Below are 57,671 nucleotides of genomic sequence, written 5' to 3'. Positions count from 1 at the left end.
TCTTGAGCAAAATATTCTAGGATATAAGGAGATTTTTCAATTAACTTGTTGTCTAGTTTATTGTCCAGCTCCAATTACTTCGTTACTTTCAGATTCAGTTCATTATATTTTGTACTTTGTCTTTATACACAACATATTCTTTACCATCCACTACTGCTACTACCGCAAATTCATCATTTGGATTGAATGAAAGCCAATCAGCCCACATGTTAGTATTAGCCCCTCCACTCCACATATTATGAACAGTGTTTTTAGTTAAATTCATAACTTTATAAGACGCATTTGGCGCATTTGTTCCAGTCTTTATTTCAAAAGTGTATGCGTTATGAATTTTTTTATAAAAGTAGAAAACGTTTGATGGACGAAGCTGATTCAAAAAATCCTGTTCTTTTTTCTCTGCAATTTTTATCCCTTCTTGCAAAGTGACAACATCTGTTTTTAATGTTTTCCAACTGTTTTTCGCTGCATTCAAGCTAGGGGTTAAGAATTTATATTTATTTTGATCAGCTTTTTGATCAGCTTTATCAATATGTCCCAGTACACCCGAATATTGAGAATCTAAATCCTCCCATTGCGTAGACATATAAGTAAGAGCAGTGATAGCACTATCAAGCATACTATGCATATCACTAATATTATGAAATGCAACTCCAACTACACGATTCAATGTTATTTTATAATCTACAGTCTGACGCAATTTTTCTAATTCAGGTTCTAGCCAACCTAACTTACCTCTTGCATCACCTATCATTATGCCACCAGCAATCAAGGTTGGAATAAAGGGGATTTTCACCATGTCTAAGCCCTTAGATTCTATGTCTTTCTGATATTTTACTTGTCCTAAAAGGTCCTCTAGACGCTTTTGGTCAGCCTCCACATCAGCACCTTGGTTTTTTAAAATCGATTGCAATGTCTCTTTATGACTTCCAAATGTTCTAACATCTTCTCCAATAGCATTTTTTAATTGAATTAATTCTTCTTTTAATGCTTTTGCAGACTTTTGATTTTGTTGAATTCCTCCCTGTAAATCTGTAATCCCTTTTTTTAAAGTATCTCCATTTCCAGTATTGATCGCCTCTACTAATGTTTCATAATAATTTTCAAATTTTATATCGTATTCTATAATGCCTGTCAATGTATCAAAAAGCTGTTTTTTTACTTGTGTATTCCATGTAACAGCATGTGCTCTTGCATTCTTTTGATCTTGTACAATTTTACTAGGTAAATCTGCATTTCCATTAATAGTTATTCCTTCAAAACTCACATCTGGATTATTAATTAGCAAATAAGAATATTCATTCATAGCTTTTGCAAATAAACCAGCATCTTGCAAAGCTTTTTTCATCTGTTCTTCATTTGCTGAAAGAGACATATTTTCAGTGTTCGTTTGTTCAATTTCAATTGCAAAAGTTTCTAGTGGTATGACTGCATAAGTAGTTGTTATAGTTAAAAACGCTGATACAGCGAGTAGTTTATGAGGGATTTTTTTCATCATTTCGTATTCCTCCTATATAAGGTATGGTTTCAAGTTCTAATCTTATTAAAAAGCGATGTCTTTCAAAATGAGTTCTACATCTTTTATCAGTATCGTTTGAACTTTCTTTAGCAGCCTTCAAATCATTAAGTATTAAAGAAAATGTATATAATCTGCTTCAAATTAACCGATTCTATTGCAAATTTTAAAAAAGCAATTAAACTACAAGGTTATTTTTTATTCGAATCATACTTATATATAATTGAAAGGCGAAGTCTTTAATGAGACTCCGCCTTTCTGTTATATAAGGATTTATTAATTATTACTTTTCTGTTTAACAGTGTAATCATAGACTTTCTATGTTTTAGTTCACTTTACAACAGAATTAATATTTCCCTATTTTTGTGGAGTAACAGTTTCCACTTTTAATTCCTTTATTCCTTCTTTTAATGTAACAGCATCTGTTCGTAATGTTTTCCAACTGTCTTTCGCTGCATTTAAATTAGGTTTTAAGAATTTAAATTTATTTTGATCGGCTTTTTGAGCTGCATTCTCAATATGCCCTAGAACGCCCGAATATTGAGAATCTAAATCATGCCACTGCGTGGACATATAAGTAAGAGCGTTAATAGCATCATCAAGCGCCTTGTGCATTTCATTAATATTACTGTAAGCAACTCCAACTACACGATTTAAGGTTACTTTATAATCCACGGTCTGACGTAATTCTGCTAATAAAGGCTCTAACTTACCTAAATTATCCCTTGCTACTCCCACTATGATACCGCCAATTATTGGTAGACCCAAAATAGCACCCTTCATTACATTAAACCCATCAGATTCTAATTGTTTATAATAGTTTACTGATCCTAATACTTCTTCTAGACGCTTTTGATCGGCATCAACATCTGCACCTTGATTTTTTAAAATTGACTGCAAGAGCTCTTTATTACTTCCAAATGCTCTAACATCGTGTCCAATAGAGTCTCTTAATTTAGTTAATTCTTCTATTAGTTGTTGTGCATACTTTTGATTTTGTTGAATTTCACCTCGTAAATCTGTAATCCCTTCTTTTAAAGTTTCTCCATCCCCTGTATTAATCGCCTCTATCATTGTTTCATAATAATTATCAAATGTTGTATCGTATTCAACAATACCATTCAGTGTATCTAAAAGCTGTTTTTTTACTTTCGTATCCCAAGTAACGGCATGTGCCCTTGCATTCTTTTGATCTTGTACGATTCTACCAGGTAAATCTACATATCCATTAATGGTAATTCCCTCAAAATTCACATCAGGATTCTTAATTAACATATAAGAATAGGCATTCATAGATTTTGCAAATAATCCAGCCTTTTGCAAGGTCTCTTTCATTCTCGCTTCATTTGCAGAAAGAGCCGTATCTCCATTATTCGTTTGTTCAATTTCACTTGCAAAAGTTGTTACTGGTGAAACTACATTAGCGGTTGTAATAGTTAATAGCGTCGATACAGCGAGTAATTTGTAAGGGATTTTTTTTATCATTTCATTTTCCTCCAATTTAGGTTTTAAATTTCAGTTCTACTCCTGTTTAAAAGCAATATCTTTTGAAATGAATTCTGCATCTTTATGAATATCATTCCAACTTTCTTTAGCGGCTTTTAAATCATCTGGTATTAAAGAGAATTTGTGGTCTTGCATAGAATCGATATTATCCAATAAATCTGTATAATTTGCGCCCATTGTATTCCATTGCTTTTGAATATTTGTTAGAGACAATATCGCTTGATCTACAGTCTGGTATAAATATGCCAATGTTTCTTTCGCGTTAGTAAGCGAAAGAACTGCTTGATTAGCACGATCTGCTTTCATACTTAATTCTCCGATTTTGTTAGAAATTTCATTATAGGAATCCATATGCTTAGATGCTGTGACACCAGCCGCAGTTCCTAGACCGATACCAGCTGCGCCAAGAGCCGAGAGTCCACCAACAACAGCCGGTGTTGCTGTACCGCCAGTTACAACAATAACTACCGCTCCTCCAATAGCTGCAATAACTAAAATAGCTGCTCCCAATCCACCACCAATTGACCATGCTAATACATCATCAAAATGTTTTTTCTGAGTAGAACGAAGTTGCTCAATTTCAGCTTGAAGTTGTGGAATCGTTGCCTGTTGACCTGCTAATATTGCAGTTAATCCACCTTTCCCATCCGGACCACCAACATTATTTTTAAAATCTGTAGAATTTTGATATAGTTTCCCTTTGAAGTCTTGTAGCATCTTAATCACATCTGTAACTTCTTTTGAATTTGTATTGATTGTAGTAATTAAATCATTTATACCCTCTTTTAGACCTGCCTTATCTTTCTTTTGTACAGTTTCTACTAATGTGTCGTAATAATTTTGAAATTGTTCATCGTAATTTACAATATTACGAGCAGTTTTTTGAATCTGTGGCTTCGCTGTATCTAACCAGTAATTCGCATTGATTCGTGACAGCTCTTGATTAAGGTGAATATTTTTGAGCAACTCTCCCCCCTCTGACCCTAAATCGATATTAGATAAATTTACATTTGGTTGCTTAATCATTGTTTTTGCGTATAAATCCATTACTAGAATATGAGACCCTGTTTCAGCCAATGCTTTCTTCAGTCCTTCGGGGCCTAATGCATAATTGCCTACTTTTTGTTCTTGAGCGGTCGTTTCTTGTGCAAATGCATGAATAGTGTTACCGGTAGTAGCAGTTATAACAGTTGCTAATGTAGCTAAAGTTAGTACTTTGAATGGAAATTTTTTCATGACTATTCTCCTTCTTTCGCTAAATGCTTATAATCTTTATGAATTCCCAGAAAACGCAATATTAAAATTTATATACTTGTTCTTCAAGGTAACTTATTACATTTTTTAATTGTCTTAATGTATCTTTTTGAGACTGCTCGTTAGTTGTATCAACATTAGTAGATAATTTTGTAATGCTATTTTTTATTAGATTTAAATCTTCTTTATAGCGCTTTAGTAGATCAAGTTCTACATCTACTTGATTTGCAAACGTATGCAAATCATTTTGTGTAAGAAGAAGCATTGATTTTTGTAAATCAGCTATTGATAATTTCGTTGTTAAATCATATATTTTTTGATTTTGTTTCTCTAAATCATCTAAATATGCTCGCTGTTCTGCTGTTAATTTATTTACTTCAGCAAAAACGCCAAATGTTTTCTTAATCTTTTCGGTATCAATGACCTTCATCAAGTCATACTCTTGTGTTTTTGCTGCGGCTGCGGCTGCTATTTCACCTTGTTTGCTTTTCTCAATTGCTTCACGAGCTGCTTTTTTTGCTGCTTCAATCTCTAGAGCAGTTTTACCTTGTTCTGTCGCTTCTTGCGCCGCTTTTTTCTCCGCTTCTAAAATAGAGTTGTTAATTTCTTTTCCTTTGTTATACGCTGCCACCCCTGCTTGAGCAGCCGGTTCAATAATTTCTTTTGAAAGACTATAAACTTCTTTGAATATAGCAAATCCCTGTTCATTTAAAGCCCCTGGTATTAATGCAATTTGCTGTAAATCATTTTGAATTGCTTTTTTGGTATTTAATATTTCATTTTTTAACTGATCTATTTTTCCTGTTCCATCTGTACTTAGTATGCCTTGCGCAGTTGCCACATTAGTATCAAAATCTTTTAATTTTTTATCAAGCTGTAATTTAAGATCTGTTAATTCATTGATTTGTCGTTGCGCATTTTCTTGATTCGTCATAGCCATTTCTTGAAGTACTTCAAGTCTATCCGAAAACCCTTCTCTATCTTCTTTATTGTCTACAAACGATTTTAATGTCGGGTAATAACTATTAAATTTTGTTACAAATCCTTTACTTTTTGAATTTAATAGAATTAACTGTGGATAGAGTTCCGATGACCATTCCTTCATATCTTGTTTGATTAGGAATTGATTGGTATTTAAAGCTGGGACTTCCTCTAGCTGTACATTAGGACTCATTAAAGATTGATCAATATACGTTTGGACTAATTTAGAATGCGCACCTAATTTTCGTAATGATGAAGAAATATCCATGTTTTCTTGTTGAGTTTCTGCTTGAACGATTGGTGTTGCGAGAGTATTGATAGGAATAGTTGCTCCAGTTACAATGGATGTTATTAAAAATCCTGTCATTATTTTAGTTTTCATTCCGTACACTCCTTTACCATTGTTTTTATAACTTAATTCATATAACTTGTACGACCGCTCTCTTTGTAAACTGGATAAGAAGGAGAAATCTTTCAGATACGTTAATATCGTTGTTTTTTACTTCTAATAGGATATAAGGATTTTATTTATCTCTCATTTCGATACTCTATTTTTTAAAATATAAATAACAAAAATTTATTAACTATATTTGAATCAGGCACCTTATGAGTAGTAAATTATTAATTCTTTCCTAAAGTTGCGGTTTAACTTACAGAATCGTGAGGATCAATAAACCAATGCTTACAGTTAATCTTGTCATAACATTGTTTAATTTCAATTTGATAATATCCCTCTTAGTTTTGTCAGCAAACTCCTTACTAGACAACAAAAGATGAAATTATACTGTACATTGCTTATACTTTTATTGCGGAATAACTTCACTTTTGTTACGCAGAAACTTAGAACACGTTTATTACCAATTTAATTCTTGACCTCTTGTAAATAAATTGACTATTTAGAAAATTACCAAAGACATAATGTTACTTACAACTTCACTATAATTCCTATTAGCGTAACCTTCTCCTTTCTGTCTGGTCATACCAGTTATGTTGTTCATTAAAACATTAAATTTTTAATGCGTAAATAGAAAAATTTTGTCGATTAAGCTCGATAATTTACTGTTAAATAAAAATATGAACCGAAAAAAATTATATAAATATAGTTATTTGTAAATTTCATTTCTGTAATTGTAATGATTACAAATTAATGTGTATACGGTTAAAAATAACTATTTTAGCTCAGCCAAGAAATTTTATTTTAGAAAAAATACTTATAGAATAATATAATAGGTCTTTTTATACTTTTTTACCTTTATTTAGTTATGTATAATTGCATAAAATGTAGATATATTTAGTAATATATGTTATATTGTTGATTTTTTTCAAAACATCCTAATATCATTATTAATAAATATCTAATATGAAGATATTAGTCTATAAACTTATCTTCGTTATAAACGTAGGTTTTAAATTACAAAAAAGCAGCAAAGCTTCCTTGGAACACTTCGCAGCCTTCTGTATTTTTATTCCCTTTAGCAAAATAACGGTTAGTGTATTTTTTCAAATTAACAATATGGTACAAAGATTTCCATTGAGCTTTTACTCACATATGTGTTTATAAAGTCTTCAAGAGCTATTTGTTTGAGCTGACATCAGACTAGTTTATCTGATTCAGAACTATACCGATAAAGTGCAACTTTAATCAGTGGGGGTTTTGTTCATCCCCACTGATTATTAGCCCACACCAATCGGGCTTTTACGGGCAGCCCGCCCCCCACCTAACTTCTTTGCTTTCGCTGAATTTTTAGATGGAGGTCTTACTGCCCGGCAAATAGCGGGATAAATTCAGCACATGATTGTTATTAAAAAAATAGATATACTTTGTTTCTCCATTATTTTTCTAACTCCTAAAAATTGAAACTGTTCCGCTAACAAGATAATATCTGGTTAATCTCATACGTCTATTTGAATACAAGTTCTTTTTCTAGACAAATCACAAACTCTTTCTAGAGTAATAAGTCCAGTATTTTCATCTTTTGGGATACTTACACCCATGTTTAAGTCTTTACATTGGAGACAGCAAATAACAAGCTTATATTATTGTATATTTTTCACGGTACTGCCTAGGAGTCATGCTAGTGATTTTTTTGAAAACTCTTATAAAATAACTTTGGTCATTAAAGTTAAGCCAAGCACAGATATCTGATAACGAATAAGTAGTGAGGGTTAATAATTTCTTTGCTTCTTCCACTCGTTCCCTTTGAATATATTCACTTAAAGTAATTCCCATTTCTTTTTTAAATAGTTTAGACAGATAAGTAGGCGTAATTTCTAAATGATTAGCAAGTTCATTCAAAGATATTCCATCGTAAACATTTTTATTAATATGTTTTATACATGTAGTAACCGCGTAAGAATACTTTTTTGCATTGTATTCTTTCACACGATCTGCAAAGGTGCGTAAAGCGTCCCCTGATAATCGCTTTACAGATTCTACATTATCTAATTGTTCTAGGGTTTGTATATATAAAATACTATGGGCAAAAGCAATATCTGGTGGCAGATTTCCTTCTATTGCATATCGAGTGGCTAAGGTAATCGCAATAATTCCAAGGTTTTTTTGATTCCTGAGCGGATCCTCTACTAGCATAAGTTCAACATCTTCTTGCGAAACCGCATACATATACTGTATTAACTTTTTTTTATTTCCTTCTTTGATAGTCGAAAAGAAATCATTTACTAATGCCATATTGTGCGTTTTAGGTTTGTTTTGTCGACGTTTTAAAATATATAAATCAGGTTTCACATTTTTATTAGGAGTTTCCTCTAGTACTTTATTTTTTTCCAAGACAATATCTACATCTAACCTTTCATTGAAAATCATGTAATGTAATAAAATTCCCATATCAATTAATGTAGTTTTTTTAATCTCAGATAAACACTGATAATAGGCAAGTCTTTCTTGAATGTTATCATTTGATTTAAATTCTTTCTGAAATTTTATGATCATATCATCTGAATCTTTTGAATGTATAGTAGGACCGATTATAATAGTCCCTTTAATATCATCATGATTTTCTATATGAATTAGAACAAAATTTTCAAGATAGTTGTTGCTTCGAAAAAGTGGCAAGTTACAGGGATCGTTTTCTTGATAAATATCACTAAGATGTTCTTCTTTTGAAGAATAAAAAGGACTACAAACATTATCAGATGTAGAATGATATAAAATTTTTCTGTCTGCAGATAAAATATGTACAGGGGCATTAAATGCTTTATGTGCAAGATCACACAAGTGTTGTATATCGATAGAAGTATTCATTACATTCTCCTTTATAGATCCATAAAATATATTTTGTTATATATAATTCACGACAAATAATACTATAAAATATCAAATTAGTACAATTCACAACAAAATATTACTATATCTTTTTTATAAAAATCATATATTATTTAATTGTAGTTAGCATCTAAATATCAGAGTAGATAAGTAAAGGAAATACACTAAGTTCTTTTCTTAATTCTACAAAATATAATTATTGAACTTGAGAAAACAGTGAAGTACTTCAAAATACAGTGGTAGTCAATGCGAGGACCAAGCTGGAAAAAGATTTAAAATAAAGCGAAAGTAACAGGAGATACTGTACCACCGTAAGAAACAACAGTCAAAGTTCCAATTCAATCATTTATACAAATTGAATTCAAAAAATAAATACTGCTAATTTAAATGTGAAACTGAAAAACTATTTTGCTCCAAATTTTAGAAAAAGATAATAAAGAAGTTGTGAAATTGGAAACAGATGAAAGCGATACGGCTATTTTTGAAGCACTATGCTTTGAAAAGTACAAGGTGGAGGAAACTCAAGTACTCAATTAAATATTTAATTGAGAGAAAGGTCTTTTCATCAACTAAAAATAAAAAACGAATGGAATATTCAAAAACATGACACTATATTACTGGTCGTAACAATAGTTTTACTTTCCACAAAAGAGGAAAAAATATATAGACTTTACAAATACTAAGAATAGCAAACTAGCTAGTTTTATTACCGCATCACATAAAGTGAAACTTTAATCAGTGGGGGTTTTGTTCATCCCCCACTGATTATTAGCTCTCACCAATCGGGCTTTTACGGGCAGCCCGCCCCCCACCTAACTTCTTTGGCTTCGGCTGAATTTTGAGGTGGAGGTCTTACTGCCCGGCAAATAGCGGGATAAACTTATTATTAATTTCCAAATACAATAGTTGTTAATCAACAAAAAAACTTCAATAATTAAGGTGCACAGTAAATTGACCTCAAAACAGTAATTACTACAATATCAGTTTTTACTTATTCTATAAAAAAGAAATATCACTTAATGATTATTATTTTATATCGATTTAGACATAGAACATTTTATTATATCGGCTTAAGTATTATGGAATTAAAATTGCAAATAACACCAAAACTCTTTTAAGGGCTCGTACATCATTCGTATCAGGTTGATTATCTTTTGATACCTATGTCATTAACACAAATAAAAAAGTTTATTACAAAGGAATCTGAGAGGTTTTTTCAATTTCGAAATTTATTTTTTTGTAAATTAAAGGAAAAATAATCCATATATACGGATTATTTTCTTAGTGTACTCTGTATTGACCTGTTAACTGTTTTTCAGCCATTCGAACTAAGCGTTTTGTAATCTCTCCACCGATCCGAACCATTTGCAGATGATGTGATGTATCAGGTCCCAGTGTGACTCCTAGTTCAAAAGCAATTTCATACTTCATTTGCTCGATAGTACTTGTAGTAGCAGAAATAAGAATTTCATTTGTATTACTTTCGCATCTTTGAATATTTATAAATAACATGTACCTAATTATGCTATTTACGCATGAGTAACCTAATTTATTCCAGTATTTTTATAGGAACCCTTTCCCTCCCCTTATTCCACCAATTAAATTTGAAACACAAATGTACATTGCATTTCAATATAACAATAAAAGCTACAAAAGCAACGAATTTACTATTTTAAAGTTAAGTGTTTAACCTTGAAGTACTTAAATTCTTTTTTCCAGATAAAGCATACATTATATCTTGATGTTTTATTGTCCTCTTATAATTATGTGGTATCGGGAATTTATTTCGGTGTTCTTTTATTATAATTAAAGTTTGAAGTTCTATGTTCAATACTTTTGCGAGGACATGATAGTTATATCCATTGTTTAACAGAGAAATTATGTCATAAAACATAGTTTTTCCACCCACTAATTTTACTAATTTATTCTTTAACTCATCCCCTTTTTCTTTAGCTTCATCAATTTCTAACAACATAGATTTTTTATTTGTCTGCTTAATGTATTGAGTATACAACTCTGGGAATTCTTTTTGTACTTCTTTGTTTAATACTGGTTTATATTTAATCATATAAGTAACTTGTAACAATGAGCGTTTTAACAAACTATCTTCAATGAGATACGCTACTTTATTAAATAAATGGACATATTCCTCAATATTGGAATAACTATTAAAATGAGCTAATACTCTACTTTTTATACTAAAAGCCTTGCCTACATAAATAATATTGTCATTATAATCTTTAATGAAATAAATACCACTGTCAGTTTTTTTCAATTTATTATCTAATTCTTCTATACTCATAAAATGCAATTCACTCATACTTCTCTCTCCTTAGCAGTTTTAAATCGTAAAAAACAAGCAAGGTTTCTAAAAAAGTACTTAGCTGCCCTAGCATCTCTAATTTTATCTCTTGCTAAATGTCAAAAAACTGTTTCTATGTTCCTCAACTATCAATATGATTATTAATAAAATTTTCTATCGTTATTATCTCGCAATTTTATCATGTAATTTCGAGATCGTTTCCTCATTTAAATTACTGTGTTTTATCGAATAAAGGAAATATATTACTACCCCAATAGTAATCCAAATACTAAAGTACACCCATGTCCTTAACGGTAAATTTAGCATTAAAAACACACAGCATACAATTGCAACGCATGGTAATACAGGTACAAAAGGTACCATAAATCCACGTTTTAAATTTGGGTGTGATTTACGTAGAATAATAACTGATAGACAAACTAACGCAAACGTCACCAAACTACCGATATTAACTAAATTAACTAATTCTTTCAAATCAATAAACCCAGCTATTATAGAGCTCCCTATTCCTGCCAATCCAGTTATAAAAGTGGGTGCTCCAGTTTTCTTATTAACTTTCGCAAATGATTTCGGTAACAATCCATCACGACTCATTGCAAAGAATACTCGTGTTGCCGCATACATATTGGAAAAAATAACAGCCATAAGGCCAATTACAGCACCTGCAGCAATTGCACCAGCGACTTTTCCTTGTCCTACAACTTCCATTACATAAGCCATCGCCTCAGGAACATTTAATTCTTTATAAGAAACCATTCCTGTCATAACAAGGCATACCATAACATAAATAATTGTACATATGATTAATGATGCAATAATACCGATTGGAAGATTACGTTTCGGATCTTTTACTTCTTCTGCTGAATTTGCTAATATATCAAAACCCGTAAAAGCGAATAAAATAGCTGCTCCACCCGTAAAAACTCCACTTAAACCGTATGGTGCAATTGGTATCCAGTTCATTGGTTTTACATAGAATATACCAACCGTAATAAACAACAAAATCATTCCAATTTTAATCAATACCATTGTATTATTGATTCGTTTACTTTCCCTCGTACCACGGGATAACATCCATGCTAATATCAATGTAATGATTACTGCTGGTAGATTCACAATACCACCATGCGAAGGAATCGTTACTAGAGCTTTAGGTATCTCTAATCCAAATCCCTTTATTAAATTGTGGAAATAGCCTGTCCATCCAGCAGCGACAGCCGCTGTTGCCACGATATATATTAATAGCAATGACCAACCTACTAGATGAGCAACAAACTCACCAATTGTTGCATATGAGTATGTATATACACTACCAGACGCCGGGAGTGTAGAAGCAATTTCCGCGTAACATAATGCTATAAATCCACATATAATTGCTGCAAGTATAAATGAAAAAACAACTGCTGGGCCAGCATTTCTTGCTGCTACTAATCCAGTTAACACAAGAACGCCCGTTCCAACTATCGAGCCTACCCCTAACATAATTAAATCAAATGCTCCTAATGTTTTCGTTAAAGTCTTGCTTTGATTATGCTCTAACAATTGTGTAACGGATTTCTTTTTTAGTAAATTACTCATATTTTCTGTATCCCCTTTAAAATAAGGTTTATTCTTCTCGTTAGTGTTGTATATAAATTTACTTAGTTATTAACTAGCCTCATAATATTTCTTTTACATTAAATAGATTTAAAATATTATATAAATTCGCTTCTCACTTACTAGTTAAACTAGACATTTCCATAGATTTTTGCGTACAACGTTTCATAGCTGAAATGATAGCTGTTCTTAAACCTTTTTCTTCTAGCGTTACTACAGCCTCTATCGTCGTTCCACCTGGAGAACAAACCATATCCTTCAATTCACCTGGATGTATTCCTGTTTCCAATACCATTTTTGCAGAACCTAATACAGCCTGAGCAGCAAATTTATAAGCTTGTTTTCTCGACATACCGCCAAGTACAGCAGCATCTGCCATGGCTTCTATAAACATATACACATATGCTGGAGAAGAACCACTAATAGATGTAACAACATCCATTAGTTTTTCATTTATAACCTCCGTCTGGCCGAAAATATTAAATATGTTCAGTACCTCTTTTATATCTTTTTCTGTAACCATTTCATTAAAACATAACGCAGACATTCCTTCTCCAACAAGTGCCGGTGTATTAGGCATTACTCTAACAACTTTTAACTTTCTACCAAATTCATTCTCAGTGCTCTTAATACTTTTTCCTGCAGCAATAGTTACAACGATTACATCATTTTTTATTTGATCTTTTATTTGGTTAATTACCGATGAGTATAAATCTGGTTTGATTGATAAAATTAAAATGTCAGCGCTGTTAGCGACTTCATTGTTGTTAGTAGTTATAGTTATGCCATATTCATTACTAGCATTTTTTAAATTAATAACATTTAAATCTGAACAAATTATTTGATCTGGAGAAACTATATTTTTTTTAATCATCCCACCTATCATAGCAATACCCATGTTTCCACATCCGATGAATCCTATTTGTTTATTCATAATAATTTGCTCTTGCTCCTTCTACTCTAAATTTTATTGATTTTGAAATTATTATTCTAAATAAGGGCTATTACAATTACTTGGTTTATCAATAGAATTTCAAAATTCTCCTTCCTATATAGAGCTTACATATACCTCTAATAACTTCTTTGCTTTCGCTGAATTTTGAGGTGTGGGTCTTACTGCCCGGCAAATAGCGGGATAAAATCATTTCTTTAATCTATAATAAGAAGGACATAAAAAAACAAAAAGTTACAAAAATTTTCAAATTAAAACTTTTATAACTTTTTGTTTTGATGTAAATATAATTTCAATTAATGTATCTCACCGTTTTAAACTTGACGCTCCATAATCTTGTATAGTTACATTTATATGATATTTAATCGGTACTTTACTAAATGTTTGATCCCAATCTTTTTTGACTTTCTCCCATGTTCTCGGGTGTTTAATTCTTAATTGGTTGCCAAAACCCGCAATATCGACTTGGTATTCTTTTTGTATTTTTTTTGTAACATGATGTACTAAGTGCTTTACTTCTTTTTCAATAGCTTTTTCTTCCCTTTTTAAAAATTCATTTTCAAAATCTTTTCCTGATTGCATCCAATTTTCAGACAAACGCCCTTCTGATTCAATGTTTACATCAAAGGAAATATTATTTCCGTTAACATGTGGTATGATTTTGCTTTTTATTGACTTTATTTCGTATATAATGAGTTTCTTTGATTCTTTATCAAAAGTTTTTACCACACCACCATTCCTTTTTCCATTTATCCATACTACTCCTTCCAATTCCTGTTCATTTAAAAAGCCCATCAACTTTTTTGTCTTCCCTTTAATTACAGCAGCTCCTGCAAATTTTGTTTCCCCTTTTATCGAGATTACATTTTGCAAAAGAAAACTGGACCCTGACCGCATCTTTCCTTCCAATTTAGCGAGCGATACAGGAGGTAAAATCCTTGTTGTTCTATTTCTATTATCTGCAATTCCAGACAAACGAAATGCTGGGATTTCTCCTTTTTTGTTTGATTCCAGTACCTCCTTCGCTAGACCCTTGCTAATTAAGAGCATACAGCTAAGCCGAACTTCATTGTCACGGAGATACTGTTCAAGTAATTGTTCTAAACTGAATGTACGTACAAGACTATCACTAATAACAATGTTTTTTAAATGTGGGCTGAACATTGTGCTCTCTCTTTTCAATGAAAACTCACGAACAATTTGATGAATGGAATCACCGGTCTCAGAAACATTTATATAACGTTTTTGTTGTCCATTTCCTTTACTTTGTGCTTGCGAACTAACAATTTGATAAGTAGCTGTTATAAGATTTCTTTTAGGATAACCTCCTTCCTCATCCTCTTTCTCAATTGTTGAATCCTTCCCTTTATCTAGTGCTATACCTGCAGTTAAACTCAACTCTTCTACTTCTTTACTGCTCCAACATCCTGTTAAAAATAGAAGCAAAAGCGTCCATAACAAAGCCAAATAGAACCGCATATAATTAAATTTATTTTTCACACTACTTCTCCTTTTAATCGCGTAATAATAAGAAGAAGCAGTGGCAGTAAACCAAATAAAAATAAAGCAGCATTACCGAGCATATCCCCCAATTTAAGCAAGTCATTTATATTTTTCGAAGTCATAGCAATGATGTAAATGATTGGAATCAAAGCAAAAATAAACGGATGAATTCCCTTTTTAAAGAGTTGTGCTAATCCTAATGCAGCTGCATAATAACTAATCGTATAGGTAGCAAATATTTGCATAATCCATATTACAAGCAATAAAGATTCAAAACGTTCAAATATCAATCCAGAAATTTCAAAACTGCGCATAAGATCAATTGTCGGCCATGTTCTTGTTACAACCCCATCAATTGATAATGCACCAATGACCATTACAACAGTTATTACATAAAAGATTAACGGAATAGAAATTCCAACTAAAATAGCTTTTACTGCTTTATTTCGTTGTTCCATAAATACCAAAAGAATTAACATAATTTCAGGACCTGTATATGCGAGAGACGTTGTTTTTATCCCATCTAACACTGGTTTAATCCCCAAACCCAATACGGGACGGAGATTATCTATCTCGAATATTCCGATGCTCATAAAGGAAATGATTAAAAAAATAAAAACAGTAATAGGAAATATTATTTCAAACATCCGTGCAATTGAATTAATACCACTCATAATCAAATAGAGACCTATCCACATAAAAGGCATAACAATAGCCCATGTGGGGGTTCCTTCGAGCAAAAAAAAGCTTATTACTTCTGCCATTGAACGAATTTGAAATGCTGAAGTTGTAAGAAAATACCCTATAATAAGAAAACTAAGCAACCTGCCTATCCATTTCCCTACAATATCTTGACTGTATTGGTAAAATGTTTTTTCTGGAAACTGCTGACTTAATTTGACCATAATTACTCCTGAAACCATTGCCAGTATTCCACCTAATATCACACTTAGCCATACATCTGGTGTTTTCACTTTTTCCACAGATGCTCTGGGCAAAGTGAGGATTCCTGTCCCAAGTATGTAATTTACAATAATAACAACTGCTTGCGAAGTTGTTATTCGGTCTTTAAGTTTAGTAATCACTGAAGGCCACTTCCTTTCGTCATCAGCTACCTTTTGCGGATATTTTTTTTAGTATGCATTATTTTTGGTCGACGTCTCATTATTTTTAATGGCATGCGAACCATAAAATCTTTCCAGTCACTAAATCGATATGGAACAGCAGGACTGGTATAAGGAACGCCAAAACTTTTCAGTTTCACTAAATGACTGCAAAGTAAAAGAAAGAAGAGAATAACTCCATACAAGCCAAATATCGCAGCACAAAACATAGCTATAAAACGAAGAATGCGTAACGTAATTCCTACACTATATTGCGGAATAGTAAAAGAAGAAATAGCTGTTACCGCAACAACGATAACCATTATTGGACTAACAATTCCTGCTTCTACGGCAGCCTGACCAATTATTAAACCACCCACAATTCCCATTGCAGGCCCAATCGGTTTAGGCAGACGTAAACCTGCTTCTCGCAAAACTTCGATAGCTACTTCCATAATTAACGCTTCTATTAAAGCGGGAAAAGGAACTCCTTCTCGCGATCCGATAATAGAAATAGCGAGCTTAGTGGGAATTAATCCTGGATGAAATGAAATAAAAGAAATATATAGTGCTGGGGCAAATAATGAAACAAAAGCTGTCATGAAGCGTAATAAGCGGAGAAGCGTACCAGGAAGCCACCTTTCATAATAATCTTCTGGTGATTGCAGCAGCATACTAAATGTAACTGGAGCAATTAAAACAAATGGTGTTCCATCTAACAAAATAGCTACTCGACCTTCCATTAAAGCACTAATAACACGATCAGGTCGTTCTGTATTTTGAATCTGCGGAAAAGGACTGAGATAATTATCTTCAATAAGTTGCTCTATATAACCAGATTCGAGTACACTGTCTATGTCAATTTTCTGAATTCTGTTTTTTATTTCATCCACCAATTCTGTACTAGCAAGATCTTTAATAAATGCGACAACTAACTCTTTCTTTGCACGTTCTCCTACTGGTAGCTTTACTAATGATAAGTTCTCATCCGCACAGTGTCGTCGCAAAAGTGAGGTATTATCACTCAATACTTCAGTAAAACCGACCCGTGGCCCTCTGACTAATGCCTCCGATACTGGTTCTTCAATATTTCGTTTATTTGCTTTTGTTGTACCAAGAATAAACACATCTGCTAAACCATCAATTAAAAGAGCTGTTGAACCTATCAATACTTTGGGTATTAAATCTTTTATGTAATGGACTTCTGCTACTTCACTAATTGTAAGAACTTTATTTTTAATATATTCTTTTGAAACAGTCCCCTCCACATAAGAAGATTCATTTTTATATTCATCAGAAAAATCATCCATTAGTAATTTCATAATATGTTTGTCAATTATCTCTTTATCTGATAGACCATCAATAAAAACGATCCCAGCTTGAATATCTGTGCGTCCAATATTAAACTTCCGAAAGCGAACATCAGAATTATGTCCGATTTGTTGCTTTATAAGTTCTAAGTTAGAGGCAAAATCATTTGTGAAATGAACGTTTGCATTTTGAGATGGTTTATGCTCTTGTTTCGTTTTACTTTGAATATTATTTTTTTTCACTTGTTTGTCTCTTGACTTCCACCAACTCATTCTTCCCACTCTTTCTCTGACATACGAACCCAATGAAAAAATCTTGAGATAGTATACGGAATTAAAAACAAGATAAAAGCTTGTACAAAGACTTTCCAATCTGGAAGATAAGAAGTAATTATGTTCCACATTTTTATCACCCAATTTATATACTCTGCTAGGATTGAGATTTCTAAAAAACGATATGTACTTAATAAAAAATAACGATAAGATTAAAGAGCAGAAAAGCGAAACATTATGCTTATTTAGTACAAATAACCTAATTAGTATAAAAACATTTCTGACCTAAAATACCATTTCCAATTATAATTTGTTAAATATTATCTCCTTTTCCCTTATTTATATGCCCGCATTTGAATTCCAAATAATATAAGGATCAATGATATTTCCTCTTAAAGAAAAAAAGATGCTAGAAGATAGCATCTTTTTTAAATTCAACTTACTATGTAGTTATATTTTATTTTGGAAATACTCGTTTTTTTAATGAATATTAATGTTTAAAAAAATAAAAAATACATATTCTTTTGTTCTAAGTTCACGCACTTCTACCAAATCGATACGGAATTTTCTGATTTTAAAACTAATATGAAATAAAGGAGAATACTCTCTTAGAAAGACTATATAAAACAAATAACTTTAAAACAACTATCAATCTATTAATTGAAAATGATAATGAGCAAGAGTTTATCATCTTAACTCCAAGTGTATTCGTTTTGCTTCAAAATAAAGAACTTGAATAAATTTTTTCGTATCAATACGAGCAGGTAATGTTGGTTCATTATTCAATTCTGTCATCTTTCTCCTTACGGTAGTAAAATCAAAAAATCTAGAAGCATAATTTTCGAACTTCGGGTTTAAAAAATCAGTAAGTCCAAGGGATGCTAAATGGTTTAATGATTGATAAATTGCTCTCCGAATCCGTTGTTTGGAAGCTTCTATGAACCTTTTTAATTCGGCATCTTCAGCTGAATCCCCAAGTTTTTTTTGAGCCAAATTCATAAAAATCTCTTTTAGTGAGGGAAAGCCTTGGTCCAACGTGTTATTTTGTTCATATTTATATAAATAATCTAGCATATCCATTAAATCTTTACTTCCACTTTCACTGGCTATTCCTAATTCAGACAAAAGAAAATGAATGGAATTTTGAAAATGATTAAAAGTATTTAAATGTTTTTCATTACGGTATTTTTCTTGCGCACTTGAATTACTATCCAATTTTAGTACCATATTAAGCGATTCTTGAATGTTTTTTATCGATTTTTCCAAACGAATTCGTTCAATGACTTTCCGAACAACTGTTAATACTTCAATCCGGTTAATTGGCTTAATAATATAGTATTCAACACCAAGCGAATAAGCTTCAGCAATTAATTCTTTTGATTCTACTTGAGAGACCATGATGATTTTCCCTTTAAACGAAGGTTTTATTTGACGGATTGTTTTTATTCCATCTTGAATCGGCATTAACAAATCGATAAATAAAATGTCTATATTTTTAAGGATTAGCATTTGTTGCTCTAAAGATAAACCATCCTCAGCTTCTCCTATAACCTCCCCAAGATCTTCATCCTCGATAATTTGAGCCAACATTGAGCGAACCGCTTTTTCATCATCTACTATATAAAAATACATAGAATCACCCTTTCGAAATTATATGATCAATCCCTAATCTAATTATAAAAATTGATCCTTTTCCTTCGGTTCTGTCCTCAAGCGTAACATCACCTTCAAGTTGTTCGACCATTTCTTTAACATACGATAATCCGATACCTGTCGATGGGTTGCCTAAATCATCATATTTAGAAGTAAACCCAGGCTCAAAAATTGAATCTTTATATTTTGAAGAAATACCAGGACCATTATCGCCTATTTGAAATTCAACAAAATGGTGGTCTTTATTAATGTGAATTGTGATGGTTCCCATACCTTGGATAGCTTCTACAGCGTTTGTAACGATATTATTTATAATAGATAAGATTGTGTAAATATGATAATGAGAATGCACACCATCAATTTTATACACAAATTGGATGTCTTTCTCTAGCAACCGTGCATATTTCGTATTTGCCCGTATAATGATATTTACTAGTTCATGTACAGACATATAATCTGTAAAACTTTCATCAGAAATTAGTTTTGAAAGTCCCGCAAAAATACGTTGGTTATCCTTTTTAACGTCATGGACCTCACCAGCAATTTGTAGTGCCTGTTGCCTTAAATCCCCAAACTGAAAATCCATCTGTTTGTGCTCAAAAGAGTCTAAGGTTTTATATAAATCATAGGATTTTTTTGTTATATTCTCAGCATCTTGTAATGTTTTCTTTAAATGAACAGCATCTTCATATAAATTAGAGATAAGCATGAGCATGTGTTCATTTTGCTTCTTTATATGTCTCTCCCTTGATTGCGCTTCATACAATTTCATCATATTGAAAAAGCTTAGAACTATAAAACTATGGGAACATGCGATAACAATAATCTCATTTATTGCCTCGGATGTGATCGATGTTTTTAATACGAAATATTGAATCATTAATTCCACACAGTCTGACAGTATTTCAATCATGCAACCAATAAAACCAATCATTAGTGGTTGATGATAAAAACGTTTGATTTTTGCTAAATGAAAGAGATACGAATAAGTAAAATAAAAGAAAAAACTAGGATAGTGAGTATGAAAAGCGGCTAGCCAATCCATATTTCCCTTTATAATGACATCCATTGAGATACGAAATACTACAACGACTATCGCTGTTAAAAAACCCGGTAAAAATGCTGGAATTCGTCGAAACAATAACAAAAAAAAGAAAAATGTTGGTGCGCCAAAGCTCATTCTAAATGTTTCATTTAAAGGAAATGACTTTATTTCACCTACTAAGGGTACTGTAAGTATCATTAAAACGAGAATATAGATGTCTTTTTTTACTAAATTACTAAGATTCAAAATAATCACTTCTCACTTTCGCCTAACAGTCAGTATACAAACCTATTTGCATTAATACAATACTTACTCTATTTTTTTCAAAAACTGATAAATAAGATATAAACGAAAGCATTATAGATTGTGAGTATTCATTACACCCTTCTACTTTAGAAAGATACTTTATAACTCAAAAATATTCAGACACAATATAAGGTCTGAACACTTTTGGACTCGCTCTAACACCAAAATATCTGTGCTCCTTTTTAAAATATACTTAAATCCCATTCTTTTGCAATATGTTCTAACAACATAATTCCTGGTAAACTATTCCCATATTCATCAATGGCTGGTCCGTAAATACCAATACCACATCCATCTAGGAACGATAAATCCTTCCTAGATTTTGAGGGAACAAGTGTCATAATTCCGCCGGATACCCCACTCTTAGCTGGTAATCCAATGAAAGCAGCAAATTTTCCAGAAGCATTGTACATTCCACAAGTTAGCATTAAAGCTTTTGTTAACCTAGCTACTTCTTTAGGGAGCACTTGTTCTTTGCGAATAGGATGATATCCATCATGTGCTAGTATAAGCCCTATTAAGGCAATATCTTCTGTATTTATTTCAATCGAACATTGTTTTAAGTAAACCTCTAGTGTCTCCTCCACATCTGATTCTAGAAAACCATTCTCCTTTAAATAGTATGCTAATGCTCTATTACGATGAGCCGTTTCCCATTCTGATTGAAATACTATTTCATTAATAGCGGGACGCTTCTCTATCATTTTTTCAATTAATACGTATAGAGATTCTAATTTTTCTTGCACCGATGTCCCTGGCAAAAGTGAAGCTATCGTAATCGCTCCAGCATTGATCATAGGATTAAAAGGTTTTCCTGGTTTATGTATCTCTAAACGAATAATTGAATTAAAGGCATCTCCAGTTGGCTCTACGTCAACTCGTTCTAATACATAAGAAATACCGCGACTTAAACAAGCGGCTATAAAACCGATTACTTTTGATATACTTTGTAATGTGAAAGGTATCTCCCAATCTCCTGATTTTATCATTGTTCCATCTGGCTTTACTATACAAATACCTAACTGCGATACATTTATTTCCCCCAGAGCGGGAATATAACTGGCGCTTCGTCCCTTAGCTGCATACGCTCGATAATGAGCTACCCATTGATCTAAGCAAACTTTTTCTTGACCCTCAACTTGAACGCTAGAATCCTTTATCATTTAATCATATTCCCCCGTACTATTAACTTTATATAGAATGATTTTTTCTTTACTATAATCAATAATATTTGCACTAGAACCAAGAAAAATATTCAGACATATTGCAGTCTGAATATCCTTCTTATTACACACTTTTCTTTTTTGAAGTTTTCTCATAACTATCCCAACATTCAATATTTTCAAGTCCTTTAATGTTTTCTTTATAAAAAACAGGATCTTTACCAACTTTTTTCTGGTTTATATAATCTTGTAACGCCGCAAATGCTACTTTTGAAAGTAAGGTAATAGCAATTAAATTAATAATAACCATAAAGCCCATAAATAAGTCCGCTAAATCCCATACAATTTGAATCTTTGCAACAGAACCAAATACAATCATAGCCAACACACTTATTCTGTATATCATTAACCACACTTTACTTGTATGTAAGAAGCGAATATTTGTTTCGCCATAATAATAGTTGCCAATTAACGCACCAAATCCAAATAAAAAAACAAAGATAGCAAGACAACCCGATGCCCAAGGACCTATGTGTTCACTTAATGCTGCTTGTGTAAGTGCAATACCATTTAACCCCGGTTGTTTATATGCATCAGACAGCAAAATAATAAAGGCAGTGCTAGTACAAATGATCAGTGTATCCGTTAATACACCAAATGCTTGAATCAGTCCTTGTTTCACCGGATGACTTGTTGTTGCTGTTGCGGCAACGTTTGGTGCACTTCCCATACCAGCTTCATTTGAGAATAAACCGCGTTTAACTCCATTCATAAGTGCTGCACCAATTGAACCGCCTGCTATTTGTTTAAAACCAAATGCGTTTTGAACAATAAGAGAAAGAACTTCCGGCATTTTTGATATGTTGGTAACTACAACAAATAATGCAACTCCAATGTATAATACTGCTAAAAATACCACCTTGTATTCAGCCATTTTTGCAATACGTTGTACACCACCAAAAATAATCGCAGCGAAAGCAATGGCCATGATTATCCCAACTGTTAGACGATCTGTACCAAATGAGTTTTGAAAAGCAATTGTAACTGTATTTGATTGTACTGAATTGAATACAAGACCAAAAGTAATTGTGATTAAAATAGAGAATAATACTCCCATCCAACGTTTATTCAACCCTTTTTCCATATAATAGGATGGACCACCGCGGAAACCAGTTTTATCTTTTACTTTATATATCTGTGCTAATGTGCTTTCGACAAAACTGGAGGCCGAGCTAATAATAGAAATAATCCACATCCAAAATACAGCTCCAGGACCACCTAATGCAATTGCAATCGCAATTCCTGTGATATTCCCTGTTCCAACGCGGGCTGCCATACCAATACAAAACGCTTGAAAAGGAGAGATTTGATCTTTAGAACCACTTTTCCCCTCCATTAATACACGGACCATCTCTTTTAACATTCGAAACTGTACAAAATTCAATTTAAATGTAAAATAAATTCCGCAAATAACAAGCATAATAATTAACAATTTAGACCATAAAAAATCATTTGTTGATCCGACTAACTCTACAAAAAATCTTTCCATATTATCACTCCATACCAAAAATTTATCTATCATAATCTATATAAAATCACCTATATTCCTTGGCATAAATACCTCATTCATATTCAAATACAACAAGGATAAAAATTTTCTATATTAATAGAATTGGCCTGTTTAAACAAACATCGCAACACGCAACTGCGAAACTGAATTTTCTAAAAACTTACCATTTATACACACGATGCTCTATCCCCTTCTGCAAAACTAATATTCTTATCCACTAATGTTGTTGTACTATTATGTTTGTTTCGTTTACCGGTGATTTACATTTTAATCATAATAATCAATAGTGATTAACTGGTTTTTTGTTAATTTTCTTAAGAACATGGAAATATCTCCTTTCTTACTACTAATCTCAAAAATAGGCTAGGTAAAAATTTCACGAAAAATCTATAAAGCGCTTTCAATCTTTAACTAAGAGAAGTTTGTCTTTAATTTATAATTAAAAGTACAGAATGTTACGAAAAAGTACAGATTTTTATAAAAACAAAAAATTTTTTAAGATTTTTCATCTAAAAAAACAGTGAGATTTTGTGAATTTTATACAGTATCCAAACGTCGCAGATTTTGTTCTATCTATCCTTTGACAAGTCTCTATTTTCTTCATATAAACATGCATACTTTTTCTCTTTTAGAAGTTCATATAAATTATTTGAAATCAAGAATCGACGGAATATTATAGGAATATTAAAAAAATAAAACATTTAATTTATTTATGGTATCATACAAAAAACATTTGTTTTCTCAATTAATCCCCCTAGCTGGATTCGTCTATATTGCACATATTTACAACATGAAAGACACTAAGAAAAAAAGGATTTTGTTGAAGGGATGAAACATTACAAAACTCTTATTTAGGACCTTATGTCATCCTCTTTTCTAGCAATATCGAGTTATCCCAAAAAACGTATATTTACTAACATAACTTACAGGTGGTGTATTGTGAAAGAAATAGTATTTGTTCAAAATAAAAAAAGACTCCTTATGAAATTCGAATTTTTAAAAAAGGATTTAGTACTTACCATTTCACTGATACTAGCAATTGTCAGCTGCTTAATACATTCGCCAAAGATCGAATATATTAACTTTGAAGTGTTAATTAGCTTATTTAATCTGATGGTAGCCATTAAGGCCTTGGAACAGCTAAAGATATTAGACAAACTTGCCGTTGCGATTTTAAATAAATGCAATAACAGCAGGTCAATATCTATTATTCTAATTTTGTTATGCTTTATTTGCTCCATGTTTGTAACAAATGATGTCGCTCTCCTCACTTTTGTACCAATAACACTTGTCATTAGTAAAAAAACACAAATGAACATGATGGATACAATCATCCTGCAGACAATTGCGGCAAACATCGGTAGTAGCTTGATGCCTATGGGAAACCCACAAAATTTATACCTATATTCTTACTATGGAATTAAGCTCATCCCATTTTTAGGTTCAATCCTGCTTTTAGCTGTACTTGGAATTAGTTTGTTATTTATATTTACTCAAAAACTTCAAAAAACAGATTTGAAAATAGAACTACCTGTTATTACCGTGAAAAATCAAAAAAAAGCTACCGTCTGGATTTTGATACTTATTACTATCATTGCATCTATTTTTGGTGTTATTAATTATTACATTGCGCTAATAGTCACACTGATAGCAGCATTTACGTTAGATAGAAACTTACTATTTAAGATCGATTACTTTCTTCTAATAACCTTTGTCTGTTTTTTTATTTTTATCGGAAACATTTCCCATTCCGATGCACTGGGGACATTTGCTCGCGCTAATTTAAGAGGAGATACTTCAGTCTTCTTTAGTTCCATATTTTTGAGTCAATTGATTAGCAATTTTCCTACTTCAATTCTTCTATCAAACTTTACTTCTGATTGGAAAGCTTTATTACTAGGAGTAAATATTGGAGGGCTTGGAACAATTATCGCATCTTTAGCCAGTGTAATCTCCTATAAACTATTCATTCAGGCCAATGTTAAAGAGAGTAAGGCGTATTTAATTAAATTTAGCATTTACAACTTTGCATTTTTAATCATACTTACATGTATACAATACTTTATCTTTAAATTTCTAAAAATTTTTTAAAAAATTGATTCCTTTAGAAAAACCCAAATTTCTCAGCATTAAATTGAGAAATTTGGGTTTTAATATAGGTATGTTCACTATTTTGAGATGTTCCCAAAGCGAAACTCTTTTAGCTTTTACGTTATTTATTAGAATTCGGTTCATTTTTTATGCACTCAGTTATATAATAGATGACTGAATTTATAGGGTAATAACTTTCAATTAATAATAGAAAGTTATTACAATGTTATTTCATTTTTGAAGTCCTCTTCACAAAATCCTTAATGTCCCTCAAATTTTTCCCGCTAATATTATCTTTGATGGTTAAATTTAGTTCAATTTCTAATTTTGCAAATACTGCTCCTACACAATTATAGATACTTAATCCCTCTATACTCTTTCAAGCGGTAATCCATTCCGATGGAAATTACAAATGACAAAATTTATCCGTTTTTCCTACTTGCTAAATTCAGCAAGTAAAATGTTTTTAAAAACTTCTGGATTATTAAGGTTTAAACTGTTCGAATTGATAGCGAGTGTATGTTTACCTCCAAGCGTTCCACCAGCAAAAGTGGAAAACCCTGGAACGGCCCCCCTGTGTCCCCATACCGAGACACCGTTCGGAAGCTTAATTTCAAGTATTCCAAGACCATATCCGGTTCCCTCTCTATTTGTAGGAACTGTAGTAAGCATTTGTTTTAACTGCTGTTCCTTCAGTAATTTGCCACCTAGTAAGCAAGAGAAGAATTTGTTTAAGTCGTCAGCAGTAGAAATCATATCTCCATCCGAGCTACCTGGGTTAATATAAGTAACATCTTTTAGCTCACTCGCTCCGTCTAGTTGCAAATAGCCACGGGCATGCTTGGTGCCTGGAATCACGCTTGAATTACCAGGTAGAAATGTATTTGACAAATCAAGCGGTTCAATAATCCGATTTTCAACCTCTTCCGCATAGCTGTTTCCTGTTACTTTTTCAATAAGGATTCCTAGTATTACATATCCTGTATTTGAATAAGACCAACCCTTTCCTGGGGCAAAGTCTGGGGGAAGTGAAATCCCCATCTTTACAAATTCTTCAGCCGTATACGATTTTTTTATATCCGTAATATCAAAGTCTTTTGAATTTATATAGTCAGCAATACCACTTGTATGATTCAATATTTGCCGGATCGTAATCTGGTTACCATCATATCCGTTTCCTTGAATAACACCAGGTAACCATTTTTCAATGGAGTCGTCTAGATTCAAACGGTTCTCTCCAGATAATTGAAGTAGAACTGTTGCAATGAACGTTTTCGTCACACTGCCAATGCGAAAGCGAAAATCTGCTTGCATTGGTTTCTTAGTTTTCAGATCCGCTACCCCAGCACTATAACTCCAAGTTTTATCCCCCTTAGAAATTTTAGCGAGTATTCCTGGGTATCCAAGTTGCAGTTCATCTCGCATTGCTTTCTTAACGGAAGTACGATCGCTTTGCGTACTTGTTTGTAACGAACTAGATACATTTTGCGTAGATTCTGCTTTTACAACTGATGTTGGTGTTATGTATAACAGGGAACTTCCACCTATTAAAAGTGCTAGACTTGCACATGTAATTTTACTGCGTGTTTTCATAAAGAATTCCTCTCTTCTATTTAAATTGTATAGATAGTTGATAGCAGTGTCATATACGAGCCACACAGCTATCCATTCTCCCAATGATGAAAAGGCAACAATACATTTGCAATCATTGTACTCATTATTTTCACAAAACACTCTTGTTACTAATTGTTATATATATGCCATACTTATCCCCCCTTCACGCCTCCTTATATTTTTACCCTACACAATGAAAATCTCTTTTTCCTTACCTATCCCTTACAAATTCCTTACATTCAAAATTACTTGTACACTAGGGTTGAAGTAGCATCTGTGCCCGAAAACGCAAAAAAATAGATTACCTGCACACGAAAAAGTATAGTGCACAGGTAATCTATTTGTTTTTAAGATTAACAAAAACCTAATTTGTTTTTTGAATTCTTCCATCAATAACAGACTGAATTGGTTCTTTTGATTTTTTTATATAATCTACTAATGCTTCAAAATCAGTTGGTCCTGTTTCAGCATCTTTACCGTTTTTAAAGGATACAAATCCATCTCCCCCTGAAGCTAGAAATGCGTTAGCAACGACGCTGTAAGTTTTAGAAGGAATGATTTCTTCTCCATTTGTTAAGCGAATACTTGTTACTTTTTCTCCATTGGGCTTGTTCGCATCCCAAGTGTATTGGATCCCTGAAATTTGAAGCATTCTTGTTATGTCTTTTTGCCATTGTTGATTTAAAATATCACGAATGTCTTGACCTGTTAAATTTACTTTTATTAATTGATTTCCGAATGGTTGAATACCATATATCTCTCCCCATGTAATATCACCAGCATCTAAGTCATTACGAATACCACCAGGATTCATAAGTGCAATTTGGGATTGCATTGTTGTACGCTGGGCATCAGCAACTAAATTTCCAAGAGTAGATTCACCAGCCGTATTGAGTTTGCGATCTAGTGGCGCAATAGACTTACCTACAACTTCATTAACAAGAGGTGCGATTTTTGCTTGATATTTCTCCATCTTCTTCTTTATTTTTTTATCAGGCTCTATGCCTTCATGATAAGTTGTAACAATTTCTGCTTTTTTCTCAACAATATCTTGTGTTTTACGATCAATCTTTACATCAACATCAGCAAAAGCCATACCATATGAATTTGCTTGTACGACAAGTTTATTATTAACAGTTCCATTTACATAAGTGTGGCTATGGCCACCAAAAATAACATCGACTTCTGGATCAGTCTCATTTGCTAATCGGACGATATCACCATTTGTTACGCCGTTCCCATCTGTTATACCTCCGTTATGTGCAAGAACAACGATAGATTTAACGCCTAGTTTTTTTAATTGCTTTACGGATTTGTTAATAGCTTCAACTTCATCTGTAATTTCTACATTCTTTAGCATAGTAGGCATAACAAGGTTAGGAACATCCGTTGTTACGACTCCGATAAATCCAACAGGAACTCCTTGTACCTTTTTTATAGTGAATGGTGGTAAAAATAAACGACCGGTGGATTTATTATAGAAATTTGCAGCAACATATGGGAATTTTGCTCCTTTAAAATTCCCTGTTTTCTCATGGTATCCACCATAAATAAGGCGGTTCATTTCTTCAACACCTTCATCAAATTCATGATTCCCTATCGTTCCAACATCGAATTTCAAATCATTTAGAAATTCAATCGTAGGTTCGTCTTGTAATAATGCTGAAACAGGAGTACTTGCTCCAACAACATCTCCAGCATGTACCTTTAATGTATTCGGATTTTGTTTTTCACGATCACGTAAATAAGCCCCTAAGTACTCAATTCCCCCTGCATCTTTATTGTTAATTTTTTTTACAGTGTCTAGTTGCCCATGAAAATCGTTAATACCGAGCATTTGTACATCTATGTAGCGGTTTGATTCTGTACTTGCTTGGGCTGAAGGCATAGCAAATACACTAGTAAAAGTAACTGTACTTAATGCTAAAGCAACTGGAATGATTTTTTTCAACATAAAATTTCTCTCCCCTAATTAAAATCTGACATAATACGATGTTATTTTAATATATTAAGAGAATTATTTCCACAAAAATTCTATCAATTATAAAAATTAATAAGATTTCATTGTTTTCTGACAAGATATTTCTTCCTCAAAAAATGTATATTTCTTTGTTTTGAGAATTATTCAAAATATTATCTTGATAGTAATATAACAATACTTCTAAGAAATCTAAAAAACTCTAATCAATATATTTTAGCTGTTAAGAAGAGTATTCAATCCAAAATTAATGGAGATTTATCAACCTAACATCTCAATATCACCATTTAAAAAGATGCTCCTGGATTTATCCAAGAGCATCTTTTATAAAGCTTTATTTTTTACTTGTTTATAATTTATCAATTAACAATTATATAGTTGTAATCAGTCATTTAAAAATAATAGGAGTGCTTCATTAAATTCTTTGGCATGCGTTGCATTTAGCCCATGTGGACCACCCTTTATTAACGTTACTTTAGAATTAGGAATTGCTTCATGTGTTAATTTCCCACTATATTCAAATGGTACAGTTGCATCAGAATCACCGTGAATAATAAGAGTAGGTATATTAAACTTCTCCAAGTCTTTTCTAAAATCTGTCTTACTAAAGGCGGTAATACAATCAAGTGTTCCTTTAGGTGATGCACTGGCTGCAATATCCCAATTATATAAACGGAATGGCTCACTAACTAAATCTGTTCGATTACCAGCTGCGAAAAATCCCTTAGTAAATTCATCAAGAAATGCAAGGCGGTCATTAATCACACCACTTTTGAACGCTTCAATTGTTGTATCATCTAATGCCCCTTCAGGATGATCCTCTGATTTGTATAAATATGGAGGAACTGCTCCAGCAAAAACAGCCTTTTCAATACGATCTGTTCCATACGTACTAATATACCGGGCTACTTCGCCTCCACCCATAGAAAAACCAACAAGTGTGACATTTTGAAGCTCTAAATGTTCTAATAATTGATGTAAATCAGAAGTAAAGGTATCATATTCATACCCTTCCCACGGCTGAGATGATTTTCCAAAACCTCGACGATCATATGTTATAACTCTGTATCCAGCCTCAACAAGAGCGGGAACTTGATATTCCCAAGATTGACCACTTAACGGCCAACCATGAATGAGTACAACTGGTTTTCCTATGCCATGATCCTCATAATATATCTCAATTGGTGCTTGATTTTCGGTTCCTACAGTAATTTTTGCCATTTTCCTACCTCCTTTAATATATATCCTTTTCTTCAATAATCCGGATGAATCTCATAACCTATTTATGCACATTTATATTGTGAACGCTAAGTATGAAACTCTATTGTTCCGATGAATTCATTTTCTGTTTATGGAACGCTTCCCCATCTCATACTTTTTTCATCACGAAGTATTTGCTGAACATTTCTCCTATTCAATTGTAATAACAAAAGTAGGTGACTATCAATATCGTTCTATCTATAGAATGTATAGGTAAAACCAATTCATTTTATAGTGAAAATAACTATAGTTACCACCTATACAAACTATAGATAATTTAGAATTGATTAACGAATCAGTTTTCAAATACTATAAATTTGTATAGCGCTTCATGTTCCGTGAATGCTGCTATAACTCATAGTAACTGTCAGTTTAGTTACAAACTAATCGTAACAAACGAAGAAATTCAGGATAATATTCCACTGTTTAAAATTTCTTCGATTACTTAATTTTTAGGAGGAATACATAATGACTGATCTCTATTCTCGTATTAACAAAGATGATGCTGTTGTGCTTTTAGTAGATCATCAAACTGGTCTTATGTCCGGACTAGTACGTGACTATGGTGTTGATGAATTCAAGAACAATGTTTTAGCTCTTGCTCATACTGCTAAGTTTTTTGATTTACCAGTTATTTTAACAACAAGTTTCGAAAACGGGCCTAATGGACCTTTAATGCAAGAATTGGTTGATCTCTTTCCTCATGCACCAAAAATAGCTCGACCTGGACAAATTAACGCATGGGATAATGATGATTTTGTAAAAGCAATCGAAGAAACTGGAAAAAAACAACTTATCATCGCAGGCGTAGTTACGGACGTTTGTGTTGCTTTCCCGGCACTTTCCGCTATAAAAGCTGGATATGAAGTATTTGCTGTTACGGATGCTTCAGGAACTTTCAGTAAACAAGTTGCAGATGCTGCCAATACTCGTATGGCACATAGTGGTGTGCAACTTATGAACTGGTTTAGCGTAGCTTGCGAATTACAACGCGATTGGCGCAACGATGTCGAAGGTTTTGGCAATTTGCTTGCTAGCAATCTTCCAGGCTATCAAAATATAATTGGAAGCTATAGGGGAGCTCAGCGAGATCTTAGTAAACAAAATGCATAAAGTGAAACTTTAATCAGTGGGGGTTTTGTTCATCCCCCACTGATTATTAGTTGAACCAATCGGGCTTTTACAGGCAGTTGATCCCCCACCTAACTTCTTTGCTTCCGCTGAATTTTGAGGTGGGGGTCTTACTGCCCGTTAATGCGGGATAAATGTATCTCAAGGAAATAGCTTTAAATCACCTTTTTTAAAGTAGATAGTATGAATTTAGTGCTGATTAAATCAGCACTAAATTTAAATTAAAAAGTATAGCAGATCTCCAATTGACAGAATATACATCACTTTCAATAAACAATTAAAAAAGGAGCGTTTTATTATGAGTAATTTAGAATTGTTAAATCCGGAGAACAGCGCATTAATTTTGATTGATTTTCAACCTCAAATGACTTTTGGAGTTGCAAGTATTGATAGACAAACATTGATTAATAACGTTATGCTACTTGCTAAATCAGCAAAAACTTTTAACGTACCTACTATTCTTACTACAGTTGAGACACGCAGCTTTTCTGGTTATTTTTGGCCACAAATTCTTGATATATTCCCAAACCATGAAATTATAGAACGCAGTTCAATGAACTCTTGGGAAGATCCAAAATTTGTTGAAGCAGTTAAAGCAACAGGTAGAAAGAAATTAATATTTGCAGCACTTTGGACTGAAGTTTGCCTTGCATTCCCTGTGCTTGAAGCAATGAAAGCTGGCTATGAAGTGTATGCAGTTGATGATGCTTCAGGTGGTACTAGTCTGACAGCACATAACGCTGCTATGCGTCGTGTAGAACAAGCTGGTGCAATTCCAGTGACAGCAATTCAAGTTTTACTTGAATACCAACGTGACTGGGCACACAAAGACACTTATGATGCTGTAATGGAGATTGTAAAGGAACACACTGGTGCTTATGGTCAAGGAGTAGAATACGCATATACTATGGTGCACGGCGCGCTTCCAAGCAGGAAAATATGAAACAAGAAGGAGTAGCTGTCGAAGAGACTTATACAGGGAACACGATGGATGCTGCTGATCCAGTAACAACGATTGTTACATGGGAAATTCAACAAGGTAAAGAAAAACAGTTTGAAACATGGAGACATGAAATCGAAGCTGCCGCTACTAAATTCCCAGGGCATTTAGGTGTAAATCTAATAGTCCCAAATAACGAATCGAGAGAGTATACTGTTATTTTTCGCTTTGATACGTATGAGCATCTACGTGCTTGGCAAGAATCAGACATTCGCCGGGATTTGTTAAAAACGGCAGAACAATTTCAAGTTACTAATCCGAGTTACAAAACTGAAAGTAGTTTGGCTTATTGGTTTGTTACTCCGAAAACGCCAGTTCCACCGCCAAAATGGAAAATGTCTATCGTTACCCTTTTGGGTGTATGGCCTCTTAGCATGTTAGTTCCTAAAGTGATAGGACCTATTATAAAACATATGAATCCTATTATGTCGGCCTTTTTTGTTTCAGTATGTATAGTGTCCTTGCTATCATGGGTAGTCATGCCGATTTTCGGTAAATTATTTCATCCATGGTTACAAAATAATAGAAAGTAGACGAGGTGTGAACATGAATTTACCGGATATGATCTTATATAACGGAAAAATTACTACCCTTGACCCTTCTCAGCCTGAGGTATCTGCTATCGCCATAACTGATGGTTTAGTCACTGCAGTAGGTGGAGATGAGCTTCTTAATAGTGCCACGGAAAAAACAAAGAAAATAGACCTTAAAAGAAAGAGAGCTATTCCAGGCCTGAATGACTCTCATATACACGTTATTCGTGGTGGTCTGCATTATAATATGGAATTACGTTGGGAAGGCGTGCCATCACTTTTTATTGCTCTAGAAATGCTCAAAGAACAGGCAAGGCGTACACCTGCTCCTCAGTGGGTAAGGGTAGTTGGAGGTTGGTCTGAATTTCAATTTAAAGAGAGACGGTTGCCAACTTTGGAAGAAATTAATGCCGTTTCTGAAGACACTCCTGTATTTGTGCTACATCTTTACGATAGAGCACTTGTAAATCGTGCTGGGCTGCATGCACTGGGATATACAAAAGATACACCAGACCCTCCAGGCTGCTTAATTGAGCGGGATAAACGAGGTAATCCAACGGGCCTTTTAATTGCGAATCCTAACGCTTCTATTCTTTATTCAAGTTTGGGTAAAGCACCAGCACTTAATTTTGACGACCAGATTAATTCAACTCGCCATTTTATGCGCGAATTAAATAGATTAGGTATTACAAGTGCTATTGACGCAGGTGGTGGATTCCAAAATTATCCTGATGATTACAAAGTTGTTGAACATTTAGCCGAGAAGGAACAATTAACTTTGCGTATTGCTTATAATCTATTTACGCAGAATCCAAATCATGAATATGAAGACTTTGCTTCATGGGCAAAAATTGTTTCTCCAGGTCAAGGAACTGATAAGTATAAAATGAATGGTGCCGGAGAGATGTTAGTATTCTCAGCAGCCGATTTTGAAAAATTTCAAATGCCACGGCCTGAACTAGCTACGATGATGGAAGCTGACTTAAAGAAAGTAATTTCTCTATTGGTGGAAAACCGTTGGCCCTTCCGTTTACATGCAACTTATGATGAGTCAATCACACGTTTCTTAAATGTATTCGAGGAAGTTAACAGTGAAATTCCTTTTAATGGTCTACGATGGTGGTTTGATCATGCAGAAACAATCTCAGATCGTAGCATGGAACGTGTTAAGGCTTTAAATGGCGGTATTGCCATCCAAGACCGCATGGCTTTTCAAGGTGAATACTTTGTTGATTTATACGGAAAGGAAGCTGCAAAGCGTACTCCTCCGATTTATCGTATGTTAGACCTTGGTATACCTGTTGGCGCCGGTAGTGATGCAACTAGAGTTTCCAGCTATAACCCTTGGGTCGCTCTTTATTGGATGGTTGCCGGAAAAACCATTGGTGGACTTTCGATATACGATGAAAAAAATAAACTGGATAGAAAAGTAGCCCTGGAATTATATTCAAAAGGAAGTGCGTGGTTCTCTGGTGATGAAGGTAAAAAAGGAACCCTTGCAGTAGGTCAGTTTGCTGATCTTGCTGTATTGTCTGCTGACTACTTTACTGTGCCAGAAGAAGAAATCAAAAACCTTGAATCATTACTCACAATTATGGGCGGACAGGTTGTGTATGGAAATGATGAATTTAAAAATTTATCACCTGAATTGCCGCCAGCATCACCTGACTGGTCACCGACGGGCGTTTATGGTTATGGCGGTGCTAACCTAGCGAACACTATACTTTCTCACGATGCCCATGATAACAAGTTACATGGTTGCAGTAACCCTCTCCATCAACACACTCATACCGTAATAGGAAAAGATGGAACTAAATGGGGTATTGGTTGTACTTGCTTTGCTTTCTAAATCAAAACCACCGGTATAATGCCGGTGGTTTTCTTTCTGCAATAAGGATATGTAGATTCGAAATAGCATTGTATATCTCTATTGGAATCTATTACTATTTAATAGGACAAAAGAGTTGATAGCTTAAACTTGATTTGTTTTTTACATCCTTCTCTCCTTGCAAAGCCTACCCCTTTCCCTTAAGTAAAAGTCAAAAATCGATCACACCACACATATAAAGCCACTGCCCTTTGACTTTAATATTTGCTTTATCTTAAGACTTATAGATTTTTTCAAATTTCACACTAGAATCATTATTATTTCTATTACACTGATACTTTTTGCGAATCATTTAACTTCTGCATAAAGATGCGTGCAGCAAAACTTAAAAATTTATCATCAAAGTGAATAAGATTAATATCTTGACTTGGTGTTGGATCAGTAATACGAACTATGCTCAAAGTATCATTATTAACAAAGTTAACCAGTGAACAAGGTATTATGGCAACCCCATGTCCATTGTATACAAGGCTCAATAGAGAAATAGAAGATTTTGTTTCTATATTTGCTTCAGATAAAGATAACCCTAAACTCTCACAATATATTTTAATAGATTCACGACAACTACATGAAACCATTATTCTACTCAGCCCTACTAATTCTCGAAAAGAAACAAATGATTTTTCATTCAAAGGATGATTTTTTGGAATGACAAGGACGAGCTCTTCACTATACAAAAGGGTGTTTGTTAATGTGTCTGGAATTTGAGCACTACGTGTAATCCCAAAATCAATATTTTTGTCAACGATTTGATTTACGGCAACTTCGGATTCTACAATTTTCACTACGATGTTGGGATAATGTTGTTGAAACTTCATAATATAAGGTGTTAAATAAGTAAGGTCCTCTAATAGACCTCCTATAGTAATCACACCTCTTTTTACACCCTTTAATTCAAAAATTTCATTATAAACGTCATCAAATTGTTGCATGATAAATTTTCCTTTATCAAATAGCAGCTTACCCGCTTCTGTCATTTTGATACCTCTTCCAACTCGATGAAACAAAGGTGTATCAAGTTCACCTTCTAACACACGTATTTGTTGACTTAAAGTCGGCTGTGAAATACCTAGAACTTCCGCAGCTTTAGTAAAACTATTATTATTACAAACTTGAATAAAATACTCTAAATGACGTAACTCCATTCTTGATACCCACTCTCCGCTTTATGAAAGATTTATAATGAAAAGGACGATATGTATACGTGAACATAACAACTTTATTTCCTACTATATTAATTGCAATTACATAATTTCTTTATTTTGTACTACAATACATTTACTACTATTTATTAATTTTCCCTCCTATTTATTTAATTTATATTTAATTAGGATATTACTAAACAGAAATAACATCTAAAAACTTACACTTTCTGTGCGTAATATCCTAACTTTTTCAACTGTTTACTTATCATTTTTTCTCAATATAGTCCAAACTACCAAATATTTGCCGAATCCCCTCTCTATGCTGTGGAAAAATTAGTGTCACCAATTCAATACCTTCTGAAATAATTGATGCATACGTGATACAAAAACTTACAAGTAATATTTTGTCCTCAATTTTTTTATAGGCCGATCAGCTTTACTGTATAGTAGCTCAAGCACTGCAAATTCAGTTGCATTAAGTCCATAAATTTTTAGATCCTTTTCATACGTTTAGTGATTGGCTGTAATTCCCTTGATAATATAACAAATAACTTTAAAGATAAGCTCTCATAATTACCAATCCTTTACAAGTTATCTTGAATTCGAGATTTATTATATTATCGTCGAAATATTATGTCAATAATTCATTTTAGCGTTATCAAGCCACTTATAATTTATTTCTCAACATAAGACATATAGAATCGTTAGAAAATAACTGTTAATATATAGATATCTCAATTACGTTATTTTTTAGAGGGCTTGTTGTCTAGCGCAAGCTCTCTTTTTTCATAGTCTAAATGGAATTCGGACACATTTTATATGGTGAGTTTTGCCCTCTTTTAGCGATAGAGACAAAAAATCTGGTTGTGATGTAAAAACTTCAAAATAACCGCAAATAATCTATAAAAATCAGACATATTAATGAATATGCATTCAAGCGAATCCGGTCTGTTTAAATTTGATTATTGAACTATTTCTCTGTGGCAAAATAAAGCAGCGCTATGGTCGGAAAAGCGATTCCGATCCACAATGCTACACTCCATCCTCCGAAAAAGAATCCAACAGCAACACCCAAAAAGAAAATAGACATGAATAATCCATTTAAGCGACTACGAACTTCTGGTTGCAAAGAGAAAATCAAACGTTGACTTAAAACTGGAAGAGGAATATCGCACTCGATGTTTCCAGCCCCGTCGACTGCAAGCAAAGCAACTTCTAGAGAAGGGAATTCAAAGAGGAGAATTGAAAGAAAACCTTGATATTGAATTATCCATCGATCTCATTTACGGACCAATTTTTTATCGGTTGCTAGTAACCGGTGATAAGTTGGATGATTCCTATGTACATCACTTGGTAACAAGCGCATTCGATGGAATACGATAAACATGAATAACATTCGAAAAAAGAATTAAATGCGCCTTCCTCCTATACGAATAAAATTTCGCTTAACTTAATAAATAAAATATCTAATTATTTAAGCTGATGTATATGAGTCGGTCCCCCACATACATCAGCTTAAGAGTTGAGAATTACCCTAAATGAATGAACATGCAAAAAAATTTATTCTGAGGATTTTACGATATTTTATTTAATCGAAATGTGACATAACTCCTAATATTAGTCTTATTAAGACGCAAGCTCCCTCTCTTCTATTTTTTAATTGAATATTTTAGGTTTATAATGATTTATTTTTAAAGATAATTACCTAATTTATTAACTTATTTTAGAGTAAAAAATAGGAGAAGCCTATCGTGACAGACTCCTCCTAAAAAACAACCGTTATATACATATTGAAAATAAATTTATTTTATTAATAATGAATATTCACCAGTGTTATCATCAAATTTATACACATTCAAATAATATTTCCCTGGTTTCGCTACGAATTTTCCCTTTATAGCATTTCCTTCATCTTCACCACAAGCTACGTAATTTTGCATGTCTGATTCATGATAAAGTACCCATGTCATCCCAATGTTTTGTTCATTTACCACAGAAATATCTACTTCTTTTGGAACTGTAACATCAAACGTATAAACATCTGTTTGATCAGGAGCAATCAGATTTCCTTTTACAAGCTTATTAAACGGGAGTACCTTTTCCTCTTCAAGGGATCCACCTGTTTGCGGATCTTGTTTTACAGTAACTTTTGTTTGTTCTTTACTTTCTTTTCCTCTACTATCTTTCACTGTTAGTTCCACAGTATATGCTCCTTTTTCTCCATATACATGGGTAGGGCTGACTTCTGTACTTGTTGTACCATCTCCAAAGTTCCATAGATAAGAAATAATTTTTCCATTTTCACTTTCTGTACCATCACTATGGAATTGAATTCCTTCATTTACTATCCCGCTATATGGTCCATTCATATTTACTATAGTCATTGTTTTTTCTTTTTCCTCTGTTGCAACACCATGGAAAACAATATCATATTCAAATTGATTGGCTGCATTCACGCGATAGTTAACAAAATAGGCTGTAACTGTTTTATAGCCGCTCCATCCTGTTTGAGACAACTGCTCCAAGGTTTGATTGACTTGTTTACTCATTGTTTTCCAGTCTTCAGACTCACCTTTTGATGTACTACCTATGTACTTGCCTTCTACAGTAAATGTGTTAAAAAATTGAGACTCATGTTTTGTGATTTTTGCATCTTTTATATTAGTTACATCGACAATTTCTTTCTTCACTTCAGCTAACGGCTTAGGTGCATGTTGTATTAAGTAATCATTTGTTACTTGTGGTACATTGTATTTATCTTGATTATCAATCAACTGCTGCATATACGTTTGATATTCTGTATTCAGCTGTGCATCTTTACTTAATGCTTCACGATACGCGTCATAATTTTTCACATCGTTTGCACGGATTAAATCCTGAATCTTATCAAAGGTTTCAAAGTGGTGATTATATAGATAAGACTGTAGTGCAAAGGAATAATTATAAAAATCCCATGATCCATATTTTGCGAACAAAGTTTGCTTTGCAGTATAACGGCTTGCCGGATCAGATGATAAGCCACTTATAATACTTTTACGTGGAACAACATTATTTGTACGTGTAGATCCTGCAAAGAATTCTGCATTCCCTTCTTGGAACCAAGTTAAGCGTTCATTTTGATATAGTTCTCCACTCCCAAATAAACCAGGAACCTCGTATCTTCCTTGTAAATAATGAGTGAATTCGTGACGGAATAACTCTTCTAGACTATAAATACTCTGTTTTGGTGTACGCTCATATGTAAAGAAAGTACCCTTCTCTTCAATATAAATACCGCCGTTGTTCGTTTCATATCCATATAATTGTCTATTTAATTGATAATCATCTGGATTATTATAAATTACAATTGTCAGCACATCATCTGCGTTACCTGGTTCTAGTGCTTTATCATTTCCAATTACACGGTGATATTGTGCCTTTACTTCTTTGGCTGCCCAATATAACCTTTTAATTTTCTCTTCTGTTACTTTATCGCCTGTCTTAAAAACAATAGATCCATCATCAAATGTATATGTTTTAGGTAAGTATTGTAACTTCCCTTCTTCACGTATTTTCTGTAAATCTACTGTATTTCCATCATAATCTTTTCCACCGTAGTTTGTTTTGATTTGCTCTACCGCTATAAAATAAGGTCCACTTAGGCGAGGATACATATTCATCGCTTGTGTAATAACTTCCAATCCTTTGTTTGGATTGCTATGAAATTTCCCTAAACGTCCTGCATAATAAATCCCATTATTAATTAGCCAACTATTCTCAGTTGTTAAATTCCGTATGAGAGCAATTCTACTAACCTCATTTATAAAGTTATCTATCTTTCCATACCACATTGTTGCATTAGGCTTTTTATTCGTTTCCTGCAAATAAGATTGTATATCATAATCAATACCTTTTACGATTTCATATACAGCTTGTTCTTTCATATAATCATTAGCATACATAGAAAGGTTATCATTAAACTGTTTTAAAATATTTGCCGCATACTGTACTGTTTCAGCATCACTAGAAGCATTACTAATTAATTTCCCATACGCAACTACTACTCTATCTTGCTCAGCTGTACCTAATGTAAAGTTTGGATTTTTTGCAATAGCTTTTAATGCTGGTAAACATTTGTCATGGAAGCTTCTCTCATTTAAGTAACCTACTTCATTATTAAAATATCCCACATAAAAAGCAGAACGTAATACTTCAACAAAAGTTTCAATTCCCTTTGAATCCTCTTTCGTAAAAGATGTCCCTCTTTGTCCTAATTCATCAATGATAACGTTCATACGTTCTTTATTTTGATAAAAAGCTTTCGTATCTTGATTGAATTGAAATAAGTCTGTAATTTGATTCCATGAAACTCTTGATAGCGTATCAATGAATTCACTATCAGACATTTTATTCAATTCTGCCAGAGTATAGCTTTGCTTTAATTGCCTTTCATCATGTTTCATCACCGAAGTAGGTCGTTGTGAAAAATCGCCTACTTTTAAACGCTCTTCAAAATTCAATGTTTCGTCCGCTTTTGTAGCATGAGCCATTTCATCTTTTGAAGTTTCTGTCCCAATCGGTTTCATCTGTAACGTATTATAGGGTGCTTTTTCTTCTGCGGATACCTGTGTTTGAATACTTCCAAATGATAATGCCATCGTACTAATACCGATCATCATTTGAGTAAATTTTAAATTCTTGTTCATAACATTTCCTCCATTTATATATTCCACCCAAAAATATAACATTTTATTTTAATAAATTATCATAAAATGTATTATTACATATTGTTTAATATGAATTTCTGTATAAATTAATATTAAACAAAGCATTGTTGAATCTCTTTCTTTTTCCATACATACTCATAAATTGAGTAAACTTTTTGTTTGGAATTTACAGGTTCGTTGCACGAAACCAGACTCTCTGGCAAGATTTCTTAAGATGTTCGGGGATAAATAACATTGAATTTCTTGAGCAAATAGTTGTAGTTCATCAGATACAAAAATAGACATAAAAAACGCTATCCTTTCCTATGATTCTAGAGAAAGAATAGCGTTTTTTTACTCGTTCAGTACTTAGTAGGTATAACTTTTTATATTTCAAATGACTTTTCTCTCTAAAATTATTTTTCATACAAATTTTCAGATTCTAAAAAATCTATAAATTTCTTATAATGTGTCACTGTTCTTTCTAAAGCAATCATTAAAACAAATATAAAATAAATTGCTTGAATTCCATTCATATAATTAAAGAGTGATTCAAATATATATACAATACTTGCAATCATAGAACAAAACCATAAATAAAATTTCATTTTCAGTTTTTTAATTTTTTGCTTAGTTGTCTTACAAGGCTGGCCATGAACTCTTATAAACAAATAAATTGCTGTATGCAAAATAATAATTGAAAATTGGAAACTTCGATTGTCCTCTGAACTAAATTCAGAGAAACCTATTTCTAATGAATGTAATACTATCCAAATAGAAAACAAAGATAGCACGAAGACATATAAAAAACCAAATAATAATTCAAAAATAAATAACCAAGGTTTATTTAATATTGAGTGAAATGGATTTAGATATTTTATGGTTAATAAAAATTTCTTCACTAAATCAGTAATAATAATTGATGTATTAGTTATATTCATATAGAAAAGTAATGTTATTGGAACCAATAACATTATAGCAATGCCCCAAATGGTAATCTTAATACCGGATAAAAAGAAAACAGCTCCAAAAATTACAACTGAAAAAATAAAAGTTGATATTGGAACAAACATTAAAAATATAAGAGTTCTTATTAAGATTAACTCCCCTAAAAAATCTTTTATTATGAAAACATGTATTTTTTCCTCCTTGTAATTCTTCACAGTTTCAACTATTTCTTTCTCGGATAAAAGAAAATACTTCAATCTATTAAACATAAAAAAACTCCTTTATATTAATTTAAAAAAGATTGCCCTCTGTATGCTACAGAGGGCAATCTTTCTTGATGATTAAAATATATACCCAACTGTTAGCAAATATATTAAAAGACATTGTCATTAATTCACTTTAAATTTCACTTCTGGGTATTTGGAGTCCAATTTTTCAAGCGCAGAGCTATCGTCTACCTGTTTCACATATCGATCAAAAAAAGCGAGACTGAATTCGTTTATAATACGGTGAACGTATCTTGGATCTTCATCTAAGCTTCGTAACAAAGGAGAGAACAAATGAAAATCAGTGAAACTCGTATGATTGGTATGGGGAATAACCATTGACATGCCACCACCTGCAAGTGCATGGTCACTACGAACTTTTCCCTCTAAAAAATCTTCCGTGGAATCATCACTAGTCTCTGCATTCATAATCAAAAACGGTTTTCCAACTCTAGATTTCGGAACATTTTCCCCATATAATGTACCATCCATATTGATGGCTGCTTTGACACGGGAGTCTTCCACTAACACTTGCGCAGCTGTAGCTCCACCATAAGAATGTCCAAACATTCCAATTCGGGATGTATCCATTCTTCCTGTAAAGCGATTATCTTTATCGCTTTGGTTAAGCTTCTCTATTTGATTAAGTACAAAAACAACATCTTCCTTCCATAATTTGATATGGCGATCTCGTTCGGCAAAATCAGTTAAATTGATCGACTGTACAAAAGCGGTTCTGCCATCTGGAAAGACGGTAGCTGCAGCATCATAGGTATGATCAATTCCTACGACGATGTAACCTTGGCTGGCCAACTCCTCCACCTCAAACGTGTTTTGATTGCGAAAACCGCTTAAACCATGGGAAAAGAGTAGGACCGGATAACGTTCCTCTGAATCTGACAATTGAGCTTCCATGAATGCATTCGACTTCATCAAGCCTAGATGATGAAACGCGAATGCTGGAATAGACAATGATTTTTCCAACCCCTTGGCAATCTCATCCGAGTTATGGATATAAGGTGCGCGATTCATCTCTCCTTTTTCTTTTGCAGGATACCAAACCTGAACCATCAGCTCGCGCCGGCCGTTCAAATCTTTCATATAAGGTTCTTCTCGATTATAATCAATCCAATGATAAAGTGTAGTACCAACCTTGAAGGGACCGCTCGTTTTTTCAAATAAAACTACCGGCATGAGGGAAGGAAGCATGACCGCAATAGTCAAATAAATGACCAGTAGCGCTGTCTTGACTGTGAATGCCCCACAACTTTTAACGTTCTTTTTTGATTCAGCAAATAGATAGCAGCTTGTTAAAATAAATGGGGACAAATAAGCAGGAATCATCTGCCAGCGATACCCTTCTACGATAAGCTGCACAACAACCACACAAAAGGCAACTGTTAGAATGAAGACAGACCATTGTTTTATTTTCTCACTAAAAAACAATATACAGCCTAGAATACTAAAATTCACAATAATTATAACAGTCTCAAAAAAATCCATTTACATTCCTCCTATACCCGTATTTTATCTTCAAGGACATCCCAGCCAAATTGAAAAAACAATTTAAAATTACAAACTTTTCGTTTCCATCTCTGATTATCTTAATTCGTACCTTCAGTACCCAAAAATTATTTTCGGTACTCATTTTATATTATACCGAAATCTTCCAGACTGTAAAGTATAATTACCCTTAAGTAAAATCGACATAAAGTGAAACTTTAATCAGCCCTCACCAATCGGACTTTAATGGGCAGTTGATCTCCCACCTAAATTCTTTGCTTTCACTGAATTTTGAGGTGAGAGTCTTACTGCCCATTAAAGCGGGATAAAAATAAAAAATGAGCGGGGCTACGTTAACCTGTATGGTTATTGTGACCCTGCTCATTTTTTTATGTAGAAGTACTATTTAATCCTTACTTGTGATTCCATGCAATATGATATCGGCCATCATTGCAAGTGACTCTTGTAGAGTAATTTGGTTAGAGGCTATACTCCCCTGTTCAAAAATTGATTTCATTAACGTTTTGAGTGTTTGGATTAGCACTGGAATGTCCATTGAACGTAAAACACCGCCATTGATGCCCTCTTCAACTAGCCCAGTAATTACCTCCCATTCTTCATTTATGCCTTGTTCTATTTTTGCCCACTGCTCTGGATGGTAACGTCGCAGTTCAATCAGTAAACGTACGAAGCTGTGCTGAAAATCCTTAGGCACAATTAAAAGAATCCCTTTTAATTTTTCCGGTATGGTCAAATTCGAATTATCGATAATTTCCCGAAAACGTATTTGGGCTTCTTCATTTATTTGCTCAACTACATAACCAATAAGCTCGTCCTTAGATGGAAAATGCTCGTAAAGCGTACTTTTGCTTACACCTAGATCACGAGCTAAATCACTCATTGTGAATTTTATTCCCCTTACATGAAAAAGCGCAATAGCAGTTTTGGCAATCCGATCTTTCATCATTTATTCACCTCATACCAAAATAGTAAAGTTATTATCTCTCCAGTACTATAATAGTACTTCGAGTACAAGAATAGTTTAACTTTTTATTTCTTGAAGGTCAAACGTGATGAAGATGATGACATTTCACTTCATAGCCTTTAAATGAAAATATTATGTTTTTTATGGAAACCAAGTTTATTTTTATCATTGCGGGGACATCAAAACTTTAACTTGATAGGGATATGGCACTACCCCAATTAATAAATATTATTAACTATATGTCTATCATATTTTTTATAAACAGGATCAATTAGATTTAAAAAAAGACTTCTTTTTCTTTACTCGTAATAAATCACCTGTCCACCCTTTGAATCGCATATACATATACATACCCGCTGTTGTGAAAATAATAAATAAGAGAGCGATTAAATAGCTATATTTCCATTCTAGTTCAGGCATGTATTTAAAATTCATACCCCATAATGCTCCTAAGGCTGTCAAAGGCGTACTCACAGCAGTTAATACAGTAAGAGCTTTCATAATTTCATTCCCACGATGAGAAGAAACAACTTCTTGCAAATGAATCATCGTGTCTAATTCTTCTTGGTACTCTTTAACAAGTTGTAATCCACGCTCTAATTTTACGTGTGTTTGTTTATAACAAAGGGTGTTTGTTAGTTTTTCTAACCAAGCTTCCTCCAAGCCTTGTAACACTTCTTGTATTAAGCGAAACACATGTGTGTTCATAAATAATTCATGACGAATATGATAAATCCTTTCTAAAACTGCTATGTTATTATGATGATAAAAATCCCATAACACATTTCTGAAATTGTTTTCAAAATAGTCAACCTTTCGTAAATAGTGAGATATAAATATCGATAAGATGGCACATAGTCCTTCAGCGGAACTATTACAATTTTTTATACCTATAGGGAAATTATGTATTAATTCTTGAAAATCTTCTTCCTCTTTTTCTTGGACCGTTATCAGTATCCCATGAGCTACGAAATAATGAAGAAATTTTTGAATTTTGGCGTCCTTTTTATCTTGATCATATAAAAACGAACCATATACACAAGTTTGACTTGGTGATAACGTATAAACATATAATCCATTTTCACAAGGAGAACTTATTTTCTTTACAAATTGAGAGAAATAAGATGTTACATCACGGGGGATTATAGAAGAAATTTCTTCAAACTCACTAGTTTTCACATGATACCAACTCCATTTCGTCATTTTTATGCATTCCATATTATTCTTCCTTTCTAAATAGTTTTATGTTTGATCGAATCATATCCGTAATATGAAATTTGTATGTAGGTATCCATATCTTGGAGGAAAAGTTTTTAAATCATCTAAATTACAAAATAAATGCATAGGAGGTCTTATTCTTTAAAAAGGAAGACCCCCTATATATTAGTTATTTTTATTCTCAATTTTAAACATTTCCTCTATACAAGCACTTTTTATCTTTTCTTATTTATATTTGGAAAAGAAGCCACACAATTTGGCACGTCTATTCAACGAACTCCATTTCGGTCGTCATTATAATTTGGATTTATATGCAGATTGATTGGTGATGTCCTCAAATACTTGACTTCCAATAATATAGTATCCATGAAGCGCGGCCTCTTTTGAAGCGTCTACCATACGGAAAGAAACAATTTCACCTTGCATTTTTTCAATTTGTTTTTTGTGGAGATCTACTATTCCTCCTGTCCAAATAATAGTATCATACTGGTCTAACTTAAATTGTTCTTGTAATACACGCATGATGTCTTGGAAATGTGTATCCAACTCTTTTTGAATTAAAATATCCACCTGACTTGTCTCATAATTTTCTTCTTTATCTCCATATCCTTTTTCTAATATTTTTGGCATGTCATTAATATGCAATTGATTACTTTCACCCGCATGATTCTGCAGGATATTCTTAATATTTTTCAAAGGCTTGCTACATCCTAGTTCCGTCTCATAATGATTTAAAATGACATTCTGTTTCATATCTGTCATTTCTAATGTACGAAATCCACCATCAATAATTAAGATGCGATCTTGTTCCTGAATGATTCCCTCTTTTAAGAAATAGGCATGTAAAGCAATCGGTTGCTGAAGAATCAAAGCATTTTCAACCGTAATATTAATAAATTTCCCATCAATTTGTACGGAAGTTTCTTTTTTTAGTGCACGTTGTAATTGCTCATGCTGACTACCAAAACAAGTGACTGGAAGCCCGGTAACAACTAAAGGTAACACGACATTTTCTTTATAATCCTTTGCAATGCAACCAAATATTTGTTGTTTAAACTCTTCGCTTTCATAATAATTTTCTATTTCTTCGTCAAATGGAGGAAGAAATGAAGCGTCAGATTGATGTGCTTCATTTCCCATGTAGTATGCAAAGTCTAAGTCTATAAAACTTACCTTTGTTAAATCTTCACTTTCAGCATGATTAGGTACAGGAGCTAGTGTGGCAGCTTCACTCTTAATCGTCACCTTAGAATCTACATCCTGTCGATATGCCCGCTTAGTAAAACCAATTCCTACATCAATTGCATACAGAGATTTCATACTTTTTTCCTCACTTTCTCTTTTTAGAATTAAATCTAAGCACTCTCTTCTTTCCCTTCTTTCACATATTTCTTTTCATTTTCCGTTTTTTCTCCGTCTAGGTTCTTACTATTTTGTTTTATTTCATTATCCTTTTCATCTTTTTTCTTTTTGTTATTTTCGTTTTCTGTTAAATCTTTAATAGTAGAAATGACAACCGGTGTGGCTGTAAGCAGTTGTGGTAATGTTTGTTTTGCAACATCAGCTGCAGTTACAGAGAATTGTTTACTTGTCTCGGTTACCTTCTCTAATGTTTCCTTTATGTTTCCTTCTTGTAGTTTGTCTTTTACGCTTTTTCCTTTTGTTTGTATAGCTTTCCGATTTTCTTTTTTTAACAGAGATACTATGACTCCGGTCGTAATCCCAATCACAGCATATTTAAATATTGTATGTTTCATTTTTCTCACCCTTCTCTACTTTTATTTTCTTCCATGCTACAACCTAAAATAATTAACTTATCTATTTATCAGATATTGCAATCTATTAGAGAGAATGATAGTTTTGCGGCTGCCTATCACTCGCCGTTAGTGTTTCATCTGTTACTAGAAGTAAAATTCTCCCTTGATCTAGTTTTTCTTCATATAAGTTAGCTTCCTCCTTCGACAACCCCATTTCCTCCATTTGATTTCGGAGCTCGTCCCCTTTTTTGGAGAAAAAGTTGATAATACTTGTGCCCAACCCTTGTTCTTTTACTCCAATCGTATTTGTGTTTGTATCATCCGCAATCTTTTTTGTTATATGTTTTTCATGTGTTAAGACGTAAATGTCATCTTGGTGAATCCCTTTCAATTCTAGCTCTTTTACTTTCATAACTACTTCCTGTTCATTTTGATATTCATAAACCACCGGTTTTCTTTCATTCTTATGCATCGTATTTTTCCTCCCTTAGATTTTTTATTTTCTTATTTAGTTGTTATGTAATATGTAATACACCTATTTTAAAGATGTTAAACCTAAATTTTCAAAAAACTTCACATAATAGGTTATTAATGTTTTTGAATATCAAGGAAATGTCACGAGCACTTTGCTTTGATAACAGCGTTACAAATAACGCTTTATTTGGAAGACAAGTCCATTATTTTATAGAAATCATAGAAAAATAAAAAAGCACTCCTTTTCAAAGAGTGCTAAAAAAAACATATAACCTAATAAAAATATTTCTATTTTGATTACAGAAAGAAAGTCTTTATTAAAACATATGGTTGCTAATTTAATTGCGATCTGCCTTGCACCCAAGCAGCAATATCATTTATAACATACTCAGGAATATTAGCAGGACTATAATATTCATCCGGTTTACTTATTTCCCCATCGCCCTCTGTAAAGAAATGATTTAACTTTGGATATAGCTGATAATCAACGTTATTTCGTTCTTTTAATTGTTCTTTCCAAAGAGGAATTTCGATTTTTGATTGAACTTGATAGTCTCTTTCTCCTTGAATAATAAGAAGTGGTGTCTTTTGTTCTTTTGATATTTCTGCTGCTTTAATTTTCCGAATAGAATCCCAAAATACTGCTGATCCTAAGTAAAAATCTTTTGGAGGATTCTGACCAGAGAAATTTGGATCATTTAATAATTCAAATTGCGATTTGTAAAATTTATATTGCTCCTGGTTCATTGCTCCAATAGAAAAAAGATACTCAAATTGATCTAAAACAACGTCTTGAATCGTACGAGCTGGTCCACCCATTACAATTGCCCCAGCAATATTTTGATTTTGGTCTTTTTCAATCATTTTCGGAAGCATCATTCCACCTTGACTATGACCAAGAATATATATTTGACTCTTATTTATTAGAGGCTCATTTTTAAGAAATTGAGTTACAAGAAGAGCATCATCTGTTGTCTCTTTATCAACTGTATAGAAGGGACTGAATTGTGTTTTCAGCCCATGTTCATACGTTCGTTTATTATAGCGAAGGACAGCAATTCCCTTCGATGCAAGACCTTCAGCTAAATCGCGAAATGGTTTTAAAGCAAACGCTGTTTCATCCTGATCAGTTGCTCCTGATCCTTGAACAAGAATAACCGCTGGAAAAGGACCATTTCCTTTTGGAACCGACAATGTTCCTGGTAATGGAAATGCACCACTTCCAACTACTACTTCTTTATCAACAAATGATTCAGGCTTACTATATGATGGACGCTCAGCAACAGGACTAAACGACATGCTTAGTTGAAAATCGTCTATTTTTCCAGATGGATCTAGTTTAATTAGTAAAGGTACAGTCATTTTTTCAAAAACTAATTGAATCTCCACATTTGTATGAACAGGATTTGTCTCTTTTTGTGTAACCTCTCCAATTTCTATAAAAGAACCTGCTTGTAATTGAACTGGCAGTCCCTCCCAATAGCTCTTCAACCATTCTTCGGATATTATTTTCTGTAATGACCTTGAGGTTAAATCAAATGCAGATTTATAATCTTCACTATTCATATGGCGAATAAATGAAAGAGTAGTAGATATAACAGGATTTTCATCATCACTATTGTCTATTTTTTTTATATTTGTGTTTACTTCCTTTAATTTTGAAATAAATTGGTGGTTAAATGGATTATTATATGTATTAGGATATAAATTTGTTTTCAAAATTTCCGTATTCCGTGCCTTATACAAATTTGAAGAACTCTTAAAATTTTCAGGTGAAATTACTTCCTCCGCATATGAGACTGAGGGAATTGCTATTGTAAAAATTGCACTGATAAGTAATAACTTATTACTTATTCTTCTTTTCTTACCCATACTTATTGATTCTCCCTTCAAAATTTAAAATTTCTAATACAATATGCCAACTATAAGGAAAATAAAAATTACCAAAGAGATTAATAATCTATTTTACGATCCCCCTCTCAAGTTAAAAATCTATCATTAACAAACTTCAATAAAAAACGCCTTCCCCCTCTTTTTTTATTGTTGGATTTTCCAATGACCTAGAAGCACAGCACGAAATTACATGTAACCGACCCATGAGATTCTCTGTTTCAAAAGAAAAAAGCACCCCACTAGATGCTTTCTTTAATTGTTCTCACTATCATTTATTCAGGTAATTCTCTTATTACTATAAGATAAATTCATTCTATTTCCTAAACCTCACTTATTTCTTAATTCACTCATACCAATATAAAACCTAATAACCTACCATCAAAAAATAAAGAAAATAGGTTATTTGGCTATTCATTTCGTAAACTTAATGCTCAAATTAGTTTTTTTCACAAAGTTAAACTTTATTAAGAAAAACTTAAAGAATTTCCCTCTATATTCATAAGAACTTTTTTCTATACTCAAAAATGTAAATAGACAAAAGGAGAAACGATCATGAAGAAATTTGTAATTTGCATACTAGGAATAGGCCTCCCTATATACTTACTACCTTTCATATTACGCGGAGATTTAGACAGATTTAATCCGATTGCTGAAGAAAAAAATGTATATGCCGTTGCGAAAGGATATGGTGTTCCAGATTATCATCATAAAGGAAAAGCTATGTACTCACTAAAAGCTGTTGACGAATTAAGTAATGAAAAAGAATATACAGTTGGAACGAACACGCCTAATGATTTTATAAGAAAAACTTACTTAAAAATTCATGTGAAAGGAAAATATGTGTATTCTTACGATATTATTTCTAAAAAGGATATTCCTGAGAAAATAAGGGGACAATTGGAGATAGCAAATAAATAAAAGAGCCAATTCATACGATTTGGCTCTTTATTCTCTCTCCCATCTACCGTTTGGATAATTCTTTCGGTAGATTTATTAAATTCGTTATCATTGTTCCAATAACCATTGTTCAATTACTTTTACTGTTTCATCTCGTTGTGCTTTTGCCGTAATTAAACTCGCATTATCACCTTTTTGCTCACCATACATGCCAAAATGAGCATGGTTTCCCCCTTTTATCATGTGCATAGTTGTATTTTTCGACATTAACTTTTTATTGTTCTCTATTTTTTCTAGAGTTGCTAAAGCATCTACTTCTCCATAAATTGATAACATCGGAATCGATTTTGTAGAAAAGTCATCTGCAGGATACGAACCTAAGAAAATGATTCCGTGTACCTTGTCTTCATGCTGAGAGGCATACTTAGAAATCATAGCTCCGCCCATTGAATGCCCCGCAACATACCATTTTTGAACTTCAGGATACTTTTCAATTACACTATCTACCTCATTTATTCCAAATATCGCTAAGTTTAATGGTAACTTAGGCATTACTACAAAGTGCCCATCTTTTGCAAGAGCTTCTCCTAAGTAACTATAAGCCTCAGCTTCTACTTTAGCTCCTTGATAAAAAATAACCCCTACTTTCGCATCTTTCGCTCCAAAAACGATATTATCTTCATCTTTTTTATCATCTACTAACGACAAAGCCTCTTTCGTCGGTTTATAAGTAAACTGAGACCAAGTCAAAAAAGTAATACTTCCTATAATTAAAATAGCTAGTAAAGAGTACAGCATAATTTTTATCCATTTCTTCACAAAGATGACCTCCCTAAGATGTATATATTCCATATTTCGGATTATCATTAACACACATAAAAACTCGAGCATTTTTATTATGCTCAAGTTTTTAGTTCCGTCTTTAATTTATACTATAAATTGTCCAAGATAAATATGTAGCAAATGCAGACCATAAAAAATACGGAATTAGCAACCATGTCGATACCTTAGATAATTTGGAAGAAACCACTATGAGAAGTAACGTAGTAATAGCGACAAGTAAACAATCTACTGTTGCTAAAAACAAATTCTTTTGGCTAAATTGAAAATAGCTGAACGCTTGATTGAATATATAATTTAAAAGGAATAAAAACCAAAATGTTTTTGGCTTGAATCCATAGTTGTTGTAAATAATTGCAACTGATAATGCAATAAGTCCAAATAATACAGCCCATATCATTCCGATTGTCATACCAGGAGGTGTCCAAGACGGCTTTTCTAACGCATCATACCAAGTACGATCAATAGGGAATAAAACACTAGAAACATAAAACAAACCATATGTTAGTAAAAATACTATAATACTAGATTTTTTCATAAACATTCTCCTTTTTACTAGAAGATTATAGAAACTTTATATGATTAGTATGTCCTTATAATGGATAAAATTCTAAATACATATAGTTTAACCTATTTCATACAAATTCTTTCATATTTTTATATGCACAAAGGGCTCTCTCTCGTGCTGCCTTATGATCAACAATCGGATAAGGATATGTATTCCCAAGTTTTATATTGGATTTTTGTAAAATATGCTCAGGTGCTTCCCAAGGTTTATGTATATATTTGTTTGGGATATCTCTTAATTCTGGTACCCATCTTCTTATATACTCTCCATTTTTATCAAACTTTTCTCCTTGTGTGATAGGATTAAAAATACGAAAGTACGGTGATGCATCTGCTCCACTTCCAGCAACCCATTGCCATCCCATTGTATTATTTGCAATATCAGCATCTAGTAGTGTATCCATAAACCATTTTGCACCTTCTTGCCACGGAATTAACAAATGCTTTACAAGAAAAGAGGCTACAGCCATTCTTGCCCGATTATGCATAAAACCGGTTTGCCATAGTTCTCGCATTCCCGCATCAATAAACGGATAACCAGTTTCACCCTTCTGCCATACTCTTAATAACTCCTCTTCCTTATTCCACGGAAAATGTTCAAAGTTTTTATTAAGAGGTTTATATGCTGTAAACGGATAGTGATATAGCAAATAATAAGAAAACTCTCTCCAAATTAATTGGCGTATAAAACTAATCACTTGTTTTTCAAAAAAACTACATTGTCTTTCGGTACTTTTATTTATTAAGTAGTGATACATTAACTTCACTGATATTTGGCCAAATGAAAGATATGGCGCCAACATTGAATGAGCATTTTGATTTGGAAAATCTCTTCCTTCACTATAAGAGGCTAATTTACTAGAGAAAAATTTCTTAAATGTTTTGTATGCCCCTTCCTCTGTAGGCTCCCATATTGCTTCCATATGAGATGTCCACGGTATAGTCGGCAACAAGTGTAATTCTGAGACAGATAAGCTTGCTGGTAAAGAGCTTCCCCACTTTATACTCTGTACTCTGCTAATAGGTTTAGGTATTACCTGCTTTTGAAATGCATTGTAAAAAGGCGTAAACACCTTATATTCAGTGTTATCCTTCTTTTTTATAATCCACGGTTCTAATAATAAATGCGAATTAAATTCCTTACAAATAATACCTTTATCTTCTAATATCATTTTCATTTTTTGATTAGATTTTAACCTGTCTGGATCATAACAACTATTCCAATATACAGCCGTTATATCTAATTGTTTTATGAGAGAAAGTATTTCTTCCTGTATATTTCCTTTGCGGATTATTAAAGTAGAGCCCAATGCCTTAAGTTGCTTTTGGACATCTATTATAGCATGGTGTAACCACCACTTTGCCGCACTTCCTATTGAAAAAGTTTCATCTTGTACATATACCGGAAGAACCTCCCCGGACTGAACAGCCTCAAATAGAGCTGGGTTATCATATAAACGAAAATCTTTTTGAAACATAACGATAATTTTGTTTTGCATGGCTATCCCCTCTTACTCTTAAAACATAATAGATTCTTTATGTGAATAATCCTCTTTTTTACTTTTGCATTATTATATTAATAATTCTTTGTAATCGTAAACAAACGTTTCCATAGTTATTGGACTTCTATCTAGTAAATTCGATAAATCTGATGTGACTTTTTTAGCTAACCCTAATTTTGCAGTTGTATATATTCCAATCATAACCCAAATAAAGTCACTGTTAAGTCCCTTTTGAATCATTCTTTTTCTAAATTTAAATATACTTGGATTTGTATAAGTAATATCTTTATTTATTATTTTTGAAATAATAGCAGCAACTTCATAATATGTTAATGCCTCATTTCCCGTTAAAGAATAAGCTTTAAATTCATGTCCCTCTTCGGTTAATATTTTAGCTGCAACTTCTCCAATATCCCGTACATCTATAAAACTTGTTTCCCCTTTACCAGCAGGTACTTCAATTATTTTTTCATTTCTTAATTCATCACCATGTTGTGATAATAAATTTTGCATAAAAAAACTCGGTCTTAGGAATGTGTAAGGGATCCCAGAAGCCTTTATCATAGCTTCAATTTTAGCATGAGGTACTATCGGATTTTTTTCTACACCTAATAAAGATAAAAATACAATGTGTTTTATACCTATTTCTTTTGCGGCATCTACAACAGGCTGGAAATACTTTTTTGCATCAGCTAGATGTGGTGGTCTTATTAGAAAGATTTTAGTAACACCTGTTAAAGCCGCCTTTACAGATGAAGGATTTTCAAAATCAAAATACACTCCTTCAGTTTCTCTACTGCGCGTTGTGACTTTGAAAGTAGCATTTCTTTTTATTAGGCATTTTACAACCTCTTTTCCTACATTCCCTGTAGCACCTGTTACTAAAATCATTTTAATCACCCTTTATTTTTTTGTAAATTTTGAATCATACTTTGCAAAACTCGAACTGTATTTTCTACTTCCTCTTTAGGAATACTAGCTGTAGCATTTTTTATAACTTCATCGCTTACATTTTCTATCTCCTGTATTAATGTCTTAGTTTCATCTGTTAAAAATATTAAATGTGACCGTTTATCTTTAGGATTATGTTTTATAAGAATCCATTCTTTTTGCAATAATCTTTGTATAATCCCGGTTACTGTTGGACGGTCTGCTAAGAGCCTTTCAGCAATCATAGCTGGGGTGGTTCCATTTGGATAAAGAGATATATCCTTTAACACAGACCATTGTTGAGCTGTTATTTTATATTCTTTTAATTGATTTGATAATTCTGTTTTCGTCATTATACTTACCTTGTGTAATAAATAGCCTAAATTATTCATATAACCCCCAATATAGTTAGCACACTAATTATATAGTTAGTATACTAACTATAATGTGTAATTACAAACTTCAATTAATAGTTTATATATAAAAGATATATCAAATTCTTATTTTGTACTATTTCATATTATATTTAAAATCTTCTTTAATCCTGTTTTGCATGTATTGTACACTCTATATACAAAGGTTATTCCTTGCTGTTACTTTAAATAAGCATTTACAATTGTATCTAGCATAGGTATTTCTTATTGTCCGATTAGTCATATTTATTCTTAATTCTGCAAAATAAAAAGAAACTGGAGAAAAATATAGGAAAACAATTTGATAAACAGTCAAACTTAAATACATTTATTGATTCAACAATCCTATGGACTTTTCAAAACAAAAATGCTATAAATACACTTTTGAATGAAGGTAAGCTTATAGCCAATCCTATTTTTGTTAGTAAAGAAGATTGCACAGCATATAAATACATTGTAAGACACATGAAACAGAAAGGTATTGACTTTACTATAGATTTCCCCATTTGGGCATGGCATTCATGCAATGGTTACAAAAAGAAGCCTACTATTGTTTATAAATGCTTTATTTAAGCATTTATATTAGTTACATAATGAAAATTCTTAAATAGTTTTTAAACATTTTTTAAAAGTTGTAATTCTACATGTATCGTAAGACTATTTCCATGACTTTCAGCCCATACTTTGCCCTCATGCAATTCAATTGTGCGCTTTACAATTGCTAAACCAATTCCGGATCCGTGTATTTGACTCGACCGTGATTTATCAACTCGATAAAACTTCTCAAACATCTTGCTTAATTCTTGTGCTTCAAGATGATCTGTTTTATTTGTAATCCAAATAAATGCCTTATCTTCTTCTTTTTTTAGTTCCACTATTACTGTTGAATTTGAAAAACTATATTTTTCAGTATTAGATAGTAAATTATCAAATACACGCACCAGTTTTTCTATATCTGCCCATACCCAAATATCCTTATTAATGATATTTAGTTTAACAATTAATTGCTGTTTTTCAAAAATCGGGATATACTCTCCTACTAGCTGACCTAACAAATTGCCCAATTCTACTTTTTCTTTTCTCAACTTAACATCAGGTAAAGATAATTTTGTGTATTCAAACAATTCATTAATGAGAGTTTTTAATTTTAATGTTAAATTATACGTATTTTGAATATACATTTCTAATTCTTCTTTATTTCGATATTGTTTTTCATTTACTAATGCTAAATATCCAATAATAGACGTTAAAGGGGTACGCAAATCATGAGAAATATTGGTAATAAATTCACTTTTACCTTTCTCAATTGCTCTCTCTTTCTCAAAACGCTCCCTTAATTGACTAGCCATCCAATTAATATTATAAGCTAAAGAAGATAATTCATCTTTTCCTTTAACACGTATGGAATGTTTCCAATCTTTTTTTACAATCTTTTGAATACCTCGTTCAATTTCTTTAATGTATCTTGTAATAGGGATCATAAACAGCAAAAATAAAAGGATGAAAATTAATATACTGCTCACCAAAGCAAGTAATAAATTTTGATTATATTGAGTTGGTGAGATTGTTTTATTCGAATTTGGAGATTGTACCATTACATATCCAATTCCATCTTGAAATGAAACTGGTGAAACAAACAATATGAACTTCTCAAACAAAGGATTTCTGACGTTTGGTGTAACATTTAATTTCTCCTGTAATAATTCCTGTGGGAGATTATCCTGCAATTGAAAATTATGTGAACGATAGATAATATGGCCTTTATAATCTAATACTAAAAACCTTAAATTTTCATTCTTCTTTTGGATAGATTGAATCATCGGTATAACTTGTTCTATATGCCCAGATTCCAAATTACGCTTTTGTATATCATTAGTTATCCCTATCGCTACTTCCCTTATTTCGGCTTCTTTTTCAATCTGTTGATTATAAGAAAGTAGATTTGCACTTTTCATTGCTATGAGAAAAAAAGTAACAACCGCAACGATGAAACAGAGCAAAAAAATTAAAATAAGCTTTATATTTAAGCGTGTAGAAAAGAATATATTATCCCTTAATTTCGTACGATCGATCATACTCTATAGCCAACTCCCCATACTGTTTTTAAATAAACAGGCTGACGAGGGTTTTCTTCAATTTTTTCCCGTATTTTAGTAATATGAACCATGACTGTATTATCTGATTTATAAAATGAATCTTCCCAGACCATCTCGTATATTTTTTCTACACTAAAAACCTTTCCTTTATTTCTCACTAATAAAGAAAGTATGTCAAATTCCTTTGGAGTTAACCTTACTTCTTCATTTCTAATGAAAACTTGTCTTGTCTCCTCGTCTACCTTAAGATGGCCTATTTCATGAATAAATTGTTTTACTTCTTCTGTTTGATAAACACGATATCTTCGTAATTGAGATTTAATTCTTGCCATTAATTCAAGTGGATTAAACGGTTTGGTAATGTAGTCTTCTGCCCCACTCATTAATCCCTGGATCTTATCTATATCCTCATCTTTAGCTGACAAAAAAATTATAGGCATTTGATACTGTTCTCTTATTTTTAAACAAGCCTCTATGCCATCCATTTTCGGTAACATAATATCTAAAATGATTAAATCAATTGTTGTATTTCTTAAAGTTTCTAAAGCTTCTATAGCATCCGATGCATCTATAATTTCATACCCTTCATTTTTTAAATAAATGGATACGATTTTTCTTATCTCTATATCATCATCTACAATCAAAATTTTTTCTTTCTGCATCATATTTTCTTCCTCTCTGACATCTCGTTCTATGCTGTAGTATTATACATTTAGTTTTACC

The 57,671-nt window shown here is 32.7% G+C and carries 43 protein-coding genes and 6 pseudogenes (1 of these 49 only partly in view); 9 read left to right on the top strand and 40 right to left on the bottom strand.

What is annotated here, in order from left to right; all coding sequences use genetic code 11:
- The 6 genes and pseudogenes from ES895_RS29795 to ES895_RS17120 all read right to left on the bottom strand — a co-directional run.
- Nucleotides 1–74, bottom strand: a pseudogene (locus ES895_RS29795) (hypothetical protein); its annotated part reaches 154 nt to the left of the window's first position; the annotation flags it as partial.
- Between the two features lie 20 nt (nt 75–94).
- The gene (gene hblB, locus ES895_RS17140; RefSeq protein ID WP_000976139.1) at nt 95–1,495 is read right to left on the bottom strand and encodes a hemolysin BL regulatory component HblB; all 1,401 of its coding nucleotides are present in this window, start codon (nt 1,493–1,495) and stop codon (nt 95–97) included.
- Nucleotides 1,496–1,870: 375 nt separating this feature from the next.
- Nucleotides 1,871–2,998, bottom strand: coding sequence for a hemolysin BL binding component B (gene hblA / locus ES895_RS17135; protein WP_000591969.1), 1,128 nt, complete (start codon nt 2,996–2,998; stop codon nt 1,871–1,873).
- 36 nt (nt 2,999–3,034) lie between these two features.
- A complete protein-coding gene (hblD, locus tag ES895_RS17130; RefSeq protein ID WP_000714435.1) occupies nt 3,035–4,255 on the bottom strand; it encodes a hemolytic enterotoxin HBL lytic component L1 in 1,221 nt (406 codons plus the stop codon).
- Between the two features lie 61 nt (nt 4,256–4,316).
- Entirely contained in the window at nt 4,317–5,636 is a 1,320-nt protein-coding gene (gene hblC / locus ES895_RS17125; protein ID WP_000850227.1) for a hemolytic enterotoxin HBL lytic component L2, read from the bottom strand.
- A 1,650-nt stretch (nt 5,637–7,286) separates the two neighbouring features.
- Complete coding sequence (locus ES895_RS17120) at nt 7,287–8,516, bottom strand: helix-turn-helix domain-containing protein (RefSeq protein ID WP_098204761.1); 1,230 nt, start codon at nt 8,514–8,516, stop codon at nt 7,287–7,289.
- Nucleotides 8,517–8,945: 429 nt separating this feature from the next.
- Here ES895_RS17120 and ES895_RS17110 point away from each other — a divergent pair, with 429 nt between their 5' ends.
- Entirely contained in the window at nt 8,946–9,074 is a 129-nt protein-coding gene (locus tag ES895_RS17110) for a peptidase (protein ID WP_135238516.1), read from the top strand.
- Between the two features lie 744 nt (nt 9,075–9,818).
- Here ES895_RS17110 and ES895_RS17105 read toward each other — a convergent pair.
- The 11 genes from ES895_RS17105 to ES895_RS17055 form a co-directional block, all read right to left on the bottom strand.
- Nucleotides 9,819–10,049 (bottom strand): alpha/beta-type small acid-soluble spore protein, encoded by a 231-nt coding sequence (locus ES895_RS17105; protein ID WP_000897397.1) that lies wholly within the window; start codon nt 10,047–10,049, stop codon nt 9,819–9,821.
- Nucleotides 10,050–10,215: 166 nt separating this feature from the next.
- Entirely contained in the window at nt 10,216–10,857 is a 642-nt protein-coding gene (locus tag ES895_RS17100; RefSeq protein WP_001292169.1) for a nucleotide excision repair endonuclease, read from the bottom strand.
- 165 nt (nt 10,858–11,022) lie between these two features.
- The gene (locus tag ES895_RS17095; RefSeq protein ID WP_135238515.1) at nt 11,023–12,438 is read right to left on the bottom strand and encodes an amino acid permease; all 1,416 of its coding nucleotides are present in this window, start codon (nt 12,436–12,438) and stop codon (nt 11,023–11,025) included.
- A 133-nt stretch (nt 12,439–12,571) separates the two neighbouring features.
- Entirely contained in the window at nt 12,572–13,390 is an 819-nt protein-coding gene (gene proC / locus ES895_RS17090) for a pyrroline-5-carboxylate reductase (protein WP_048568447.1), read from the bottom strand.
- A 324-nt stretch (nt 13,391–13,714) separates the two neighbouring features.
- Nucleotides 13,715–14,908: a Ger(x)C family spore germination protein gene (locus tag ES895_RS17085; RefSeq protein ID WP_000790799.1), complete on the bottom strand. Its 1,194-nt coding sequence runs from the start codon at nt 14,906–14,908 to the stop codon at nt 13,715–13,717.
- A complete protein-coding gene (locus ES895_RS17080; RefSeq protein WP_135238514.1) occupies nt 14,905–15,996 on the bottom strand; it encodes a spore germination protein in 1,092 nt (363 codons plus the stop codon). The genes ES895_RS17085 and ES895_RS17080 overlap by 4 nt, the downstream gene beginning before the upstream one ends.
- A gap of 26 nt (nt 15,997–16,022) precedes the next feature.
- On the bottom strand, nt 16,023–17,597 hold the full coding sequence (locus ES895_RS17075) for a spore germination protein (protein ID WP_048568446.1): 1,575 nt from the start codon (nt 17,595–17,597) through the stop codon (nt 16,023–16,025).
- 687 nt (nt 17,598–18,284) lie between these two features.
- The gene (locus tag ES895_RS17070; RefSeq protein WP_000274075.1) at nt 18,285–19,229 is read right to left on the bottom strand and encodes a response regulator; all 945 of its coding nucleotides are present in this window, start codon (nt 19,227–19,229) and stop codon (nt 18,285–18,287) included.
- Between the two features lie 4 nt (nt 19,230–19,233).
- The gene (locus ES895_RS17065) at nt 19,234–20,550 is read right to left on the bottom strand and encodes a sensor histidine kinase (protein ID WP_098881880.1); all 1,317 of its coding nucleotides are present in this window, start codon (nt 20,548–20,550) and stop codon (nt 19,234–19,236) included.
- A gap of 233 nt (nt 20,551–20,783) precedes the next feature.
- Nucleotides 20,784–21,764 carry a glutaminase GlsA gene (gene glsA / locus ES895_RS17060; RefSeq protein WP_065703743.1) on the bottom strand — a complete coding sequence of 327 codons (981 nt, stop codon included), beginning with the start codon at nt 21,762–21,764 and terminating at the stop codon, nt 20,784–20,786.
- 124 nt (nt 21,765–21,888) lie between these two features.
- Nucleotides 21,889–23,313 carry an alanine/glycine:cation symporter family protein gene (locus ES895_RS17055; RefSeq protein WP_135238513.1) on the bottom strand — a complete coding sequence of 475 codons (1,425 nt, stop codon included), beginning with the start codon at nt 23,311–23,313 and terminating at the stop codon, nt 21,889–21,891.
- A 960-nt stretch (nt 23,314–24,273) separates the two neighbouring features.
- Between ES895_RS17055 and ES895_RS17050 the strand changes: the two genes are divergently transcribed.
- The gene (locus ES895_RS17050) at nt 24,274–25,425 is read left to right on the top strand and encodes an anion transporter (RefSeq protein ID WP_000659281.1); all 1,152 of its coding nucleotides are present in this window, start codon (nt 24,274–24,276) and stop codon (nt 25,423–25,425) included.
- A 435-nt stretch (nt 25,426–25,860) separates the two neighbouring features.
- On the opposite strand, the gene ES895_RS17040 is transcribed toward ES895_RS17050, so the two are convergent.
- The 3 genes from ES895_RS17040 to ES895_RS17030 form a co-directional block, all read right to left on the bottom strand.
- Nucleotides 25,861–27,018, bottom strand: a complete 1,158-nt coding sequence (locus ES895_RS17040; RefSeq protein ID WP_070756674.1) for a serine hydrolase domain-containing protein — start codon at nt 27,016–27,018, stop codon at nt 25,861–25,863.
- Between the two features lie 385 nt (nt 27,019–27,403).
- The gene (locus tag ES895_RS17035) at nt 27,404–28,993 is read right to left on the bottom strand and encodes a bifunctional metallophosphatase/5'-nucleotidase (protein WP_000913793.1); all 1,590 of its coding nucleotides are present in this window, start codon (nt 28,991–28,993) and stop codon (nt 27,404–27,406) included.
- Between the two features lie 408 nt (nt 28,994–29,401).
- Nucleotides 29,402–30,238, bottom strand: coding sequence for a bromoperoxidase (locus tag ES895_RS17030; protein ID WP_097813984.1), 837 nt, complete (start codon nt 30,236–30,238; stop codon nt 29,402–29,404).
- A gap of 507 nt (nt 30,239–30,745) precedes the next feature.
- Between ES895_RS17030 and ycaC the strand changes: the two genes are divergently transcribed.
- The 4 genes from ycaC (at nt 30,746) to ES895_RS17010 (ending at nt 34,790) form a co-directional block, all read left to right on the top strand.
- Nucleotides 30,746–31,390: an isochorismate family cysteine hydrolase YcaC gene (gene ycaC / locus ES895_RS17025; RefSeq protein ID WP_000131214.1), complete on the top strand. Its 645-nt coding sequence runs from the start codon at nt 30,746–30,748 to the stop codon at nt 31,388–31,390.
- A gap of 316 nt (nt 31,391–31,706) precedes the next feature.
- Entirely contained in the window at nt 31,707–32,351 is a 645-nt protein-coding gene (locus ES895_RS17020; RefSeq protein WP_000067163.1) for a hydrolase, read from the top strand.
- Entirely contained in the window at nt 32,348–32,941 is a 594-nt protein-coding gene (locus ES895_RS17015) for an antibiotic biosynthesis monooxygenase (protein WP_000806851.1), read from the top strand. Before ES895_RS17020 ends, ES895_RS17015 begins: the two co-directional genes overlap by 4 nt.
- A 13-nt stretch (nt 32,942–32,954) precedes the next feature.
- Nucleotides 32,955–34,790 carry an amidohydrolase gene (locus tag ES895_RS17010; RefSeq protein ID WP_135238512.1) on the top strand — a complete coding sequence of 612 codons (1,836 nt, stop codon included), beginning with the start codon at nt 32,955–32,957 and terminating at the stop codon, nt 34,788–34,790.
- A 305-nt stretch (nt 34,791–35,095) separates the two neighbouring features.
- On the opposite strand, the gene ES895_RS17005 is transcribed toward ES895_RS17010, so the two are convergent.
- The 3 genes and pseudogenes from ES895_RS17005 to ES895_RS16990 all read right to left on the bottom strand — a co-directional run.
- Nucleotides 35,096–35,974, bottom strand: a complete 879-nt coding sequence (locus ES895_RS17005; RefSeq protein ID WP_135238511.1) for a LysR family transcriptional regulator — start codon at nt 35,972–35,974, stop codon at nt 35,096–35,098.
- Nucleotides 35,975–36,192: 218 nt separating this feature from the next.
- Nucleotides 36,193–36,555: pseudogene (locus ES895_RS30115) on the bottom strand (MarR family transcriptional regulator).
- A gap of 389 nt (nt 36,556–36,944) precedes the next feature.
- A pseudogene (locus ES895_RS16990) lies at nt 36,945–37,130 on the bottom strand (MFS transporter); the annotation flags it as partial.
- Here ES895_RS16990 and ES895_RS16985 point away from each other — a divergent pair.
- Nucleotides 37,118–37,357, top strand: a pseudogene (locus ES895_RS16985) (TetR-like C-terminal domain-containing protein); the annotation flags it as partial. The pseudogenes ES895_RS16990 and ES895_RS16985 sit on opposite strands and share 13 nt — an antisense overlap.
- 419 nt (nt 37,358–37,776) lie before the next feature.
- Here ES895_RS16985 and colA read toward each other — a convergent pair.
- The 10 genes and pseudogenes from colA to ES895_RS16935 all read right to left on the bottom strand — a co-directional run bounded on the left by colA (nt 37,777) and on the right by ES895_RS16935 (nt 49,682).
- Nucleotides 37,777–40,659 (bottom strand): collagenase ColA, encoded by a 2,883-nt coding sequence (gene colA / locus ES895_RS16980; RefSeq protein ID WP_135238510.1) that lies wholly within the window; start codon nt 40,657–40,659, stop codon nt 37,777–37,779.
- Nucleotides 40,660–40,818: 159 nt separating this feature from the next.
- Nucleotides 40,819–40,965, bottom strand: a pseudogene (locus ES895_RS16975) (IS4 family transposase); the annotation flags it as partial.
- Nucleotides 40,966–41,075: 110 nt separating this feature from the next.
- A complete protein-coding gene (locus ES895_RS16970; RefSeq protein ID WP_098375952.1) occupies nt 41,076–41,876 on the bottom strand; it encodes a hypothetical protein in 801 nt (266 codons plus the stop codon).
- A 120-nt stretch (nt 41,877–41,996) separates the two neighbouring features.
- Nucleotides 41,997–43,376 (bottom strand): alpha/beta hydrolase family protein, encoded by a 1,380-nt coding sequence (locus tag ES895_RS16965; protein ID WP_058839164.1) that lies wholly within the window; start codon nt 43,374–43,376, stop codon nt 41,997–41,999.
- A 406-nt stretch (nt 43,377–43,782) separates the two neighbouring features.
- Nucleotides 43,783–44,343, bottom strand: a complete 561-nt coding sequence (locus tag ES895_RS16960; protein ID WP_135238509.1) for a TetR/AcrR family transcriptional regulator — start codon at nt 44,341–44,343, stop codon at nt 43,783–43,785.
- A 285-nt stretch (nt 44,344–44,628) separates the two neighbouring features.
- Nucleotides 44,629–45,579, bottom strand: coding sequence for a magnesium transporter CorA family protein (locus tag ES895_RS16955; protein WP_000388911.1), 951 nt, complete (start codon nt 45,577–45,579; stop codon nt 44,629–44,631).
- A gap of 294 nt (nt 45,580–45,873) precedes the next feature.
- A complete protein-coding gene (locus tag ES895_RS16950) occupies nt 45,874–46,899 on the bottom strand; it encodes a ParM/StbA family protein (protein WP_135238508.1) in 1,026 nt (341 codons plus the stop codon).
- 35 nt (nt 46,900–46,934) lie between these two features.
- Complete coding sequence (locus ES895_RS16945; RefSeq protein ID WP_135238507.1) at nt 46,935–47,336, bottom strand: peptidase U61; 402 nt, start codon at nt 47,334–47,336, stop codon at nt 46,935–46,937.
- An 85-nt stretch (nt 47,337–47,421) separates the two neighbouring features.
- Complete coding sequence (locus ES895_RS16940; RefSeq protein ID WP_000549439.1) at nt 47,422–47,808, bottom strand: YflT domain-containing protein; 387 nt, start codon at nt 47,806–47,808, stop codon at nt 47,422–47,424.
- A gap of 335 nt (nt 47,809–48,143) precedes the next feature.
- The gene (locus ES895_RS16935; protein ID WP_135238506.1) at nt 48,144–49,682 is read right to left on the bottom strand and encodes an alpha/beta hydrolase; all 1,539 of its coding nucleotides are present in this window, start codon (nt 49,680–49,682) and stop codon (nt 48,144–48,146) included.
- A gap of 573 nt (nt 49,683–50,255) precedes the next feature.
- On the opposite strand from ES895_RS16935, the gene ES895_RS16930 reads away from it, so the two are divergent.
- On the top strand, nt 50,256–50,621 hold the full coding sequence (locus ES895_RS16930) for a YxeA family protein (protein ID WP_087965135.1): 366 nt from the start codon (nt 50,256–50,258) through the stop codon (nt 50,619–50,621).
- Nucleotides 50,622–50,708: 87 nt separating this feature from the next.
- Here ES895_RS16930 and ES895_RS16925 read toward each other — a convergent pair whose 3' ends face one another.
- The 5 genes from ES895_RS16925 to ES895_RS16905 form a co-directional block, all read right to left on the bottom strand.
- A complete protein-coding gene (locus ES895_RS16925; protein ID WP_087965133.1) occupies nt 50,709–51,419 on the bottom strand; it encodes an alpha/beta hydrolase in 711 nt (236 codons plus the stop codon).
- 103 nt (nt 51,420–51,522) lie between these two features.
- Nucleotides 51,523–51,978 carry a TspO/MBR family protein gene (locus tag ES895_RS16920; protein ID WP_065703722.1) on the bottom strand — a complete coding sequence of 152 codons (456 nt, stop codon included), beginning with the start codon at nt 51,976–51,978 and terminating at the stop codon, nt 51,523–51,525.
- A 97-nt stretch (nt 51,979–52,075) separates the two neighbouring features.
- Complete coding sequence (locus ES895_RS16915; protein ID WP_087965131.1) at nt 52,076–53,506, bottom strand: cryptochrome/photolyase family protein; 1,431 nt, start codon at nt 53,504–53,506, stop codon at nt 52,076–52,078.
- Between the two features lie 72 nt (nt 53,507–53,578).
- The gene (locus tag ES895_RS16910; protein WP_044793057.1) at nt 53,579–54,400 is read right to left on the bottom strand and encodes an SDR family oxidoreductase; all 822 of its coding nucleotides are present in this window, start codon (nt 54,398–54,400) and stop codon (nt 53,579–53,581) included.
- 5 nt (nt 54,401–54,405) lie between these two features.
- The gene (locus ES895_RS16905; RefSeq protein ID WP_001061041.1) at nt 54,406–54,831 is read right to left on the bottom strand and encodes a MarR family winged helix-turn-helix transcriptional regulator; all 426 of its coding nucleotides are present in this window, start codon (nt 54,829–54,831) and stop codon (nt 54,406–54,408) included.
- 309 nt (nt 54,832–55,140) lie between these two features.
- On the opposite strand from ES895_RS16905, the pseudogene ES895_RS16900 reads away from it, so the two are divergent.
- Nucleotides 55,141–55,401, top strand: a pseudogene (locus ES895_RS16900) (DUF3841 domain-containing protein); the annotation flags it as partial.
- 65 nt (nt 55,402–55,466) lie between these two features.
- Here ES895_RS16900 and ES895_RS16895 read toward each other — a convergent pair.
- Together ES895_RS16895 and ES895_RS16890 are read right to left on the bottom strand one after the other, a co-directional pair.
- A complete protein-coding gene (locus tag ES895_RS16895; protein ID WP_135238505.1) occupies nt 55,467–56,927 on the bottom strand; it encodes a sensor histidine kinase in 1,461 nt (486 codons plus the stop codon).
- The gene (locus tag ES895_RS16890) at nt 56,924–57,610 is read right to left on the bottom strand and encodes a response regulator transcription factor (RefSeq protein WP_001168370.1); all 687 of its coding nucleotides are present in this window, start codon (nt 57,608–57,610) and stop codon (nt 56,924–56,926) included. The genes ES895_RS16895 and ES895_RS16890 overlap by 4 nt, the downstream gene beginning before the upstream one ends.
- Nucleotides 57,611–57,671: the final 61 nt, after the last annotated feature.

The organism is Bacillus sp. 007/AIA-02/001 (assembly GCF_004634455.1).
In the GTDB taxonomy this organism is placed as follows: domain Bacteria; phylum Bacillota; class Bacilli; order Bacillales; family Bacillaceae_G; genus Bacillus_A; species Bacillus_A cereus.
Note: the sequence above shows the minus strand (reverse complement) of the source record. Positions and strands in the feature narration are given on the sequence as shown.

What these genes read in the sequence shown, in the direction of transcription:
- ES895_RS16950 (WP_135238508.1), bottom strand. Translation starts at nt 46,899, where the DNA reads ATGAAATCTCTGTATGCAATTGATGTAGGAATTGGTTTTACTAAGCGG.
- ES895_RS16935 (WP_135238506.1), bottom strand. Translation starts at nt 49,682, where the DNA reads ATGGGTAAGAAAAGAAGAATAAGTAATAAGTTATTACTTATCAGTGCA.
- ES895_RS17040 (WP_070756674.1), bottom strand. Translation starts at nt 27,018, where the DNA reads ATGAAAACACGCAGTAAAATTACATGTGCAAGTCTAGCACTTTTAATA.
- ES895_RS16965 (WP_058839164.1), bottom strand. Translation starts at nt 43,376, where the DNA reads ATGGATTTTTTTGAGACTGTTATAATTATTGTGAATTTTAGTATTCTA.
- ES895_RS17100 (WP_001292169.1), bottom strand. Translation starts at nt 10,857, where the DNA reads ATGAGTGAATTGCATTTTATGAGTATAGAAGAATTAGATAATAAATTG.
- ES895_RS16940 (WP_000549439.1), bottom strand. Translation starts at nt 47,808, where the DNA reads ATGCATAAGAATGAAAGAAAACCGGTGGTTTATGAATATCAAAATGAA.
- hblD (WP_000714435.1), bottom strand. Translation starts at nt 4,255, where the DNA reads ATGAAAAAATTTCCATTCAAAGTACTAACTTTAGCTACATTAGCAACT.
- ES895_RS17035 (WP_000913793.1), bottom strand. Translation starts at nt 28,993, where the DNA reads ATGTTGAAAAAAATCATTCCAGTTGCTTTAGCATTAAGTACAGTTACT.
- ES895_RS16945 (WP_135238507.1), bottom strand. Translation starts at nt 47,336, where the DNA reads ATGAAACATACAATATTTAAATATGCTGTGATTGGGATTACGACCGGA.
- ES895_RS16960 (WP_135238509.1), bottom strand. Translation starts at nt 44,343, where the DNA reads ATGATGAAAGATCGGATTGCCAAAACTGCTATTGCGCTTTTTCATGTA.
- ES895_RS17120 (WP_098204761.1), bottom strand. Translation starts at nt 8,516, where the DNA reads ATGAATACTTCTATCGATATACAACACTTGTGTGATCTTGCACATAAA.
- ES895_RS17020 (WP_000067163.1), top strand. Translation starts at nt 31,707, where the DNA reads ATGAGTAATTTAGAATTGTTAAATCCGGAGAACAGCGCATTAATTTTG.
- hblC (WP_000850227.1), bottom strand. Translation starts at nt 5,636, where the DNA reads ATGAAAACTAAAATAATGACAGGATTTTTAATAACATCCATTGTAACT.
- ES895_RS16910 (WP_044793057.1), bottom strand. Translation starts at nt 54,400, where the DNA reads ATGATTTTAGTAACAGGTGCTACAGGGAATGTAGGAAAAGAGGTTGTA.
- ES895_RS17105 (WP_000897397.1), bottom strand. Translation starts at nt 10,049, where the DNA reads ATGTTATTTATAAATATTCAAAGATGCGAAAGTAATACAAATGAAATT.
- ES895_RS16970 (WP_098375952.1), bottom strand. Translation starts at nt 41,876, where the DNA reads ATGTTTAATAGATTGAAGTATTTTCTTTTATCCGAGAAAGAAATAGTT.
- hblA (WP_000591969.1), bottom strand. Translation starts at nt 2,998, where the DNA reads ATGATAAAAAAAATCCCTTACAAATTACTCGCTGTATCGACGCTATTA.
- ycaC (WP_000131214.1), top strand. Translation starts at nt 30,746, where the DNA reads ATGACTGATCTCTATTCTCGTATTAACAAAGATGATGCTGTTGTGCTT.
- ES895_RS17005 (WP_135238511.1), bottom strand. Translation starts at nt 35,974, where the DNA reads ATGGAGTTACGTCATTTAGAGTATTTTATTCAAGTTTGTAATAATAAT.
- proC (WP_048568447.1), bottom strand. Translation starts at nt 13,390, where the DNA reads ATGAATAAACAAATAGGATTCATCGGATGTGGAAACATGGGTATTGCT.
- ES895_RS16920 (WP_065703722.1), bottom strand. Translation starts at nt 51,978, where the DNA reads ATGAAAAAATCTAGTATTATAGTATTTTTACTAACATATGGTTTGTTT.
- ES895_RS16915 (WP_087965131.1), bottom strand. Translation starts at nt 53,506, where the DNA reads ATGCAAAACAAAATTATCGTTATGTTTCAAAAAGATTTTCGTTTATAT.
- ES895_RS17070 (WP_000274075.1), bottom strand. Translation starts at nt 19,229, where the DNA reads ATGTATTTTTATATAGTAGATGATGAAAAAGCGGTTCGCTCAATGTTG.
- ES895_RS17015 (WP_000806851.1), top strand. Translation starts at nt 32,348, where the DNA reads ATGAAACAAGAAGGAGTAGCTGTCGAAGAGACTTATACAGGGAACACG.
- ES895_RS16895 (WP_135238505.1), bottom strand. Translation starts at nt 56,927, where the DNA reads ATGATCGATCGTACGAAATTAAGGGATAATATATTCTTTTCTACACGC.
- glsA (WP_065703743.1), bottom strand. Translation starts at nt 21,764, where the DNA reads ATGATAAAGGATTCTAGCGTTCAAGTTGAGGGTCAAGAAAAAGTTTGC.
- ES895_RS17055 (WP_135238513.1), bottom strand. Translation starts at nt 23,313, where the DNA reads ATGGAAAGATTTTTTGTAGAGTTAGTCGGATCAACAAATGATTTTTTA.
- ES895_RS16955 (WP_000388911.1), bottom strand. Translation starts at nt 45,579, where the DNA reads ATGGAATGCATAAAAATGACGAAATGGAGTTGGTATCATGTGAAAACT.
- ES895_RS16890 (WP_001168370.1), bottom strand. Translation starts at nt 57,610, where the DNA reads ATGCAGAAAGAAAAAATTTTGATTGTAGATGATGATATAGAGATAAGA.
- ES895_RS17030 (WP_097813984.1), bottom strand. Translation starts at nt 30,238, where the DNA reads ATGGCAAAAATTACTGTAGGAACCGAAAATCAAGCACCAATTGAGATA.
- colA (WP_135238510.1), bottom strand. Translation starts at nt 40,659, where the DNA reads ATGAACAAGAATTTAAAATTTACTCAAATGATGATCGGTATTAGTACG.
- ES895_RS16930 (WP_087965135.1), top strand. Translation starts at nt 50,256, where the DNA reads ATGAAGAAATTTGTAATTTGCATACTAGGAATAGGCCTCCCTATATAC.
- hblB (WP_000976139.1), bottom strand. Translation starts at nt 1,495, where the DNA reads ATGATGAAAAAAATCCCTCATAAACTACTCGCTGTATCAGCGTTTTTA.
- ES895_RS17010 (WP_135238512.1), top strand. Translation starts at nt 32,955, where the DNA reads ATGAATTTACCGGATATGATCTTATATAACGGAAAAATTACTACCCTT.
- ES895_RS17075 (WP_048568446.1), bottom strand. Translation starts at nt 17,597, where the DNA reads ATGAGTTGGTGGAAGTCAAGAGACAAACAAGTGAAAAAAAATAATATT.
- ES895_RS17095 (WP_135238515.1), bottom strand. Translation starts at nt 12,438, where the DNA reads ATGAGTAATTTACTAAAAAAGAAATCCGTTACACAATTGTTAGAGCAT.
- ES895_RS16905 (WP_001061041.1), bottom strand. Translation starts at nt 54,831, where the DNA reads ATGAATAATTTAGGCTATTTATTACACAAGGTAAGTATAATGACGAAA.